Consider the following 57,671-nt stretch of genomic DNA (forward strand, 5'->3'; position numbering starts at 1 on the left):
TATCTCAAAGTGCACGGCGACGTGGTGGAAGTCGGCGGCGCAGGCAACCTCCTCATCAAGATGGCCAAGCTGAAGAAGGACGCGCCGGGGTCGCTCTCATTGCCGCCGCCGGAGTTCGGCCAGATCGACGCCAATAACGATGAGCGCTTCGTGCTCGGCGACTCCCTCTCCGGGCGGCCCATGCGCAATCAGCCCTACAAGATCGAGTTGGCCGACGGCCAGATCGTCGAAGGCGTGACCAACGACAAGGGCGAGACCTCGCTGCGACTGCAGGACGTGGCGCAGGGAATCAAGCTGCTGCTCCAGCATTCATAACGACACCGATCATGACTGAAAACACCAAGTCGACCGACAAAGATGCGCCGCCGAAAGCGGGTAAGAAGAAGCCCCGCAAGATGTACCAGCACCCGTTCGCCACGCGCATCGTGCCGATGCAGGTCGACCACTTGGGGCAGCCGTTCTGGAAGTCGTATCTCACGCCATGCAGCTACGAGGTGCGGGCAGAGGCGCGTATCCCGCCGCACCTGCCAGGCATCGTGATCTTTGTGCACGGGGTGAATTCTGAAGGGGAGTGGTATGACAAAGCCGAAAGAGCGTTATGCGACGGCCTCAACGAACGGCTAAATTTGCCAGAAGAATGGTGGCTCCAGCCGACGGTCTATACCACGTTCGATGCGAACACTAAGAAGGCGACTCCGCGACAAATTGCCCACGGTAAGCTTGGCCGCTCGCCAGTGATCCGCTTCTACTGGGGCTACCGCGCCCCCGACGGGACCGAGCAGAAATGGCGCATCCCAATGCGCAACCGCGATGGGGTAAACCAATGGGGGCGTGCGTGCTGGAATGATAAGGCGCTGGGCCCTTGGTACTGGGGCGGCGGCCCGTTCCAGAACGGTACCAACAACCTGCTGCAGATGTGGAGTCCAGAGGGGTTCAAAAGACGCGTTCTCGGTTTCGATCTAGAGAACATCAATACCGAGTCGGACCGCCAGTTGGACGATGCGCCACCGCGTCTCTACTTTGCTCACGCCGCACAGCGCCTGGCCGATCTGATTGACCGGATCCGTACCGAGTGTCCGCGCGACACGATCTCCGTGATGTCGCACAGCCAGGGCACCATGGTGGCAATGGCAGCCACCCTGCTGGTCAAGACACGTGCACCCGACGCGCTGTTCGTGATGAACTCGCCCTATGCGCTGGAGGACAAGGTCGAGGATCTGCTCACCTGTGGGACAGAACGTCAGAGCACGAGTGCTCGGGTCAATACGTTTCGCAATGTCGTCAAGCGCATCCAACAGGACCGTCGGCCCATGGGCGAAGCGGAAATGGTGCGCCTGCATTGCGGCACATCGGAGGACTGGAACTTCTGGCGGCCAGACAATCAGCATGAGTCGGGCGTGCCCGAGCGGGACAACCACGGTCGGCTCTACGTTTACTTCTCCCCGCACGACCGCGTGATGGGAGCATCACCGCTGCAAAGCATTGGTTGGCAGGGAGTGAGTGACAAGTTGCTGATGGAGTTGGGGAGCACAGTCAAGCAGCGCATGCTTGCGCGCGGCACGCCTGTGGGCGACTCCCCCGGCATCAAACGCTTCGGGACTCTCCCGCCGATTCAGAAGCCGGTACCGGGTGTGGAGTCGTGGTCGTTCTGGAACGGCAATCGAAAGGCCTTAGGTAAGCTGTTGTGGACGGTGCCTGACGTCAACAAGACGGTGACGATCAATGCCGAGACCGTGCTGCAGCCCCTCACCGCCGAGGAAATGAGAAATTTCGATGACTCTCGCGTGACTGCACCGGAGATGGGCCAAATGGAAGAGGACCCGATTCAGCCGGGGAGTATGAAATACGTGGATGATGCCTATCCGTATTTTCGGCCGCTCTATGAGCCCAAGAAGGAACAAAAATACGACCCACGCTATCGCGGGGTCGTCGTGGACTACAAAAACGAAGCTGAGGCTCTCCAGGAGCGCGACAATTACAGGGCCGAGCCGACCAATCACAGCACGGTGCCCGGTGACCAAAAATTCATGCGGCGCGTAGTGGCGTACGACTTGCCGATCGGCTTTTGCGACGCCTACAAGCGACGGGATTTCTGGCTCCGACTGATCAAACAGGCCGACTGGACGCTGGGTTATGACCCCTACTTCCAAACCGGGGTAATGGCACCCGTGCCTAGGCCAGCGGCAATCGACAAAGCAAACTCAGAGAAGAACGACGAGGCGATTCAGGCGCTCAAGGCGTACCTTGGCCGACAGGCTGATTACAAGGGCAAGGATGTCGTATATGGGGATTAGGCGGATTGCTTGGGTCGCACTTGTTGTGGCCAGTACCGTCGGCGCCATTGCTTGGCTATGGCATGGGGTCGACTACGTCAGAAGTATTGACAAGAAAAAAAGCGAACCTTTTGTGTTCATGCTTTCGGATTTTCTAAAAGCTCGGGAACTGCCGTATGACACTCCGGCACAGGTCATCTACCGGATCGATGATCATCGCTTCGTCACGCTGGAGACATACCGCGACTGCCACTATGGTGAAGCGTATTACAACGACACGAAGCTTAGGTTGCATCGCACACTTGGACGAACTGGCGTGGAGAACTACCAAGGCTGGATCATCAATGATGACCCGACGGGACGTAACCTGGCATTTCCTATGGGAGCCCCTCCCGACATAGCTTGTCCGGAACGAGGCTGCCGAGGTTTTCTCCTATATTCGACGGACTTCGGCCGCTCCTTTGGCGCCATTCCCTATACCTCCTACACGCGCAGCCCGTTTGAGAACTCAAAAGACTTCGGCGTCTTTGTTACGAAGGACAAGCTGTACGTTGCAGAGAGAATCAACAAGCGCGAAGCCTATGTCGACGAGTATCCATTGGTTCCAAACATCAACTTGAATGATCCTTACCCCCCTGGAGCTAGAGGCGACAGCTTCGCACTTTCGCAGCGCCCAGGCATCTTCGACAAGTTCACCACCCCTTCCGGCCAAAACCAGATCAGTTGCGACGCGTCGATCAAACCCACAAATCCCGACGCACGGTTGGTTGTCCCTGATCGCCAACGCGGTTACTAAACCCCCCCCTTTCCCTCCTCGCCCTGATATGAGAAATCCAGTTTGCCTCGGCGACGTTACCAGTCACGGTGGCGTTGTCATTACCGCGTCGTCCTCGCTCGATCTCGAAGGCCGCCCCTGCACCGTCGCAGGCACCTGCGATTGGCCTCGAATGGAACATGGTCGGGGTGGAACTCGCACAGATCGATGAAGTTCGGTACGAGGGCATGCCGAGCTATAACTTGCCACTCTGCCTTGGACTCACGGGGTTCGGTAACGGGTTGATCTGGGGAGCGGATACCTTGGGTGTGAAGAGCCCAGCATTCTTCTGGACGATGGTGGGCGTGATGGTCGCGTTGCCGATTCTGTTGACTGCAGCGTCGTGGATCCGTGACCAACTGCTGACGGACGAATTCTTCGAAGCACTTGAGTGAAGGCAAGTCCGCCAGGAGGATACCCGCAACTTCCGCCGCCGCGATCTCACGCGGCGACGCTCACCCCGGTAGTGCTCACTTCGCTCACCTCCCGCACCGCGCGCGCAACGTCGTCGATCCACGCCTTCGTGCGGGGCAGTTGCATGTGACTCGACGCGACCGTGCCCTCGTACACCGGCGCTGCGCCCATCACGCGCGACAGCCGCTCGCGGTCGTCCGACGCACGTCGCTCGACCCACCACGCATGCACGGGCACGACAGCCGGACGCAAACGATGGACGTCCGCCAGCGAGCGCAAATGCGCCGTCACGCGGAACATGTGCGCGAGTTCGTCGCGACCGAGCGACGCGTAATCACCCGCAGCAGTCACCGGCGCACCGCCCTGCCCCTGCATCGTCAATGCGGCTTCGACGGCCGCCGCCAGTACGCCTTCATCCAGCGGCTTCCCGGCGTGTGGTGCGAGCGACGCGCGCAGCTTCGTCGCATCGACCTGCGGCAGGATCGTGACGAGGTAGTCGAGCAGATCGCCCGTCCAGTCGCGCGACGATGCGACCGGTGGCACATCATCTTGTTGTGCTGGCACGAACGTATCCGCCAGCCCGAGGAACGCTACCGTCTGACCGCTGGCACGCAGACGCTCGGCCATCGCCATCGCAATCGGTCCACCAAGCGACCAGCCGAGCAAGTGATATGGCCCGCTCGGTTGCGCTTTGCGCACGGCGTCGACATATCGCCCCGCCATTTCGTCGAGCGACGTATCGGACCATGCCGGATCGATCAGCATGCGCGACTGAATGCCGATCACGGGACGTTCGTCGGCCAGTGCCTGAGCAAGCGGACGATAGTCGAATACGGTGCCCACCGCCGGGTGAACGCAAAACAGCGCGGGCGCCGACGACTTGCTGGCGTTCAACCGCACCAGCAGGTCGCCACCGGCGGAGGGCGCAGCATCCGAAGGCGTGAGCGCGGCAGCAAGACGCGCCACCGTGCCGTGCTGCATCAGTTCGCGCAGGCTGACCTTGAGCGACGGCGTCCCGCGTTTGAGGCGTGCAATCACTTGCAACGCCAGAATCGAATCGCCACCGATTTCGAAGAAGTTTGCGTCTCGGCTCACCTGCTCCGTCTTGAGGACTGCGTTCCAGACGTCGGAGATGCGCGCTTCGAGCGCGCCAATCTCGCCTGACGGTGCCGCCTGCGCCTTCGCGTCCTCGGCGGACGTGTCGGTCGACATCGCCGCCAGCAACGCGCGACGATCCACCTTGCCGTTCGCCGTAAGCGGTAGCGCGGCCAGACGCACTAGCCGCGACGGCACCCAGGCCGACGGCAACGCCGAGGTGAGCGCTGCCTTCGCATCGGCCTCAGTCAGCTCACCTGTGTAGCCACCAAGCAATTGCGATTGCCCGCGCGCATCGCGCTCCACCAGGACGATGGCATCCTGCACGCCGTGCAGCGCACGCAAGGCATGCGCCACCTCGCCCGGCTCCACGCGATAGCCGCGAATCTTCACCTGATCGTCGGCGCGTCCGAGATAGACGATTTCACCGTCTGCCCGCCGCTTCACCCGATCGCCCGTGCGATACATCCGCACGCCCGGACGCCACGGATCCGGCACGAAGCGCTCTGCCGTCTTGCCCGGCTCGCCGAGATAACCGCGTGCGAGCGCGACACCCCCGATGTAAAGCTCGCCGCTCACACCCGGCGGCACCGCGTTAAGGTTATCGTCGAGTACGTAGGCACTCACGTTCGGCAACGGCAGGCCGACAGGTAGCAACGCATCGTTCGATGCCGCACGGTGAGTGAGCACACCCACGGTCGTTTCCGTAGGGCCGTAGTGATTGAGCACACGCAGCGATGGACGATGGGTATGCAGCAACGTCAGCAACTCGGCATCGGCCGCTTCCCCGCCCACGATCAGCCAGTCGTTCGGCAGCACATCCGATCCCGCGGCCAGCATCAGCCCCTTCAGATGACTCGGCACGATCTTCGTCGCCCCGATGCGGCGTGCACGCATCCACTCGGCGAAGCGTCCCGCGTCGAAGGCATCTTCCTGCGGCATGAGATGCAACGGCCGTCCCATCGCTAGCGCGCCGAACAGCACCGTGTGCCCGAGGTCGGCCGCGACGGTCGAGACCATCGCCATCCCGGCGTCTTCCGGGAGATCGTGCAGTCTGGACGTCACGCCCTGCACATAGTTGTGCAACGCCCCACGGCTCACCACGACGCCCTTCGGCTGTCCGGTGGACCCCGACGTGTAGATGACGTAAGCCGCCTGCGCCGAATGCACGCTGCGACTCACGAAACGCGCCTCGTCCCCCGCCAGCACATCGGCGATGGCCAGCGTCTGACAGCCGTCGACCTGGGGGACCGATGCCACATCAGGCGCGACGATCAATGCCTTTGCACCGCTCGCTGCGATCAGTTGCGCGAGACGTGCGGACGGCTGCGTCGGGTCCAGCGGCACGTAAGCCGCTCCCAGCTTCCACACACCGAGCATTGCGGCGACCCAACCGGCGCTGCGCGGCATCAGCAACGCAACGCGATCCTCCGCACCAACACCCTGCGTCGCAAGCGCGTGCGCCACGCGATTGGCATGCGCGTCGAGCGTGCGACGCGACCAGGCACCGTCCCCGCCTTCGACGGCCAGCACGTCGCCCTGCTGAGCGACGCGCGACGCCCATGTCTCCATCCAGTCGCGCGTGTCCCACACGCGCCGCTCACCGTCGGTCGTGACCGGCACGTCGGCGCTCAGCGCGATATCGGCGAGCCGGTCGTCCGGGGCATGGGTCAGTTGCGTTAGCAGACGGTGGAACGCACGCGCCAGTGGCTCCACCGTCGTCGCGTCGAACAGATCCGTTGCGTACGTCAGCGCGATCTGCAACGTGTCGCCGCGCTCCAGCGTATCGAGCGAGAGATCGAAGTGCGAGCTTTGTCCGGCAACGACCACCGGGTCGATCCGTAGACCGGCCATCTCCGGCACGGCGTCACGCGCAATCTCGTGATTGAACTTCGCCTGAAACAGCGCGTTGACGGACGCGTCGCGTGCCGGTTGCAACGCTTCCACAAGCTTATCGAACGGCACATCGGCATGCGCTTGCGCTTCGATGGCCCGCGCGCGCATCGTCGCGACATGCCCGCCGAAGGATGTCTTCGGATCGAGCGGCACACGCATCACCTGCGTGTTGACGAAGAAGCCGATCAGCGGCTCCGTTTCCAGCTTCGCGCGTCCGGCAACTGGCACGCCAATGCAGACGCTGCGCACACCGGCAATGCGTCCGAGCCACACGCCATACGCCGCCAGTAGCACGGTGTAGAGCGTGGTGTCGTGAGTACGCGCCAACTCACGCAGCCGCGCAGTGAGCGGTGCGTCGGCTTCCATGACATACGTCGCGCCGCGTCCGCTCGGGACCGCCGGACGTGGGCGGTCTGTCGGTAATGGCAACACCGGATGTTCGTCGCCGAGTTGCGCACGCCAGTAGGCCAGTTGCCGGTCCAGCTCACCGGCTTCGAGCCAGCCGCGTTGCCAGATGGCGTAGTCGGCGTACTGCACCGGCAACGCGGGCAGCGGCGCGACGTGAGTCCCCGCTCCGGCAAATTGAGCGTAGCCACGCGTGCACTCCTCGACCAGACGCGTCATCGACCATGCATCTGCCACGATGTGGTGCAGCGTGAGCAGCAACACATGTTCGTCGGCCGCCACACGAATCAGCCGCGCACGCATCAGCGGCGCAACGTCCAGCGCGAAGGGACGGACCGCTTCGTCACGCGCGCACACTTGCACACGTGCGTCCAGATCCGCAACGGTCGTGTCGTCGCCTTGCCAGTCTTCATAGTCGATGGAGAACGGCACATCGTCATGCACACGCTGCACGGCCCCATTCGGACCGTCGTGAAAGCTGGTGCGCAACGCATCATGGCGCGCGACGATGGCCGCGAACGCCTGCGACAGGGCCACAACGTTCAGCGCACCTTTCAACCGCACAGCGGCCGGAATGTTGTACGCGCCCGTGCCCGGATGCAGTTGCTCCACGACCCACAGGCGTTGCTGAGCGTACGACAGTGGCGCATCGGCCCCGTCACGCAGCCCGCCGGGAATCGGCAGGCTGGCCAGATCGACGCCCTGCTCGCGAGCGCGCGACTGAAACACGCGGCGCTTGTCGCCCGGCAAGGCGAGGAAGCGTCGCATCAATGCCGAGTCGTCAGCCTTGGGGACATGGGCCACGTTGGCCGAATTGGCGAGAGACATCGCGAAATCCTTCTATCGAACCACCAGAAATCGAATGGAGATGGCCTCGCGTCGCGCATGACTCGGCAAGCGAGCAAGCGCCACGCGAGGCCTTAGTACATCAAGCCGCATCGGCCTCCAGATCGCCGAGCAGGTCGTCCAGTGCACTGCGTGTCTGCGCATCGAGCGCTGCGGGTGCTGCGACCGCCCACGCGGCGCAGAAGTCCGACAACACCGGTGTCTCGAACAACTGACGCAACGCAACCGGACGCCCCGACGCCGCTTGCAGGCGCGCCACCATCTGCGTCGCCAGCAGCGAGTGGCCGCCCAGCGCGAAGAAGTTGTCGTGACGGCCCACGCGCTCGACGCCGAGCACCGACTGCCAGACCTGCGCGACGTCCGTCTCCACACCGGCCTCTGGCGGGACAAACCGCGCCGCAGCCGCCTGCGGTGCGGGCAGCGCACGACGGTCGAGTTTGCCGTTCGGTGTGAGCGGCAACGCGTCCAGACGCAGCCACTGGCCCGGCATCATGAACACCGGCACACGCGTGGCGAGGTGCTCGCGCAGACGCTCCCAGAGCCCCTCGTCATCGGCACTGGCGACGACGTACGCCACCAGTTGTTCGTCGGCGCCCTCGCCTCGCACCAGCACGGTGGCATCACTGACTTCCGCGTGCGCCAGCAACTGCGCCTCGATCTCTCCCGGCTCAATGCGGAAGCCCCGCAGCTTGACCTGCTGATCGCCGCGCCCGAGATAATCGAGCGTGCCATCAGGCAGACGCCGCACGCGGTCGCCCGTCTGATACATGCGCGCACCGGCAGGCCCCCACGGATCGGGGACGAAGCGCTCGGCGCTCAAGGCAGGACGTCCCAGATAGCCGCGCGCCAACCCATCGCCACCGACGTACAGATCGCCCGGCACGCCCATCGGCACTTCTGCAAGCGATGTATCGAGCACACGCCAGCCGATATCCGGCAGCGCCTCGCCAATCGGCGACTGACCAATGCCTGCCTCGGCCGCCTCCGGCGTCACGACGCCATAGCTCACATAGACGGTCGTCTCCGTCGGCCCGTACATGTTGATGACGCGGGTCTGCGTGCCGAAGTGCGACCACCACGACGCGAGTCGGCGTGGTGTAAGCGCTTCGCCCGCCAACACGATGTGGCGCAGCGTGGTCTGCGAAGCGTCCGGCGGTAAGGCCGCCAGAATCTGATAGAACGCCGACGGTGTCTGACACAGCACCGTCACGCGTTGCTGCTGGATCATCGCCCACAGCGCCTGCGGATCGCGGCTCGTGTAGTACGGCACGACAACCAATCGCCCGCCATGCGACAACGCGCCGAAGATTTCCCACACCGACACGTCGAACGCATACGAGTGGAACATCGTCCAGACGTCGTCCGGACCGAAGCCGAACCAGTCCTCCGTCGAGTGCAGCAGACGCATCAACTGACGATGCGCGACCTGCACGCCCTTCGGCCGTCCCGTCGAGCCGGACGTGTAAATCACATACGCCAGCTGGTCGACGTGAATACGTACTTCGGGCGACGTGGTCGGCAGCGTCGCGTCGCGTGACAGCGCGTCGATGCTCACACTGTCCTTCGGCAACCACACGGGTGCGCCGAGCGCGGCGTCCGTCACCACGACCTTGATGTCGGCGTCTTGCACGACGTAGCCGAGGCGCTCGTCCGGATACGCGGGGTCAAGCGGCACGTAGGCCGCACCGGCTTTGAGCACCCCGAGAATGGCGACGATCAGTTCGACGCGACGCGTCAACGCAATGCCGACACGATCCTCACTCGCCACACCCCGGCGCAGCAACGCGTGCGCCACACGGTTCGCCTGCGCGTCGAGCTCCGCGTAGGTCAGCGAGTGCTCGCCATCGGTGACGGCAATGGCATCCGCTTGCGACGTCGCGAAGGCCGCAATCGTCCGGTCGACGGTCGTCGTTACGTCAAACGTCCGGCGTGGTCCGCGTTGCGTCGGCCATGCGGTGTCGGCGTCGTGCAGCACGACATCCGCAACACGTACAGCACCAGACGTCTGCGGCGCGCACAACTGCGCCAGTAGGTCATGCAATTGCGTCCACAGACGTTCCACCGCACCGTCATCGAAATGCTGACGGTCGTAGCTCATGCGCACGTCGATGGTCTCGCCGGACGCGATGCCAATCGTGAGCGGGTAATGCGTGGTCTCCACATTCACGATGTCGCCGAAGCGCAGCGCCTGCGCGCCCTGCGCCCGAAGCGCACGATCCACCGGATAGTTCTCGAAGACGACCAGGGAGTCGAACAGCGCCTGCCCCGGCCAGCCGACCCAGCGCTGAATGTCGTAGAGCGGCGTGCTCTCGGCTTCGCGCAGCGCGAGGTTGTCCTCCTGCAAACGGTGCAGCCAGTCGTCGAGTCCTTCCGACGGCGACGGGCCCTGCACCACCGGCAACGTGTTGATGAAGAGCCCCATCATGCGCTCAGCACCCGGCAGCTCCGCCGGACGACCGGAGACGGTCACGCCGAAGCACACGTCGCGCTTACCCGTGTAACGCTGGAGCAGCAGCGTCCACGCGCCTTGCACCAGCGTGTTGACGGTCAGACGTCGACTGCGCGCGGCGCGCTGCCATGCCTGTGCGCTCGTCGCGTCGACCCGGAACGTGCGCTCGCCGTGCCCCTGCGCTGGCGCCGTCGTGCGCAGAACGCTCTCGTGCAATTGCGTCGGCGATTCGAAGGCGGCCAGCCGCTCGCGCCAGAACGACTCGCCGTCCTGCGGCGCGTGTTCCTCAAGCCACGCGATGTAGTCGCGAAAACGCGGCGCAGTGCCTTCCACTGACGGTGTGCCGGACAGATACGCCTGAAGAATTTCGCCGATCAGCTGTGCGCTGCTCCAGCCGTCGAGTAGCACGTGATGCAGCGTCCAGATCAGTTGCCACGCGTCGTCGTCCACCCGCACGAGCGCCACACGCTGCAACGGCGCGACGGAAAGGTCGAACCCCTGTGCGCGTTCCTGCTGCGCCAGTTCCGTCAGCACACCCGCGCCCTGCTGAGCGACACGTTCGCGCCAATCGAGCAGACGCAGCGCCTGCGGCACTTCGCGGTGCACGAGTTGCAGTGGCGGCGCGCCGTCTCGCCAAACGAAGCTTGTGCGCAGGATCGCGTGACGTTTGACGGCGGCCTGCCAAGCGGCGGCAAAGGCGTCGGCCTGTAATCCTTCGAGACGAATCTGAAGCTGGTTGATGTACGACGCGCTGTCCGGCGCGAGACGCGCATGAAACACCATCCCCTGCTGCATGGGCGAGAGCGGATAGGCGTCTTCGAGATCGGCGGCGGGCACCGGCAGATCGGCCAGCGCGGCTTCGGTCAGTCCTGCCAGAGGGAAGTCGGCCGCGCTTTTGACCTGTGCGTCGACGCTGGCCGTGACGAGCGTTCCCAGCGCCGCTTGCATGCGCGCAGCCACAGCGGCAATCGTCGCTTCGCGGAAGCGCTGGCGCGAGAAGCGCCAGTAAAGACGCAGGCAGCCGTCGGCAATCGCCCCGTCGACGGACAGCCAGTTGCCCAGCGGTGCGGACGCGTCGCGGGCAGCCCCTGCCGGGGCGTCGCTCGGCGCGAACCGTCCTTCGCCGAAGCCTGCGTCGACGCGGCCGAGATAGTTGAACGTGATGCGGCTCTGCGGCAACGCGGCCATCGCTTCGCGCACTGCGGCGCTCCCGCGATACCGCAACGCGCCGAATCCCAGTCCGGCGCGTGGCACGGCCCGCCACATCCGCTTGAGCGCGAACAGCGTTTCGCGCGGCGATGCCGAGACGTCGACCGCCAGCGGATAGACCGACGTGAACCAGCCGAGCGTGCGGGTCAGATCAAAGGCCTCCGTGCCCGGCACGTCGTCGCGGCCGTGGCCCTCGACGCACAACGCGATGCGCCCTGCCCCGGTCCACTCGCCGACGGACTGCGCCAGCGCGGCAACGAGCAGCTCGGGCAAGCGTGCGCGGTCGTTCGCGGCATCGAGCAACCGGCGCGTGGCGGACGCGTCGAGTGCCACGGTGACTTCCGCTGCATCTGCCTGACGGTCGCCCTCGGTTGGCGTAGCGTCGACAGGCAGCGTGTCGTGTGCGCCCTGTAGTGTTTCCGTCCAGAAAGTCGCTTCCTGCTCAGCCTCGGACGACGACGCCCAATCACGCCAGTAAGTCGCCCAAGCGCCGTACGACGTGCCGTTGTCCGCCAGAGCAACGGGTTGTCCTGCTTCGCGCTGCGCAAGCGCACGCTGCAAATCGCCCAGCAACACGCGCCACGACACACCGTCGACGGCAATGTGATGGCAGACGAGTAGCAGACGCTGACGTCCCTCCGGCAGATTGACGAGCACCGCGCGCAGCAACGGACCGTTTGCCAGCGACAGACCGCGTTGTGCACGATCGGCGGCGGCAAGCGCCTGCGCTTCATCGGCGACGTCCACGACATCCAGTGCGACGAGTGATGCGTCGGACGAAGCGCGCTTTTGTTGCCAGCCGTCGTCGTTCCGGACGTAGCGCATTTGCAGTGCTTCGTGATGCGCCGCGACGGCCTGCAACGCCTCGCGCAGCGTGTCGCCATCGAGCGGACGTCCAGCGTCGCGCACGTCCACCTGCACCCACTGATTCCAATGGTCACGCTGTGGGATCGGTTCGCCGAAGAACCACGACTGGATCGGCAACAAGGGGATCTCGCCCACTTCGCCAGCAACAGCCTGCGCCACGGCACCCGCCATCGTTTGCGCAGGCATCGCCACAGCGGCCAGTTCCGAGAGCGTTTGATGGCGGAATACGTCGCGCACCGTAATACGCCAGTGCGCCTCGCGCGCCCGGCTCACCAGTTGCAGCGCGATGATCGAGTCGCCTCCGAGCGAGAAAAAATTGTCGGCCCGGCCGACTTGCGCCGCGCCGAGCAATTGCGTCCAGATGGCCGCGAGATCCGCTTCGGCCCCGGCGCGAGGCGCCTCCGCACTCGCGCTCTGCCACACCGGCTCCGGCAGACGCTTGCGGTCGAGCTTGCCGTTGACGAGCTTGGGCAGCGCGTCGATCACCAGAATCTGTGCGGGCACGAGATACGCGGGCAGACGCGCGGCGAGGGCTTGTCGCAACTGCTCGCCGAAGCTCGCCGCATCGACGCCATCCGGCGGCGTGGCGCTAACGTGTGCCACGAGTTGCACACCCGCCGGTCCCTGCGCCGTGCCGACGACGGCTTCACGCACGCCCGCCTCGGCCAGCAATTGTGCTTCGACTTCACCCGGTTCGATGCGGAAGCCGCGCACCTTGAGCTGCTGATCGCGACGTCCGAGGTACTCCAACGTGCCATCGTCCAGCCAGCGAACGCGGTCGCCGGTGCGGTACATGCGCGTGCCCGGCGCACCCCACGGGTCAGGCAAGAACCGCTCCGCGCTCTGGCCGGGACGCGCCAGATAGCCGCGTGCCACGCCTTCGCCGCCGAGATACAGCTCACCCGCCACGCCGACCGGCACCGGTTGCAGGCGCTTGTCCAGTACGTACGCGCGACGCTCGCCGACGAGCGAGCCGATGGGCGCATACGGCGTCGGGCTCTGCATGCCCGTGTGGACCGTCCAGTTCACGGGTGTGACGACCGTCTCCGTCGGCCCATAACCGTTGAGCAGCCGCACCGGTTGCAGCGTGCGTGTGACGAGCGCCAGCGTGTCGCGAGACAGCGCTTCGCCGCCGCACGAGTAGATCAGTCCCGGCGGCACGGCGTCCGGATGCGCTTCCACCCATTGCGCAACATGACGCAGCAGCGCCGTCGGCAGCCCGGCGTTGGTCACGCGACGGCGCACGATCTGCTCGCAGATTTCCTCTGGCGTCCATTGACGCGGGCCGCGCAGCACCACGCATGCACCCTGCGACAGCAGCGTCAGCCAGCGCTCATGCGCACCGTCAAACGAGAGAGACGCCACATGTAGTTCGCGAAAGTCCGGCGTCATGCCGAATAGACCGGCGATGGCGCGGCAATGCATCGCAATCGGGCCGTGCGAGACGGCGACGCCCTTCGGCCGCCCCGTCGAGCCTGACGTGAAGATCACATAGGCCAGTTGTGCGGGATGCAGCGCGGGCAGCGCCGCCGTTGTAGCAGGCGAATCGGCCTCGGCGATGTCCAGCGCTGCCACGCCCGACGGCACACGCGCGAGCCCTTGCCCGTCTGTAATCACCAGCGGAATACCCGCATCGGCGCACAACTCGGCCACGCGCTCGGCAGGATGATCGACGTCGAGCGGGACATAAGCGCCGCCTGCGCGCAGCACCGCGACCATCGCGACGAACACGTTCGTCGAGCGCGGCAACCACACGCCGACACGCGTCTCTGGTGTCAGACCATTCGTGAGCAAGCGCGCCGCCAGCGCGTCTGCTCGACGCAGCAGTTCGCCGTACGTCAGCACATCGTCATCGCATTCGACGGCGATGGCGCCGGGACGACGCGAGGCATGATTCGCGATCATGTCCGGCAGCAGGCGCGTGTCGTTCTTTGCGACGCCTGCATCGTTTGCGGGGCTGCCCCAGCGGCGGATGGCGGCCAGTTCGTCTGCATCGGCAAGCGGCAGGTCTTGCAAAGGCGATGCCGCCTGCGCGACGAGCGCGGTGAGCAGCGTCTGCCAGTGCGCGCAGATGCGCTGCGCCGTTTGCGACGAGATGACATCGCAGGCGTAGCCCAGCCCGCCGCCGAGCGTACCGTCCGGCGACTCTACAATGCCCAGATCGAGATCGAACTTTGCCTGCGTGGTCTCGCCGTCGAGCACCGTTGCAGTGACGCCCGGCAACTGCAACGCCGATGCCGCATGACGCCGCTGATGGTTCACCATCACCTGAAACAGCGGGCTATGACTCAGACTGCGCGCGGGCGCAAGGCGCTCGACCACCTGCTCGAACGGCACATCCGCATGACGCTGCGCGTCGAGCAGCGTGTCGCGCACCTGCGCCAGCAAGGCGCCGAAACCCGCCGACAGATCGACGCGCGCACGCACGACCACCGTGTTGACGAAACACCCGACCACGCGCTCCAGGGCGGTGCGGCTGCGATGACTCACCGGCACACCGACACGCACATCGACGGAGGTGGCATCCATATCGTCATCGGTCTGGCCCGCGGCGTAGCGGGCCAGCAGCGCTTGAAACGACGCCAGCAAGACGGCGAACGGCGTGGTGCGGGCGTCGCGCGCCAGGGCGCGAACGCGCTCCGCCAGCGGCGTTGGCAGCGTGAACGCCACGCGTCCGCCTTCGGCGTCACGCTGCGCCGGGCGATGACGGTCGAGCGGTAGCGCCAGCAAGTCGTCGGCATCGGCGAGTTGCGTCGCCCAGTAATCCAGTTGCCCGGCCAGCGCTTCGCCGCCCAGCCGAAGCCGTTGCCAGATGGCGTAGTCGCCGTAGGTCGGGCCGGTGGCCTGCGTCGCGGGCGTCTGTCCGTTGCGCACGACGGCGTAGTCTCGGGCGATCTCGCCGATGAGCACGTCGAGCGAGCCACCGTCGGAGATCAGGTGATGCATCGTCAGCACCAGCACATGGCGCGTTTGCGTCACACGCAGCAACGTCGTGCGCACAAGCGGGCCGAGCGTCAGATCGAAAGCGCGGCGGCTGACGTCCGTCACCGCGTCGCGAACGTCGGTCCCGGTCGCCCCTGCGGCCAGCGGCACGATGTCCAGCGGCACATCGACGCGGGCATGCACGTGCTGCATGAGCTTGCCGTCCGCCATATCGAACGTCGTGCGCAGCGCGGCATGACGTGCCACGGCAGCGGCAAAGGCCTGCGCCAGCGCCGCCGTATCGAGATCACCATCGAGCTGTACCGCGCCGGTGATGTGATAGGTGTCGTGGCGCTCGTCCAGTTGCAAGAGCGTCCACATACGCTGCTGCGCGAACGAGGCGGCGGCGCGCTCGACGTCCTGCCCTTCCGTACGGGACACCCAGCCGTCGAGCGGCAAGTGCTCACGCACGTCGACGCCCTTGCGTTCGAGCAGCGCGATCATTGCCTGCCGTTGCGTCGGGGCCATACGGGCGAGTGTCGTTTGAATGTCGTCTTTCGTATCAGCCATGCTTAGTTTGCCCATGAGTTGCCTCCGGCCCGAGCAGCGCCTGCAGCGCCTCGGGGGAAAGGGATTCCATTTCGCGCAGGGCGGCTTGCAGGTCGTCGTCGGCGACCGCCGGGCTGGCGGGCGATGTGCCGGTCGGCACGTCCAGCGCCTCGGCCAGCGCCGTCAGTCGGCTCGCTTCGAAAAGTGTGCGCAGCGGCACATCGAGCGACAGCGCATCGCGCAGCCGTGACGCCACCTGCGTTGCCAGCAGCGAGTGACCGCCCAGCGCGAAGAAGTCGTCGTGACGCCCGACGCGCGGCACACCCAGCACGCCCTGCCAGATCGAAGCGATGCGCGCTTCGATGCCATCGCGCGGCGCTTCGAACTGCGCCGCACCGGCGGCTTCGGGTACAGGCAACGCGCGACGGTCGAGCTTGCCGTTCGGGGTGAGCGGCAAGGCATCGAGACGCAGCCACTGGCCCGGCACCATGTAAGCGGGCAACTCGCCGCCCAGATGGGTGCGCAAACGCGACCACAGCGCAGCGGTATCCACGTCGGTGGCGCGGTCCTGCGGCGACACCACGTACGCCACTAATTGCTCGCCTGCGCCGTCGTCCCGAACGAGGACGGCGGCGTCCGTCACGTCTTCATGACGCAGCAGTTGCGACTCGATTTCACCCAGTTCGATGCGGAAGCCTCTCAGCTTGACCTGTGCGTCGCCCCGACCGAGGTAGTCAAGCGTGCCGTCTGCCAGCCGACGCGCACGGTCGCCGCTGCGATACATACGCTCGCCCGGTGCGCCCTTCGGGTCCGGCACGAAGCGCTCAGCCGTGAAGCCCGCTTGTCCGAGATATCCACGCGCCAGCCCGTCGCCGCACACGTACAGATCGCCAGCGACACCCGGCGGTACTTCGTTGAGACCTGCGTCCAGCACACGCCATTCGAGGTCGGCAATCGGCTCGCCGATGGGTGAACCCGTCGTGTCGTCCCGATGCAGCACGTGCTGGCTGACGTGCACCGTCGTCTCCGTAATGCCGTACATATTGGTCAGACGCGTGGCTTCACCAAAGCGCTGCCACCACGCGGCAAGCCGCGCGGGGGTGAGTGCTTCACCGCCGAAGACGATGTGGCGCAGCGTTGTCGACGTCGCGTCCGACGGCATCGCACCGAGCCACTGATAGAACGCCGAGGGCGTCTGGTTGAGCACCGTCACCCCTTCGCTGGCGACGAGCGTCCACATTGCGGCCGGATCCCGCGCCGTGTCCTGCGACACGACCACGAGCCGCGCACCGTGCGCGAGCGCACCGAAGATTTCCCAGACCGAAAAGTCGAAGGCGTACGAGTGGAACATCGTCCAGACGTCGTTCTCGTCGAAGGCGAAGTCCTGCGACGTGCCCGTGAGCAATCGCATCAGGTTGCGATGCGTCAGTTGCGCGCCCTTTGGACGCCCGGTCGACCCCGACGTGTAGATCACGTAAGCCAGTTGGTCAACGTGGACGTCGCGTGCCGGGGCATGATCCGGCAGCGTGGCGTCGGCGAGCATCGATTCGAGGGTCATCACCTCACCCGGCAGCCACGACGCCCCGGCCAGCGACGCCTGTGTGATCGCGTGCGTCACCCCGGCGTCTTCCACCATGTAGCTCAGACGCTCACCCGGATACGCCGGATCAAGTGGCACGTACGCAGCGCCCGCCTTGAGAATGCCCAGCATCGCGACAATCAGGTCCGTGCTGCGCGACATGGCCAGCCCGACACGCGCCTCGGGCGCGACGCCCGCGCGGATAAGCGCATGCGCGACGCGGTTCGCGCGGGCGACGAGGTCCGCATACGAGACGCGGGTGTTGGCGTCGCACACGGCAATCGCGTCACCCCGCACGACGGCCTGCGCGTCGATCACGGCATGTACGGGCAACGGCACGGCAACGCTCACCCGCGTACGGCCGTTACCGTTGCGCTGACCGGCCACGTCGTCAGTCGTCATTGCAAGCCGCGCGACGGGCGTCGTTGCCTGCGTCATGGCGACATCCAGCAGCGTCAGCCATTGCTCGCCGAGACGGCGCACGGTCGGCGCGTCGAACACGTCGCAGGCGTACGTCAGCCAGCCGCGCAGTGCGCCCGCTTCGTCCTCTTCGGTATCGAGCGCGAGGTCGACCTGCGCATGATGTGCACGTCGCTCGATAGCCTGCATCGTCACACCGGCCAGATCGCTCAGCGGTGCGAAGGCGCGCTTCTGGTGATTGATGGACACCTGGAACAACGGATGCCGTGACACGCTGCGCACCGGTGCCAGGTGTTCCACCAACCGTTCGAACGGGACGTCGGCGTGCTGTTGCGCCCCGAGCAGTTGGTCTCGCACCTGCGTGACGAGCGCAGCAAACGTCGTCGGCAATTCGATCTGCGAGCGCAGCACCTGCGTGTTGACGAAGAAGCCCACCACCGGCTCGACGGCTTCGTGCGCGCGCCCGGCCACGGGCATCCCGGTACGCACATCGCCCTCACCGGTGACTCGATGCATCAGCAGATGGAAGGCGGCGGCCATGACCATGAAACGGGTAACGCCGTGCTCACGCGCGAAACGGTCGAGTCTTGCGGGCAAGCCCGGCGGCATCGTGAGGTCGATGCTGGCCCCCGCCCCGTCGCGTACGACCGGTCGTGCGCGGTCGAACGGCAAGGCCAGCTCCGGATGCGTCGTGCCAAGCTGCTGACGCCAATAGGCGAGCTGTGCGGCTTGCGCGGGACCGGCCAGTTGTTCGCGCTGCCACACGGCGTAATCGCCGTAACGGAGCGATGAATGCAGCGATGAGGCCGACGCGTCGCGCACCGGCTGGGTCCTGCCCGCGTGCGCACGATAGGCGCGCGCCAGATCCGCGACCAGCAGATTCATCGACCAGCCGTCCGAGATCAGGTGATGCATGACCAGCATCAGCACGTGCGACTGGCCGCCGAGTTCCATAAGATGAACGCGCCAGAGCGGCCCGTTCGCCAGATCGAAGGCGTCAAGCGTCAGCGACTCAAGACGCGCTTGCACGGCAGCATCCGCAGCGTCGCCGGACGTCCCCGCCGCAACGGCATCGCGCGTGAACGCGACCGGCAGCACGGCATGGACGCGTTGCTCTGGTGCGCCGCCCTCGGCGGCATTGATGGCGATGGTCGTGCGCAACACATCGTGCCAGTCCGACAACGTCTGTAAGGCGCGCTCAAGCGCGTCGGCCTGCAACGATCCATCCAGACGCAATGCACCGGCGATGTGATACGCCCCCGCGCGCGGTGCCATCTGCGTCTCCAGCCACACACGCATCTGCGACGACGACAGCGGGAACGTACTGCGATGGTCGTCCCCACGCGTCGGCCCGGTGACGGCTGGTGGCGTTTGCGCGGACTTCGCTTCGGCAGGCGCGGCCAGCGTCGCCAGTCGCGCCACCGTCGGATGCGACGCCAGATGCTGCGGCCCGACCTTGATGCCGCGCTTGCGCAGTCGCGCAATCACCTGCAACGCGAGAATCGAGTCGCCGCCGATGTCGAAGAACGCATCGTGACGGCCGACCTGCTCGCGTTTGAGCACCTGACACCAGATGGCTGCGATGTCGGCTTCTGCGCCGTCGTGCGGCGATTCCGCCGACGCCGCGCCCGCGTTTTCCTTTGTGGTATCGACGCTATCGGTCAGCGTCGGCAAGGCGCGACGATCCACCTTCCCGTTTGCAGTCAGCGGCAGCTTGTCGACGCCGTCGAGTCGCGCTGGCACCCACGCGGACGGCAGCGCCTCAGTCAACGCGGTGCGCACAGCGTCGACCGTCGCCTCGCCCGTGAAGACGCCATGCAGCCATGCGCCCCCCGGCCCATCGTGACGGGCAACAACCACGGCATCGACCACGCCGGGCACGCGACGCATTGCCTGCGCCACTTCCGCCGGTTCCACGCGATAGCCACGAATCTTGACCTGATCGTCCATCCGGCCGAGGTAGACCACAGCACCGTCGGCGCGCTGCACCGCGCGGTCGCCGGTGCGATACAACCGTGCACCTGCGCGCCACGGGTCCGGCACGAAACGCTCGGCCGTCTGCGCAGGTGCGCCGAGATACCCCCGGGCCAACCCTGCGCCGCCCAGATACAGCTCACCGGCCACACCCGGCGGCAACGGGTTCAGGTCGGCATCGAGAACATGCGCGTGCAGGTTCGCCAGCGGACGACCGACAGGCACAGGCACCTCCGCAACGTGGCCGACGACATGCGTCAGCGCCCCGACAGTGGTCTCCGTCGGGCCGTAATGATTGAGGACAGCCAACGTCGGACGCGCCGTACGGATCTGCGCAACGAACGACGGATCGAGCGATTCCCCGCCTGTCACCAGCACCGCGCGCGGCAACACCGCTTTGCCCGCCGCGTCGAAGAGTCCTTTCAGGTGACCCGGCACGATCTTGAGCACGTCGATCGGACGCGCTGCACACCACTCGGCAAAGCGCTGCGCATCGAACGCGCACGCTTGCGGTACGAAATACAGCTGACGGCCGAGTGCCAGTGCGCCGAACAACGTCGTGTGACCGAGGTCGGCGGCAACGGTCGACGCCATCGCGAATCCGCCCGGCTTGCTCGCCGTATCGACACCGCCCTCACGCAGACGCGCCGCCACCGCCTGTACGTAGTTGTGCAGCGCCCCACGACTGACGACGACACCCTTCGGCTCACCTGTCGACCCTGAGGTGTAGATCACGTAAGCCGCCTGCGCAGGATGCACGCGGACCGGCGTCGGGGCTCTCGTGTCGACGCTCGCGTCCGCGATGTCGCGCCAGCGAATGGGTGCCGCGTGCGTGATCGCATGTGTCTGATCGTCGACGATCACCGCCTTCGCACCGCTGGCGCTCACCAGCTTTTCCAGACGCGCCACCGGTTGCGCGGGGTCGAGCGGCACGTACGCTGCACCGGCCTTCCACACGCCCAAAATCGCGCCAACCAGCGCCGCGCTGCGAGGCAGACAGATGGCGACACGATCCTCCGGGCCGATCCCCTGCGCCTGCAACGTGACTGCCAGCCGGTTCGCGAGCGCATCGAGTTCGTCTCGGCGATAGGTCGCGTCTTCACCTTCGGCGGCCAACGCCGCGCCATCGCTTGCGACATGCGCCTGCCAGTCGTCCAGCAAGTCCTGCGACGGCCAGACAACGGTCTCGACCGTCTGTGGCGCGTCGTTCGTCAGTCCGATCTGCCCTAACGGCGTGGCCGACGTGCCGAGGCTGTCCGCCACCGCGCCCAACAACGCCACGAACTGCTCACCGAGGGCTTGCACGGCGTTGTCGTCGAAACGCTCACGGGCGAACGCCAGTACGAGACGCAATCCGTCATGCTGCTCGACGATCAGCGACAACGGATAGTTGTTGCGCGCCTGCGTGCCACGCTCCAGCAACGACAGCCGCAACCCATCGTCGCGCTGACCGAGCAATGCAGCATCGAGTGGATAGTTTTCGAAGACGACGATGCTCTCGAACAATGCACCGTCCACGCTTTCACCGTCCCGCTGCGCCTCGCGCGTGATGGCGGACAGCGCGACGTGCTCATGCTCACGCGACTGCGCCGTTTGCGTCTGAAGCTCGCGCAGCCAGTCGGCGACCGGGCGACGCGCGTCGAACGTGGCGCGTACCGGTAGCGTGTTGATAAACAGACCCGCCATGCGTTCGATGCCCGGCACGGGCACGGAGCGGCCCGATGCCGTCACGCCGAACACCACGTCGCGCAATCCGGTATGACGCGCCAGCAGCAGCGCCCATGCGCCCTGACATAGCGTGCCTGGCGTGACGCCAACGCGACGGGCTGCGTCGCACCACGCCTGCCATTGCGAAGGGGCGAGCGTCCATGCCGCTTCGCCGTGCCCCGCCGCTTCAGTGGTCGTACGATCCTGACGCGCAGCCGGTAGCGGCGTCGGCGCGCCCACGCCGTCCAGCAATTGCCGCCAGTGTGCGAGCGATGCGGAAGCGTCCAATTCACGCTGCCACACGGCAAACTCGGCGAACGACGGCGCGGCCTGCGACTCGCCATCCGTCGACACCGCGCCCTTGGCTAGCGCGACATAGCGCGACATCACGTCGCTCAGAATCAGGCCGGTGCTCCAGCCGTCGAGCGTAACGTGATGGCTGCTCCACAGCAGCCACCAGCGCGACGCGCCAACGCGAATCAACGCCAGACGTGGACGATTCGCATGCACGAACGAGAAACCGGCGGCGCGCTCAGCGGCAAAACGAGCGTCCAGACGCGCGTGTTGCTCCACCTCGCTCAATTCGCACCAGTCTTCCTGCGGCAGCAGATCGACCGCCTCGGCCACCGTCTCGGGTGCGTGCACCAGCAGCAGCGGCAGTTCGCCGACGTCGCTCACATAGGCCGTGCGCAACGCCGCATGACGCATGACCACCTCGCGCCATGCCTGTGCAAAGGCCTTCGTATCGAGTGCGCCGTCGATGACGAAGCCCTTCTGATAGAAGTACGGATCGGCGGTACCCTGCTGCTGCGAGTAGAACAGCAGGCCTTGCTGCATCGATGTGGCGGGCACCACGGCTTCGATCTGCTGCATCGACGCAGGCAATGCGGCGAGTTGTTCGCGCGTGAGGCCCGCATCCGGGAAGTCTTCCGCGACGACCGGTTCGTGACCCGGCAACGTCTCAGCCAGCGCACGCAGCGTCGCACCGATCTCGTCGACGAGCGCCCGGACGTCGTCGCCTGCGAGGCGCTCGCGGTCGTAACGGCACACGAGCCGCAGCGTGTCGCCGCGCTGCCAGACGTCGAGCGTCAGCCAGTTCGGCGGCGCAACGTCGGGCTCGTGCGACAGGCCCCCGTCGACGATGCCGTCCGTGTCGGTGCGTCCGAGGAAGTTGACCGTGACGTGGCCTGCGGGCAGCGCGTCGAGCGTCTGACGGGCGTGCGGCGTGCCGAGGTAACGTAGCGCGGCATAGCTCGCACCGTCGTGCGGCACGCGTCGCCAGGCTTCGCGCGCGGCGGCCAGTGTGCCTTCGGGCGTCGCGCCGACCGGAATGGTGAGCGGCCACGCCGCCGTGAACCAGCCTAGCGTGCGCGACAGGTCGCCCTGCGCCTCGCCCCCACGTCCATGACCTTCGACGTGGACGACATAACGCTGTGCCCCCGCACGCTGGCCCAGCGTGTGCGCGACGGCGGCACTCAGCGCCTCATGCATCCGCACACGGCGCAGTTGTGTGAGCGGCATCGTGATGTCTGCGGGCCACGTGTGTTCGATCTGGCCAGTCCCCGCTGCTGCGATCTCCGGCTTCGAGAATTCCACCGAATCCACGGCACCGGCCAGTGCCTGCTGCCAGACGTCCAGCGCTTCCGTTGCGGCGTGGCTTTGCGTCCAGTCATGCCAACGCTGCGCCCACTCGCGCATCGACTGACCGACGATGGGTAATGCTCGCTCAGCCCGAGCCGCCCGCGTATTCCCAAGCGCCGTTTGCAAATCGTCCAGCAGAATGCGCCACGACACGCCGTCGATCACCAGATGGTGCGCGACGAGGAAACAGCGCAACTCGCCTGCCTCCGTGCGCACCAGCAGCGCACGCAACAGCGGACCGTCGGCCAGCGACAGACTCCGTTGGGCCTGAGCGAGTGCGTCGGCCAGTTGCGCGTCGTCGCACATCGCCGCGTGCCAGAGCAGATCGTCGGCGGCATGCGGCGCGACGTAGCGTGCCTGCCATTGGCCGTCGTGCTCGGTGAACCGCAGCCGGAGCGCATCGTGATGCTTCACAACGGTAACCAGCGCTTCACGAAGGGCCGTCATGTCCGTGCCTTCGGGCAGCGTCACTTCGATCCATTGGTTCCAGTGATCGCGGCGCGCGATGGGCTGACGGAAGAACCACGCCTGCACCGGCGTGAGCGGCACCTCGCCTTCGAGCGGCTCGGGCGCTCGCGTGGCACCGTCCCCTTCGGCAACCGCCCGTGCCTGTGCCGCGAGACGTGCGAGCGTCTGATGACGGAAAACGTCCTGCGCGCCGACTTGCCAGCCCGCCTGACGTGCGCGTCCGACCATCTGCAACGCGACGATGGAATCGCCGCCCAGCGCAAAGAAGTTGTCGTCTCGGCTCACCGACGGCACGCGCAGCAGATCCTGCCAGACGGCCGCCAGTGCACACTCGGCCTCGCCCTGCGGTGCCTGTCCGCCAGCACTACCCCAGATCGGCGCAGGCAACGCCGCCCGGTCGCGTTTGCCGTTGGGCAGCTTCGGCAGCGTCTCCAGCACGATCACGAGCGACGGCACCAGATAGTCCGGCAGACGACCCGACAGCGCCACGCGCAGCGCTTCGCCATCAAGTCCCTTGCCCGCGACATAGGCGACGAACTGATCGCCCGCAGGCCCCGCCGCGACGACTGCCAGTGCATCGTCGACGCCCGGCTCACGCAGCAATTGCGTCTCGACTTCGCCCGGCTCGATGCGGAAACCGCGCACCTTCACTTGCTGATCGAAACGACCGAGATAGACGAGCGTGCCGTCGGCCAGTCGACGCACCCGGTCGCCCGTGCGGTACATGCGCGCGCCCGGCTCACCGCGCGGGTCCGGCACAAAGCGCTCGGCCGTGAGTGCTGCGCGTCCGAGATACCCTCGCGCCACGCCCTCACCACCGAGATACAGCTCGCCCACCGCGCCGAGCGGCACTTCACCGAGCCACGGATCGAGCACCCACGCGCGGCGGCGTCCCACCGGCTCGCCGATAGGCGCATACGCCTGACCTGCGATCTGCGCAGCCGGTTGCGCATCCAGCGCGCCGTCGATGGACCAGGCGACCGGCGTCATCACGGTCTCGGTCGGACCATAACCGTTGATCGTCTGCGCCGGACGGAACATCGCCTGCGCCGCGCGCAGCGCGGGCCACGCCATCGCTTCGCCACCGAACGAGAGCAGACGCAGCGCCGGTGCGCCCGTCGCTCCGCTCGTGGCGAGACGGCACAGATAGGCCGTCGGGAAACCGGCATTCGTCACACCGTGACGACGCATCGCGTCAACCATCGTCTGCGGTGCCCAGTGACGTTCGTCCGCAATGAACAACGACGCGCCGCAAATCAACGGCGCCATCCACCGCTCGTGCGCGCCGTCGAAGTTGATCGAGAGCACGTGCAGTTCACAGACCTCGGGCGTAAGGCGGTATTGCGCACCGGTCGCCACGCAGTGCATGGCGAGCGGACCGTGCGCCACTGCCACGCCTTTCGGCGTGCCGGTCGAGCCGGACGTGTAAATCAGATAAGCCAGTTGATCGGGATGCAGCGAGATCACTGGCGGATGTTCGGGCAGCGAGTTGTCCGCCATGAGATCGGCTACCACGGCGCGACGCGCGGGGAGCCACGGCGCGTCGGCCAGCGAAGCTTCGGTGAGCGCCAGCGAAATGCCCGCGTCATCGATGATCTGCGCCAGCCGCTCCGCCGGGTAAGACGGATCGAGCGGCACGAACGCACAACCGGCCTTCATGATGCCGAGCAGCCCCGCAATCATGCCCGTCTGGCGCGACATCGCCAGTCCGATGCGCGCCTCCGGCGCAACGCCCCGCGCGAGCAACCAATGCGCGATGCGGTTGGCCCCACGTACGAGTTCGGCATACGTGAGCGTGCCGGATTCGTCCCGCAACGCGATGGCGGACGGTTGAAGCTGCGCTTGCGTATCAATCAGCGATGGGACACTTTGAAACGGCGTCGGCGCTTCGGCGGACGCAATGCGATGCCCTGCGTCCAACGCACTTTCAAAGGCAACGTCGAGCGACGCCAGCGGCTGCGTCGGGAGCGCGAGCAGCGTCGCCAGCCCGGCGCACCAGTCCGCGCCAAGGCGCTCGATGGTCGGCGCGTCGAACAGATCCGTCGGGAATGTGAGACGGGCACGCAGCGTTACGCCATCGAGCGGATCTGCGCTGTTGCCTGTCATCGCCTCGTGAAGCTCATCGATGTCGAGCGCGAGGTCGTACTGCGCCCCGCCGGTCAGCGGCTGTGCGACCACATTCAGGCCCGCTGGCCAGCCCGTTGCGGCGCGCGACGCGGCTGCGTTCGCCACGTGATGGTTCAACATCACCTGAAACAGCGGCGATTGTCCGAGGCTGCGCTGCGGCGCGATGCGTTCCACCACGCGCTCGAACGGCGCTTCGCGGTGCGCCTGCGCGTCCAGCGCTCCATCGCGCACCTGCGTCACCAGCCGATCGAAGTCGGCTGCCGGGTCGATCTCTGCGCGCCACACCTGTGTGTTGACGAGACAGCCGAGCATGCGCTCCAGCCCGGCCACGTCGCGCTGCGCAATCGGCACGCCCACGCGGATATCCGTCTCACCAGCATAACGATGCAGCAGCCATTGGAACGACGCCGCCAACACGATGAACGGCGTCGCCTTGCGTTGTGCCGCGTAGGTCAGCACGTCACGCGTGAGACCCGCCGGGAATTCGAACGCGAGCGTGTGCCCCGCGCCGCTGCGCAACGCGCCCCGCGCGCGGTCTACAGGCAACGCGAGCACGGGCGAAGGCTCCGGCAGATGCGTCTGCCACCAGTCGAGCTGACGGCCAAGCGCCTCGCCATCGACGCGGGCATGCTGCCAATGGGCGTGATCTCCGGGCTGGACAGACACTGGTGCCAGCACAGGCGCCTCGCCGTTGGCGAATCCGCTGTAGACGCGTGCCAGTTCGTCGACCAGCAGAGTCATCGACCACGCGTCCGTCAACAGGTGATGCAGGACGAAGACGATTCGATGCGCCTCGTCCGACAGACAGATCGACGCCACGCGCCACGGCGCGGAGGTATCGAGGGCAAACGGCTGTGCGAGGAGCGCATCTGTCAGACGGGACGCTGCGGCATCAGGGTTCGCATCGCCCGACACATCGTGGCTCACGAGCGGCACGTTGGCCTTCGCATGCACGATCTGAACGGCGACGCCGTCTCGCTCGTCGAACGTCGTGCGCAAGGCGTCGTGTCGAGCCGTGATCACTTCGAGCGCGCGGGCCAACCCGTTCGCGTCGAAGCGGCCCTTGACGAGCAGTTGGCCGCCAACGTGATACGCCGCGCTGTTCGCCGGATCGAGACGATGAACGAACCACAGCCGGGACTGGGCAAAGGACTGACGGAAAACACGCGTGTCCGGGGTTTGGGCGAGCGGTGTCGCGGGCGGGATCTGTGAGGCGGCGTCGAGGGCTTGCGCACCCGAGGCAGGCGCGAGCTTCGCCAGTTCCCGCACCCACTCGCCCAACCGCGCATGTTCGTACAGCGAGGCGGGCGTCGCCTTCACGCCGAGACGTTCATGCGCGCGCGCCAGCACTTGCATGGCAAGCAACGAACTCCCGCCGCACAGGAAGAAGTGATCGTCGGCACGGACCTGTTCGCGCCCCAGCACTTCGCGCCAGATCTGCGCGACGGCGTCGAACGTGGCGTCAGTCGGTGCAGCGCCGGGCTTGTCGTTCGATGTCGCCTTTGCCGCATCGTCCCCGACAATCGCACCGTTCTGCCACGTCGCCCATGCATCGAGCGAGCCGTCTCGCCAGCCCTTCGCACAGGCACTGCGCTGCAGCTTGCCGCTTGACGTCTTGGGCAGCGCGCCGGGATTGAGCAGCACGACAACCGACGCCGCTTGCTGGCAAACGTCGGAGACCGCCACGGCGATCACTTCGGCGAGCGTCTGCGGTGGCACCATCTTCTGCACGCCGCGACCGACTTCCGCCGCGATACCGATACCCGGCTCGCCATCGATATCGACGGCGAACGCCGTCACGCGGCCCTTGCGCACGAGTTCGACGTCCGCCTCGACGGCCTTTTCCAGATCCTGCGGATACAGGTTATGGCCGCGCACGATGATGACGTCCTTGCAGCGGCCCGTGATGTACAACTGATCGGCGTGCACGAAACCCAGGTCGCCCGTGCGAAGCCAGCGCTTGCCGTCCGCCTGCACAAACGTCCGTGCAGTCGCCTCCTCGTTGTGCCAGTAGCCCTGCGCGACGCTCGGCCCGCTCACCCATATCTCGCCCACGCCGCCCGTCGCCACCGCCGACGGTGCGACGTCAGGCGAATCGTTCCACGTCATCAGACGCACTTCGTGATCGAGCGGCGTCGTGCCGCATCCGACCAGCATCGCACCGTCATCGACCGATGTCTCAGCGCGTTGACGCGCTATTGCGCTGCGGTCAAACTCGACGGCCGTCATGCCATCCTCCCGCTGTCCGCCGGTGACGAACAGCGTCGCCTCGGCCAGTCCGTAGCAGGGATAGACCGCCTTCGGATCGAAACTCGCAGGCGCGAACGCCTCGCAGAAATCGACCAGCGTGTCGTGCCGCACCGGCTCCGAGCCGGAGAACGCCAGCCGCCAGCCGCTCAGATTCAGCGTGCCGATGGTCGCGGCGTCGATGCGTTGCGCGCACAGGCGATAGGCGAAATCGGGGCCACCGCTGACGGTGCCACCGAATTTGTCGATGGCGCGCAACCAACGCACCGGTCGCTCCAGAAAGAACTGCGGCGACATCAGCACGAGACGCGCCCCGCGATAAATCGGAGAGAGCAGTCCACCGATCAGCCCCATGTCGTGATACAGCGGCAACCAGCTCACCATGGTGTCGTCGCGCGTCATGCCCAGCCCGGCGACGATGGCGGTTTCGTTGGCCATCAGATTCGCATGGCTGACCATCACGCCCTTCGGCGTGGACGTCGAACCCGAGGTGTATTGCAGGAACGCCAGATCGCCCGGGGCAACGGTCGTCTCCTGCCACTCGTCCGCTAGCGCATCGTCGATCTCGTCGATCACCACGATCTCGACACCGCGCAACTCGGGCACGGCGTCGCCGAACGCGAGCATGGCGTCGCGATGCTGACGGTCGGTCAGCACGAAGCGTGCACGCGCGTCGTGCAGGATCGAGCGCACGCGCGCCAGATGCTGCGGACGCGCCGACTCCGGCGGAAACGCCGGGACGGCGATGGCGCCGGCGTACAGGCAGCCGAAGAAGCCCGCCACGTAATCCAGCCCCGTCGGCATGAGCAGCAACCCGCGCTCGCCATAGGCGCCCCCTTTCCCGTTGGCGGCAAGACGTTGCAGCGTGGCGGCCACCGCGCGGGCGCGCGTGTCGAGCCCGGCACAGGTCAGGGCCTGACCGTCGCCCTCGTCGCTGGACACGGCGCGCAGTGCCTCGCGATCCGGCTCAAGCCGGGCACGGGCGCGCAGAAGATCGACGATGTGTTCGATGGGAACGCCGGGCGCTCCCTGAGAAGGCGCCGTCGACGAGACAGGGCCGAAGGGGACGGGCAAGCGGAGAGCGTCGTTCATGACGGTAGCGACTCACGAAGCAGGAACGGAATCAAAGACTGGCGCATCACGGACTCGGGGCCGCCGGGCCGCGACGCGTGGTAAATGACAGAGAGAAGATGTTTCGAAGATCGGGGAAAAGCCGTCAGCGGTCGGCCCCGTGCGCCTGCGCCATCGCCACGACGACCTTACGCGGTCCCTTGAACGGCGAGCGCGCGTGCGCGGCGAGCATGTTGTCGAGCATCAGCACATCGCCGTTCTGCCACGGGAAACTGATCTTCTCCGCGTCCAGCACGTGACGAATCGTGGCTAGCGCGTCTTCCTCGATGGGACTGCCGTCGCCGTAGTAGACGTTGCGCGGCAGATCTTCCTCGCCGACGACGTCGAGCAACGTCTCGCGCACGTCGGGTTCAAGGTTGGAGATGTGGAACAGGTGCGCCTGATTGAACCAGACCCAGTCGCCCGTCACGGGATGTTGCGCGACGGCCTGACAGAGCTGGCGCGTACGCAGCTCGCCATCGTCTTTCCATTCGCAAGCAATGCGGTGCGCGCGGCAATACGCTTCGACTTCGGCACGATCTTCGGTGTTGAAGACCTGCGTCCAGGGCACGTCGAAACCATTGCCGAAGCTGCGCACGTACATCAGCCCTTTGCTCGCGAAGCGCTCGCGCAGGTCTTGCGGAAGACGCGCATAGATACGGCGGCTGTCGGCAATCGGCGTCTCCCCGCCCTCCTGCGCCGTGAGCACGCTGTAGAACCAGATCTTCATCGGCCAGTCGCGCGTGTACGACTGTTCGTTATGCAAAGGAATGTGCTGGTGCGGCGGATATTCGGTGGACGTATAGACGCCTTGCGCGACTTTGCTGCGCGGCGTCGAACCGAACTCATAGGTCAGCAGCGAATGACCGAAAGACGCGGCGAACTCGCGGAACGCCGCATCGCCATCGACCTTGAACCCCCGGAACAGAACGCCGCCGTGGGTCGGGAGATATTCATCCACCAGCGCGTGAAGGGCACTGGCGGCGGCCTCGATCGGCACACCGGCATCGCGCGGTTCGACCACCATTGGGAGGTCGCCATTGGTGCGCAGGGCGCGCACATCGAGCATCGTATCGAGCATGGTTGGATCCTCAACGAAACCGCGGCGCCACACGCGCCGCACTTTCATTGACGATCCTTGTGCCCGCAATTTAAGGGGTTTACGCGGACGATTGCGGTTTTTCTACATTCGCCGTCGTCACCGCCGGATTTGCAGACGTCGATGCGACCGATGTCGGCTCGCCGTCCGAGATCAACTGACCGTTTTCCATCTTCACCAGCCGGTCGGCCAGCGAGAAGTAACGGTCGTCGTGCGAGATCACCAGCACGGTTTTCCCCTGCGCCTTCAGCTCGGGCAGGATCTCCCGGTAGAACACTTCCTTGAACACCGGGTCCTGATCTGCCGCCCATTCGTCGAACACGAGGAACGGTCGATCCTCCACGCACGCCGCCACGAGAGCGAGACGCTTGCGCTGCCCCTGCGAGAGATCACGCGTAGAGAATGCACCATTCGTCACGCTGACTTTGTGTTGAAGGTGCAGGCGCGCCAGCCAGCGCGCGGCGAACGCGTCGATCCGAGCGGGATCGGTTTGCGCATCGTCTGCGCCCAGCAGCGTCTCGAACAGGTGGAAGTCGAAGAAGATCGCCGAGAACAACTGACGGTAGCGATCACGATTCTTGACGTCGACCGACTGCCCGTTCCACACGATTTCGCCACTCCCCGGCACATAAAGCCCGGTGAGCAGCTTCGCGAGCGACGTTTTACCGCTGCCGTTCCCCCCGATCAGGAAGGTGATCTCGCCCGGACGGAACGTCAGATCGATCGGCCCCATGCGGAAGATTTCGTCCTGCTGCTCGTGGTAATAGCTATGCGTGATGCCATGCAGCCGCACCAGCGGTGCGCCGGTCGTCGACGTCTCCGACGACGTGACGTCCTCGGTGCGCATCGACTCCGTCACCTTCTGGATGCGCTCGCTCGCGACACGCGCCATCGTCAGCAACGGAATATTGTTGAGCATGGCTTCGAGCGGCGTAACCATGTACAGGAAGACGATGGCGTAGCCCGTCGCCACATGCGCATTGCTCGATGTCGCCCCGACCAGCACGAACAGCACCAGCCCGATGAGTGCGAAGAACAGGAAGCGCACCCAACTGACCGAGAAGATGAAGAGCGTCAGGCCGCGCGAGCGATTCTCGCGCACTGCCTCGATAGCGGAGCCGAGCACACGCGCGAGAAACGCGTCGGCACGACGGCGGTTGAGTTTCAGTTCCTTGGCACCGGATGCCAGCGTCTGGAAATGTCCGAATAACTCGTCCTGACGCTGCCCCGCCGTGCGCAGATACCGAATCACTTTGGTATGGCTGATGTGATAACCCAGCGCGCCCAGACCGATCGCCACGCAGGCCATCAGGAAAATCGGCCATGACAGGATCGCGAGGTACAGGAAGCAGCCCATCACAATCGCGCCGTTCATGACGAGCGTCGGCAGGCCGATGAAGAAGTTGGCGACGTGGTTGGCGTCGTCGGCCAGCACCGACTGCACGCGCGCGCCGCCCGTCGATTCGACCACGCGCAGCGGCGCGTTGACGATGATGCGCGACACGTGCCGACGCAGTTCGGCCAGCGTACGCTGCCCCAGCCGCGTGAAGAGCGCACCGGCGCACATCTGCGCGAGCATGGACAGCACGGCCAGCGCAGCGAAGCGCCACGCCAGCGCGCCGAGTTCGGCCACTGGCGCACCGAGCGCGCGATTGATCGATGCGATCAGCATGACGTTCGCCACGCCGCAGGCGAGCGAGGCAACTACAGCGGCCGCAAGCAGCCAGCGTGAGGCACGCAACAGGAACAGAAACAGGAACACGACGCTCTCCGCGGGTGATCCGCCGTCGCGCGCACGCAGTCGCCACACGACGGATCTCGATGAAGGAACAGAGGGAAACCGGAAGCTGGCGGGCCGGACAGCCGCACCCGTTTATGGCTCCTTCGCTCAAAGACGATTCAGGACACCGAAAATTTGCCCGTCGTATTTGCCTGGAATCCGTCGGGGTAAATTTATAGAAAAGCTCATCGTCTTCTGGGAAACGGATGCTTTGTATCGCATTCCCCCCGATCCCGGGTCCGGGTGTATTCACCGGATGACCTTGCCGAGGCCCTCATGCACGCAAGTACCGAACCGTCCACGACGACCAACACGCCCCCTCATTACGTGACACACGACCTGATCGGCGTTGGCTTCGGCCCGTCCAATCTCGCCCTCGCCATCGCCCTCGAAGAGCACTGCGGGCAACGCCTCGGCCCTGCCCGCTTCCTGTTTCTGGAGAAGCAGCCCGAGTTCACCTGGCACGGCAACATGCTGCTCTCGAACAGCCGCATGCAGATCGCCTATCTCAAAGATCTCGCGACGCTGCGCAATCCGCGCAGCCGCTTCACGTTCATCAACTATTTGCATGAGAAAGCGCGGCTGTCCGCGTTCATCAACCTGCAAAGCCACTATCCGACCCGGCGCGAGTACAACGACTATCTGCGCTGGGCGGCATCGCACTTTCACGGGCAATGCGCCTATGGCGAAACGGTGACAGGCATCGAGCCGGTGCTAGAGCGCGACGAAGTCGTGGCGTTGCAGGTTCATTCGCGCGACGGGCAAGGCGAGACGCAGTCGCGCCGCACGCGCAACGTGATTCTCGGCGCGGGCGGCACGCCCCATGTACCGCCGGTGTTCACCCCGCTGCATCGCACGTCTCATGCGCGCCTGTTCCATTCGTCGCAATATCTGGCCCGCGTGGCGTCGCTCAACGAGACGGCACCACGTCGGGTCGCCGTCGTCGGCGGCGGACAAAGCGCTGCGGAAATCTTCCTCGATCTCGCGGAGCAATGGCCGCAGGCGCAGGTCGATCTCATCATGCGCGGTCGCGCCCTCAAGCCCGCCGACAGCAGCCCGTTCGTGAACGGAATCTTCGATCCGCAATTCACCGACTTCATTTATGCGCAACCGGTGGAACAACGCGAACGGATTCTCGATGAGTTTCGCAATACGAACTATGCCGTGGTCGACGACGATCTGATCGCGCGCATTTACGACGTGCTCTATCAGCAGCGCGTGGGCGGACACGGCCATCACGCCTTGCTGTCATGCCACGAGATTCAGGAGGCGAGCGCCGACGGGGACCGCATCACGTTGCACATGCACGAGCGGCTCGCCGGACGACCGGTGACGCAGCATTACGACGTTGTGGTGCTGGCGACCGGTTACGAACGCCGCACGCACGAGGCCCTGTTGTCGGACCTCGCACCGTGGCTCGACGGCCTCGAAGGCGAGCGCGACTACCGTCTGCGCACCCGCGAGACCTTCCAGCCCGGCATCTATTTGCAAGGCTATTGTGAGCCGACACACGGGCTGTCCGACACGCTGCTCTCGATTCTGGCTACGCGTTCGTCCGAAATCGCAACGTCACTTCTGTCGCGCGCGCCGTTGCAGGCCGATGCACCGGCCCAGACACCGCAAGCGTCGCGCGTCGCCGCGCTGGCGGGATGAACGGGCGCCATCGACGTAAAAACGGCACCGCAGCGGATTGGGCTGCGGTGCCGTTTTTCATTGTTGAGTTGGATGCGTTCGGCTACTGCGGTGCGCCACCGGCTTGCATCGCCAGTTGCCGCTGAAGCTGCACGGGCGTCATGGTCAGGATCAGCGGACACGATCCGCACAGCAATGCTTCGTCACATCGTGTGCCCTTCCCCGCCAACTGATAGCGCAGACAACACACGCGGCGCGCACGCATCGGCGTGGGCATGGTTGTTGACGGCGGCGTGACGTAGCGCACCGTGCGATAGAGCGGATTGTCGGATGTCTGACCGAAGCCAGCGTCGCCGTCGAACAGCCACGCGTAATCGCTGGTGGCACGCGTGCTCAGAGACGGCACCTTGCGCATCTCTCCGACGATGAACTCCAGCAGATTGCCTGCGTTGCTCCAGAGCACACGAGTCGAAACGCCCGCCGCCCGTTGCATTGCCGCCATCGCAGCAGGCAGATGCCCTTGAAGCAGCGACGCGAAACGCACCGGTGCCGGGTCGACCACGGCATCGCCCTCGACCTCGCGCGGCGGCGTCCAACTGGATTCGGGAAAGCGAACTTGCACGGGCAATCCGCCGCGCAGCACGATGCCACAGGCATCCGAGTCGAGCGTCAGTATACGGCCATGCACGACGGTGATCGCCAGCGCCGCCGGGGCCACGGCCCGGAAGTAGAACTTGCTCCACTGCGACATGAGCGCACGCGGCTCGACCCCGGGCACGAGGCGACGAACGCCGTCGAACATGGCGGGCATGTGGCGATCGAGGTCGGCCAGACCGATGACCGTATCGCCGGGGCGAAGGTCGTCGGGCACGCGCGCGCCGAAGGCCAGCCCGGAACACAACGGCCCCAGCTCCGCACGGACCGGCGCGGGCAGACTCGCCGCGAGGTCGAACTTGGCAGCGCCCGGGGATGGCTGCGCTAGCGTGTGGGCACGCTCGCTCATCGCGCCCCTGCCAGCGCGCGCGCCGAGGGCGGTGCGTGCATCGCCGGGGCCAGGCCGTTGGCGATGACCGCGAGCAGATGGGCGGGATCGTCCCGGACGAAGAAATGGTCGCCGTCGAAGTCGGTACGCGTATAGCTGCCGGTCGTCTCGCAACGCCAGTCGTCGAGGACGTCTGGCGCGAACGCGTCGCGGCGTCCGGCCAGCGCATGAATCGGCATGGATAACGGTGCACGCGTCTGCGGCGACGGACGCCGGTAATGTCCGCACAGTTGAAAATCCGCTTTGATGACCGGCAGCACCATCGCCATCAGCTCAGGCTCGGCGAGCAGCGCTTCCGGCGTGCCGCCGAGCGCGCGCATCTCCGCCAGCACCTCGGCGTCGTCGCGCAACGCGGCATAGCGACTGTCGTCGCGCGTGGCGGGCGGACGGCTCGCTGCCACGAAAAGCGCCGCAGGCGAACATCCTCGCGCGTGCAGGCGATGCGCAATCTCGAACGCCAGCAGACCCCCGAGGCTGTGACCGAATAACGCGAAACGTGTGCCGGGCCTCACATGCTGCGCCAGACACTCCTCGGTCAGTTGGTCCGCCAGCAGGTGCGGGTCGTGTTGCAACGGTTCGTGATGACGCGTGCCGCGCCCCGGCAGTTCGAGCGGGCGCACCGCCAGCCATGACGGCGCGGCTTGCGCCCAGCGCGCATACACCGTAGCACTCCCGCCTGCGCAGGGCAGGCACAGCAGACGACACGCCTCAAACGCCATTGCGTCCGTCACCCTGCGTGGCCAGATGCTCGCGCAGGCTGCGCGGGCGCATGTCCGTCCAGACCGACTCGATATGGGCAAGACACGTTGCCTTGTTGCCGGTCACCCCGACTTCGCGCCAGCCAGCGGGCACGGGCCGGTAGTCCGGCCAGATGGCGTATTGCTCTTCGTCGTTGATGACCACACGGAACACGCCATTCTCGTCGTCGAAACTCATCGATCACTCCTTAAGCGTCCAGCCTGCCGGGGGCGAAGGCTGTAAGGGCACGGTGTGTGCCCTCCTCTGGCTGAAAGACGGTCCAGCATCGGCGCAATTTACCCAATTTACCCCTGCGGCAACCAGGCCAATGCCGCCGAATAGCCCGGCGGCGCGGGCAGCAGACGCAGCTCCAGCCCGCGCAACGCTTCGGCCAGCGCCGGGTCGTCCGCCCGCCAGGGAATCGCGTAACCGGCGGTGGCCGACGGGATTGCGGCATCGAACTTGCCCTCGACCGCCGTCACCGCGCGCGCGACAGCGTCGACATCCACGCTCAGCGCCGTGAGGCTGTCCTGCAACCCGGTGCCGAGCGCCTTGAAGATCGCCTCCTTGAGGCTCCAGACCCAATGGAAAATCTCGTCCGCGCGCGGTCCATGCGCCGACAGCGTGAAACTCAGCATCAGCAAGACGCGCTGCTCTTCCGCATGAAGGCAGACGTCCCACGACGAACGCGGTTCGGCAAGGGCGTTCAGTCGTTCGATATCCACGCCGACGCGCACGTCCGGCGAATAGGCCATCAACCCCCAATGCCCGGAATGGCTGACGTTGAAGTCCGGCGGCCCGCCCCCGGCCAGACGCGGACGGCCCTGCGCGTCGACCTCGAACGCCACCCGATCCGGCGACACGCCCAACTCGCGGCCCAGCACATCGCGCAACGTGGCCCGGACCACCGCAAATCGCGCCCGGTCCTCCTCCTTATGCAGCGCACCGAGCCGGAAGTGCTCGTCCGCAGACAGCCGCGACGCCAGGCGCGCCGGGGCGCTCGAAGCATCGGTAATCCTGATGAATTGCAAAGCTAAGCTCATTGGCATAACGAAATGACACGCTCCCCAATCGGTCGACATCTTGCATATCAAAATATCAATTGCAAACCATTCTCATTTTCACTATCGTTTACACCAAATTTACCGCATCCCCTGTTGAAAGTGGTAGCCCCACGTTCTGTCAGGGCGATGCAACAGAAGTTCTGCAGTCCTGTCTTTTCTCCCTGCACCGTTGTGTCGGAATGCGCTCCATGCGCCGTTCCCGGCGGCGTTCGTCCGTCGTTTTGTCATCCGACTGCGTTCGTGCTCCACAAGGGGTGCCGCAGTGTGGTCGCAAAGCGACAGTGCGTCGCTTTGTCACACAGCTGTGCGTTCGATGCCGATCTGGAGGCAAAAGCATGAGCGAGCAGTTGAGTTACGCCGGGTGCCCCGGCTGGACGCCGATGGGTGCCGACACGGAGGACGGTCTCGTCGGCCAGATCTTCGTGACGCACCGGCGGGCGCTGGTGGGATTGGCGATGCGCATTCTCGGATGCCCCTGCCGTGCCGAAGACGTCGTGCAGGACGCCTATATCAAGCTTTGCGATGCGCGCAGCACCTGCCCGGTCCGGCATCCGACCAGCTACGTGATGCAAGTCGTGCGCAATCTGGCGCTGGACGGATATCGCCGTCAGCAAATCGAGAATCGGGTGTTTACGGTGGAAGACGAAGCCATCGACATGCCCGATCGTGCCGCCTCGCCGGAGGCGCAGGTCACGGCGCGCCAGATGATCGGCGGCATGCTCGACCGGCTCAAGACACTGCCCGAGCGCACCCGCACCGTGTTCGAGATGTATTACTTCCAGGATTGCACGCAGCGCGAGATCGCCCAGTCGCTGGGAGTCTCCACGACGCTCGTGAACTTCATGATGCAGGACGCCCGTCAGGCACTCACGCCGTGGATCAGCGGCACGACCGAAGAGCCTGCCTGAGCTGCTAGCGCAGGACGACCCCGTCAAAGCCGACGTCGATATCGGCAATCACGATCCGGTCCTTTCCCGAGCGCTTGGCGGTGTACAACGCGTGATCGGCCATCGCCAGCCACGCGGTCGGCGAAACCAGATTCACGGTGTAATTCGCCACGCCTGCGCTCAATGTCACGGCGCGCACCGAGTCCAGCCCTTCGGTCGCGCCTGAAAACACCGCACACACCTTTTCCAGCTTCTTGCGAGCCTTCTCGGCGGACTGCCCGTCGAACAACACACAGAATTCGTCGCCGCCATAGCGACCGCTGATGTCGTGACTGCTCAGTTCGGTCGCCAGCACGTCGGAAAGAATCCGGATCAGCGAATCGCCCTGGAGATGGCCGTGCAGGTCGTTGATTTCCTTGAACCCGTCAATATCGATAAGCGCGATGCTCGCGGTCCCCGTGCGCCCCAGCCGCTTCTCGGCGAAGCAACTCGTGAGCGCGCGCATCCATGAGCGTCGGTTCAGCAGCGACGTCAGGTCGTCCTGATCGCTGATCCGGCGCAGCGTCCGCTCGCTCCTGGAGAGCCGCTTCGCCAGACGATAGCTCGTGAGTCCGACCAGTGTGGGATAGATCAGCAACAGCGGCAGGCTCGCGACCAGTTCCGAGAAAGGAATGTCCGTTCGGATCGTGAAGCCCAGCACCGTCCCCGTCAGAATGCCGCCGACCAACATGGCCAGAATGCCGTCGCGTAGCAGTCGATATCCGCCTGCGGACGCGTTGTGCATCAACAGCACCGACACCAACACGGCCGACGGCACGCCACTGAAGTGCATCGCCACCACCCAGCCACCGCCGAAGGCCGAGTCACACAGCAGATTTCGGCGCTCGGCCGACACCGGATCGACCGACGACATGGCGATGGCATGGGCGAACGCTGGCCAGAGAAATGCATTGAGCGCCCAGATCCCGTAACCGAAATGCGAAGCCCCCGCATGGCGGATGGCCGTGAACACCGCGATGGCGCTCAGCACGCATCCCAGACTGCGCAGCCCCAGCACACGACGAGAGAAGTCCCGCCCCTTCTGGGCCTGGGATCGCGTAATCGGGTCGGTGGATGGGTCCGTCATGTCGCCAACGTCTGGGGCGGGTTGAGGTGGAATTGCGATGAGCAAATACGAAAGGGGGCTGTGACCTACTGTAGGCAACCTGCCGACTCGCGCATTATGCCTGCCCTGCTGTGCTTGCAGGCGCGAGCAGGAATCAACCTAAAGACGCAGCAAATTCACCAATGCGTTGATCCCTGCTTGATCATCGATTCCGACGGACAAACGCTCAGAAGCGGCCGCGCACGCCGACGAACACTTCGCTCGACGCCAGTCGGGCTTTCAACTGTTCATCACGTGCGCCGATACGATTCTCGAACGTGTTGAAGCCGCTCTCGACATTGCCCATATCGACGTAGCGATAGCCGATGTCGACCGTGAAACGCTTGTCGATGGCGTAGCTCACGCCGACACCGCCCGAGTAAGCCAGATTGGTCTGCGTACGCGAAGCGAAGGCGCGCGACGCGTTGCCTTGCCAGCCGTCCGCCGTGACGATCGCAACACCGAGGCCGAGCGTGCCGTACACGGAGAACCCATGCCCGAGATCGAAATCGCGATACCCGTTGAGCATCAGACGTTGCGACGCAACCTTGAAGCGATTTGCATTTGCGTTGAACGGCGCCCAGTAGCTATCGAACTCGTTGCCACGTCGAAGCACGTATTCGCCTTCCGCGCGCCAGCCGTTGCCGAACTGATAGCCCAGTGCCACCGACCCCGTGATGTGAGCCTCGGACTTCGGACCACGGATCATGCCGCTCACGCGCGGGCTCGTCAGTTCCATGTTGTTGACGTTGTCGAAGGCACCGATGAGGCGGGCGGCACCATAGTAGCCAGCGTCGCCGGCCGATGCCGCAGGTGCGGTGTCAGCGATTGCGGCACCGGCGAACGTCAGCGCCATCAATGACGGAATGGTGAAGTGATAGGTCTTCATGGATTTCCTCATACGTAGCGATGTGAACCGCTATCGTAGAAAGTCAGCCATTCCCGAGGTATCCGTCTGGCTACTGAACATCTCTGCGTAGGGCTACGGAGACGACTCACTGAGCAACGGCGAAAAGTCCCGCACCAGCTCGACGAGCGAATTCACATCGAGCTTGCCCCACAACGTCGCGCGATGCGTCTCGACAGTGCGCGGCGATATCCCCAGCGCGCGCGCAATCTCCTTGCTGCTGGCTCCTCTGACGACCCAGTCGAGCACTTCACGCTCCCGCCCGCTCAGTGATGCCAGCCCCGTCATGCGCTGTTGCCGCGCCTTCTCCACCTCGCGCAGCACAACATGCGAGCGCAGCGCCTGCTGGACGGCGGCGATCAGCTTGTCGTCGTCGACCGGCTTTTGGAGGAAGTCGACCGCGCCACGTTTGAAGGCCTGACGGCACGTGTCGATGCTGCCGTGACCGGTGAGCACGATGACAGGGAGATCGGCCTGATTTCGCAAGCGCTCCAGCGCGTCGAGCCCGTTCATGTCCGGCATACGCATGTCCAGGAGCACGCAGCCGATGTCCGGGAAGACGGCGATGGCGTCGAACAAGGTCGCGGCGTCGCCGAACTGTCGGCTTGGAACGCGTACCGTACGCAGCAGCAACGCAATGCCGTCGCGCACTGCGATGTCGTCATCGACGATAGCGACGACCGGGGTCACGAGACAGCCGCTACGATGTTCATGCGTCACCGCTACGCCAGCGGCAACCATAGCGCCGCTTCGGCACCGCCCGAGGGCAGATTGGCAAGCGTGAGCTTGCCGTTCTGACGATGCGTGAGCGTCTGACACAGTGGCAGGCCGAGACCCAGCCCCTGCAATCGCGTGGTGAAGAAGGGATCGAAGACTTTCGACATGATGATGCCGTCGATGCCCGGGCCATTGTCGACGACACGAAATCGATAGCGACGCCCGTGGCGTTCACCGAACACCTGGATATGCGGGCAGGCAATGCCGGTGACCGAATCGCACGCGTTCTGAATCAGGTTATGCAGAATCTGCTCGATGGCAGCCTGATCGGCCATCGGTCGAACGCCCGGCGCCCCGTCGTGCCATTCGAGCCGAACCGGCACACGATGCGGTTCGCCCCGAAACAGCGCGAATAGCCCAAGTACGGTCGCGCCGGGATCGAACGCCTGCGGCGCGTCTGCGCCATGCGATACAACGGTGGCGCGTAACCGCTCGATGATCCGCGCGGCGCGCTTGGCCTGCGCAACGCTGATTTGCAGCGCCACGCGCACGTTGTTGCGCTCGTCCGGCACATCGAGCAGTCGCTCGGCGGAGCGCACATTCGACACGATTGCCATCAAAGGTTGGTTGAGTTCGTGTGCAAGACCGGCCGCCATCTCTCCGAACTTATCGAGGTCCGTGAACCGGTCCGGTCGCGCGCGCGTACGTTCGCGCTCGTGTGCCTGGCGAAGGTGTCGCACGCCGTACATTGCCAGAACGGCCAGCACGACGATCCCGCTCCAAAGGCCGATCGGCAGCCACGGTAAGCCCGATAACGCGCGTAGCAACGCATGATGCGATTCCGCCATCGCCGACGGGTGCGCCTCGGTGTAGGCGCGCACGACGATAAGGGCCGTGCCGACGACGCTCAGCGCCAACCACACCATCAATACGATCAGACTAACGGGACGACTCATGCAAGGATTGCTGCGGCATCACCGGCTTCGACCGACGACGCCCGACAGACGCGAATCAAGGGTGCGAGGAGTCTCCTGCACTGTGCGCCTGCCCGTAAATCATATTTCTCCCAAAGTTGACCTCATCACCCATCAAAAAATGTACGCAGATTCCGGCCTCCGCAAACGGCAGGAGTGCCTCGAACGGGGGCGGCACGGACTGTCGTCGTCCGTGAGTCCGCCGCCCGCCCCGCGAAGCATGGGATCCGGATTACTTCGCTGCCGCAATCACGGCGATTTCGACGAGCAGGTCCGGCGCAGCCAGACGCGACTCTACCGTCGCGCGCGTCGGCGTGTTGCCGGGGCTCGTCCATGCGTCCCACACGGCGTTCATACCGACGAAATCCGACTCGATGTCTTTGAGCCACACCTGTGCCGACAGAAGACGCGACTTGTCGATGCCAGCGTCCTTCAGATAACCGTCGATCTTGGCCAGCACCTGCTGCGTCTGACCGGTGATGTCCTGACTACGGTCGTCGGCCGTCTGGCCACCGATGTAGACCGTGCCGTTATGCACCACGACACGGCTCATCCGTGCATTCGTGTGATGGCGTTGAATGTCGCTCATTACTGCGTCTCCAAAAAGGAATAAGAAGCGGAATAAAAAGTAGCAGGCGAGCGGCGCGAGCCGTCTCGCCTACTTGGGGAAACCTGCTCGTTCGCTCAGGAATTCGGGGGCAACGACTGCCGACGCGAGTTCGCCCAGCGTCACCGGCTTGATCGGCGGACGGATGCGGTAGTAGCCCACTTCCGGCACCGCGCACCCTTGCGCCTGCGCCAGCAACTCGGCGACGGTCATACCGCAGAAGCGGCCCTGACACGGGCCCATGCCGCAGCGCGAGAAACTCTTGGTCTGGTTCGGGCCGACGCAGCCCAGTCCGGCCATACGACGCACGTCGCCCGCCGTCACCTCCTCGCAACGGCACACGATGGTGCTGTCGTCGGTGGGCGCGCGGAAACCGTCTGCCGGTCGATAAAGCGCGTCAAGGAACGGACGAATCGATGTGTGCGACGCCAGTTCGCGGCGCAGCGACAGCGCACGCGAATCGCGCTTTGCCGTGTCGAGTTTGCCGAGCGTCGCGGCGGCCTGCGTGGCCGCAAGGCGCCCGGACGGCTCAGCCGCCAGCGCGCCGCCGATGCCCGCACCGTCGCCCGCCACGAAAATACCCGGCACGCTCGTCTCGCCCCAGGCGTCGGTCTTCGGGCGCCAGCACAACTGCGCTTCGTCCCAAACATGCTCGCAACCGATCGAGCGCGTGACCTGCGTGTTCGGAATTACGCCCTGATGCAGCAGCACCAGCGCCGTATCGATACGTTGCGTCTTGCCATCCGCAACGTATTCGATGGCCTCGGCCTGCGTCGCGCCGAGCACGCGCAGCGACGTCACATGCTTCACGTGTTGCACGCCCGCTGCACGAATCGCACGCAGCAGCTTGAGACCCTTCATCAGATAGGACGGTGCACGCAACGCCCCACCCGCGTGACGCAGCGCCTCCCGACGTGCCCCCGGCTCGGCGGTATCAAGAATCGCGCGCACCGGCACACCGGCGTTGATCAACTGCCACGCGAACAGATACAGCAGCGGCCCGCACCCGGCCAGCACCGCCGGTGTATCCGGCACGAGCGCCGACGCTTTAAGCAACGTCTGCGCCGCCCCCACGCCCATCACGCCGGGCAACGTCCACCCCGGAATCGGGAACGGGCGCTCCTGCGCACCGCTGGCCAGCACGATAGCCCCAGCTTCGATCTGCAACGTTTCGCCGCCCGCGCTTTGCCGTGTGACGGAGACGCGCTTATCGGTGCTGATCTGCCATGCGAGCGTTTGCGGCCAATAGGCGATGCCTGCTTCGGTGAAGGCATCGACGAGTGCGCGCCCGCGCAGATAGTCCGGGCCGAGCACGCCCGGATCGGCCAGCGGCGAGCGGCTCACGCTTCGATAAATCTGCCCGCCGGGCAGGCTGTTTTCATCGACGACGAGCGGCGTCAGGCCATGACGCTTCGCTTCAAGCGCCGCCGCGAGTCCCGCAGGACCGGCGCCGACGACCAATAAATCCACACGCATCGAACTCATGCCACACTCCTTGCGCCGTCCATGCGACGCACTTGCATCCCCTCGCGCACGGGCGTCATGCAGCCCTGCCGGTTCGGCACACCGTCGATCTCCACGAGACAATCGAAGCACACACCCATCATGCAGAACGGTGCGCGCTCGCTACCCGTCACGGGCGTGGTGCGGCACGCCGTCACCCCAGAGAAGAGCAAAGCGGCCGCCACATTCATATCCGTGGGCACGTCGACCGGCATGTCGTCGATAAACATCCGCACCGTCGCGCCATCCTTGCGCGCCAGCGACTTAAGCAGCGAAACGTTTGGCATAGAAATGGTCCAGAAGCGCGGGGCGCTCAGCGCCGAGAATCCACGGCGCGATGGTTTCACAGTGAGCGGCGGCCAGCGTCACGCCGCTGTGGCAGGTCGCGAGGAACGCGCCCGGACATGATTCCGAGGCTTCGTAGATCGGCAGGCCGTCGCCCGTCATCACACGCAGCGCACCCCATGCGCGCACGACGCGTACATTTTTGAGAATGGGGAACGGCGCAATGCCACGTCGCGCGATGTCGGCGAGCACGTCCGGCGTCACGCCGTCGTTGAAGCCGACGTCCTCCGCCGAGTCGCCGAGCATGACCGAGCCTTCGACGGTCTGGCGCACGTAAATCGTCGGATAGTCGAGGAACGGTTTGACCCGCTCCGTCACGATGATCTGGCCACGCAACGGCTTGACCGGCGCGCTCAGCCCCACCATCGGCGCGAGGTCACGATTGCCCAGTCCGGCGGCAAGCACGACGCGCCCGGCTTCGAACGACGTGTCACCCATGCTCACGCGAAACGCACAGCTGCCCAGTTGACGGATGTCCGTCACCCGCAGGTTCGGCGCGTACTCGCCGCCAACCTGCTCGAACGCAGCGAACAGCGCGCGCAGCGTGTACAGCGGGCTCACGTGCCCATCGTTCGGCGAATAGATCGCACCATGCACGTCGGGGCCGATGGCGGGCAGACGTTCCGCCAGCGCATCGTGATCGAGGACTTCATAGACCAGCGCAGGCTCGGCTTCCTTGAGCTTGCGCATGCTCTCGACCTTGACGGCCAGTTCCTCGGCCGTCTGCGCGATGTTGAAACCGCCGGGACGTTGAAAGCCGACGTCCACGCCGGTGCGTGCGAATAGCTCGTCAGCCATCCCCTGCCAGGTGTTCGCCGAGTGCAGCGACCAGCGTGCATAGTTGGTGCAGGTGCCTCCTTTGCCCTGCACCCAGACCAATCCGAAATTGCCGCGCGCGGCTCTCAGCGAGTTGTCTTCGCCATCGCAAACGACGACGCGTTGTCCGCGCTTGGCAAGCCCGTAGGCGATTGCCATGCCGACGAGGCCACCGCCGATGACGGCGATATCGTATGTCTTTTGCATGTTTTAGTGATTTCCAACCAGAACCTTGTTCAAACCGTAGATGCGGTCGAGGATCAGCATGACCGCCAGCGTCACTCCGATGAGCAACGTTGAAATCGCGGCGACGCTCGGATCGACCGTCTCGCTCATATTCATGTAGATGCGCACAGGCAACGTGATCGTCTCCGGCGACGTGACGAAAATCGTGGCCGTCAGTTCGTCGAAGCTGTTGATGAACGCCAGCACCCAGCCGCCTGCCACGCCCGGCAGAATCGCGGGCAGTGTGATGCGGCGGAACGTCGTCCAGCGCCCTGCCCCCAGCGAGCGTGCAGCACGCTCACCCTCGTCTGCCTGCCCCACGAGCGCCGCCATGATCAGACGCAACGCATACGGGAAGATCAGCAGCGCGTGGCATGCGACCAGACTCTCGAACGAGCCGCCCATGTCGAGCAGCGTGAACAGACGCAGGAACGCGATACCGAGCACCACCGGCGGGATCATCAGCGGCGAGAGCAGAAACGAGTTGATCGCATCGCGCCCCGGGAAACGGTAGCGCGCCAGCCCCATCGCAGTTGGTACAGCAAGCGCCGTCGACACCGTCGCCGACATCACGCCCAGCCACAGACTGGTGCGCAGCGCCGACTGGAAGTCCTCGTCGCTCATGAGCGATTCGAACCAGCGCAGCGAGAAGTGCTTGGTCGGAATCGAGAGGAAGTTGTCCGGCGTGAACGCCACCAGACACACGACGACCAGCGGCGCGAGGATAAAGACGAGAAACAGCACGTGGAACGCCAGCGCGCCCGCGCCGTTGCGATCGTACTGAGAATCGAGCTGATTCATGTGATGGTCTCCCGTCAGCCGAGACGGCGCGTGAAGCGCTTCTCAAGTGCGCGGTTGTACCCGCTGATGATGAGCACGTTGACGATCAGCAGCACGATGGCAATCGCCGCGCCCAGCGGCCAGTTCAGCGTGCCGAGGAATTCGTCGTACGCCGTGGTCGCCACGACTTTCAGACGGCGTCCGCCGATGAGCGCCGGTGTCGCAAAGGCACTCGCCGTAAGCGCGAACACGATCAGGCTGCCCGAGAGAATGCCCGGCGTGATCTGCGGCAACACCACGCGCCACATCACCGTCGCGCGACCTGCACCGAGCGAGCGGGCCGCGTGCGCTACGGCGGGGTCCAGCCGCGTGAGCGACGTCCACACCGACAACACCAGCAACGGCACGAGCACATGCGCCAGCGCCACCGTGACCGCGCCCATCGTGAACAGCATTTGCAACGGATGATCGATGAGGCCGAGCTTCGTGAGCACGGCATTGATCAGCCCTTCACGGCCCAGCAGAATCGACCAGCCGAGCGTGCGCACGACGACCGAGATCAGCAGCGGACCGAGTACGAGCACCAGACACAACGAGCGCCACGGATCACGCATGCGGAACAGGAAATACGCTTCGGGCACGCCGATCAGCACACACAGCAGCGTCACGCCGACCGACAGCAGCAACGTGCGCAGGAAGATCTCGTAGAAATAGCTGTCCGTGAGAATGTCGACGTAATGCTGCAACGACACCGTCGGCAGAATACCGCCCGAATTCGGGTCGAAGTCGTGCAGACTGAGGACGAACGTCAGCACGAGCGGCACAGCCAGCAGCACGAGGAAGTAGAGCGTCGCGGGCGCGACCAGCGTCCAGGCCGAGCGACGCTGAGCGGCGACCTCGGGCGATACCGATGCCGTGGGCGTAGCCGTCTCCACGCTCGGCACACCCGGTGGCGTAGACGTCGCGGCGTTCATGCGCTCTCCTGCACAAGACGCAGTGCGTCGTCGGCCCAGTCGAGACCGACGGCGTCGCCGTCGTTGGCCGCGACCGCACCGTCGTTCGACACGAGCACGCGCAACTCGCCCAGCGCGGTCGATACGGTGAGCACCCAGTGATTGCCGTGGAAGCTGCGCTGCGCGACGCGTCCCGGTACGCGCCCTGCGGTGGCCGACGTGAGTCGGATTCGCTCGGGACGCAGACAGAACGTGACCGACGCATTTGCAGCTTCCTGCGACGCCAGTCCGGCCTGCGCAGGCGACACCACCAGCCGCAGCCCCTGCACTTCCAGCAGCGCCACACCGCCACGCACGTCGAGCTGACCTGTGATGAGATTGGTCTGCCCGATGAAGTTCGCGGCAAATGTCGCGCGCGGGTCTTCGTACACTTCGTGCGGCGTGTCGATGCGAACCACACGCCCCGCGTTGAGTAACACCACGCGATCGCTGATCGCGAGCGCTTCGGCCTGATCGTGCGTGACCATGATCGTGGTCGTGCCGACCTTGCGCTGAATCGAACGCAACTCGTCCTGCATCTGTTCGCGCAGCTTGGCGTCCAGATTCGAGAGCGGCTCGTCGAGCAGCAGCACGGGCGGTGCAATGACCATCGCCCGCGCCAGCGCCACGCGCTGACGCTGTCCGCCCGAAAGTTCGCGCGGATAGCGTTGCGCATGCGCACCGAGATGCACCAGCTCCAGCGCGTCCTTCACGCGGCGTTGTTTCTCGCCAGCGTCCACCCGTCGCATGTCCAGACCGAACGCCACGTTCTGCGCCACCGTCATGTGCGGAAACAGCGCGTAGCTCTGGAAGACGATGCCCAGCCCGCGCTTTTCCGGCGGCACGGGCGTAAGGTCGTGGCCTTCGAGCAGAATCCGGCCGGACGTCGGGGCAACGAAACCGGCAATCATCTGCAACGTGGTGGTCTTGCCGCAGCCCGACGGACCCAGCAGGGAAATAAATTCGCCCTGCGCAATCGAGAGATCGACGCCCTCGACGGCCACCGTGTCGCCAAAGCGCTTGCCGAGATTTTCAACGCGTAAGTAAGGGGTGCTGGTGCTCATGTCGCTTGTGTTCTCCTTGCCGCTCAACGTCCGATTCACTTAATCGCTTAGCGCTCGATCTGACGATTCCAGCGTTGCGTCCATTCGGCGCGCTTGGCGTTCACGACATCCCAATCGACACGCACGAGCTTGTCGATCTGTGCGGGCGACGGCACGCGCGCGGCGATCGCCATCGACAACTGGGTCTTCTTGTTGGACGGCGCGACGCCCTGGCTTTCAGCCAGAACGGCCTGCGTCTGCGGCGAGAGAATCATCTGGATGAACTTCTGTGCGAGCGCATCGTTGGCCGACTTGTCGACCGCGCACATGCCCATACCCAGCGCCACCGCACCTTCCTTCGGATAGACGAACTCGACCGGAATGCCTTGCTGACGCAGCGCCTGCACACGACCATTACCCCACACGGCCAGCGCGACTTCGTCGGCCTGGAACAGCTCGGCGATCTTGCCCGGCGACGGATCGAACGACAGCACGTTCGGTGCAATCTTCTCCATCTCCTTGAAGCCCGGATCGATGTTGCTGTCGCTGCCGCCATTAAGCTTCGACTCGACGAGCAGCGCGTGCAGACCGTACGTGTTCTTGATGCTCGGCATCACGAGCTTGCCCTTGTACTTCGGGTCGGAGAGTTCCTTCCACGACGTCGGTGCAGGCCATCCCTTCGACTGGAACAGACGCGTGTTGTACGCGATGCCGGTCGCGATCAGACCAGCCGCCACGGCGTTGCCGTTCTTGAACTTCGCGATGTCGTAGAGATCCTGATAGACCGGCGCGTCGGCGAGCTTGCCGCAGAAGCCCATCTGGATCGCCTGATACATCGGGCCGTCGTCGAGGAAGACCACGTCCATACCCGCCTTGCCCTTTTGCGCCTGAAGCTTCGCGAGCGTCGTCGTCGAGTCGCCCGGCACGATCACAACCTTGGTGCCCGGGTTGGCCCGTTCGAAGCCGGGAATGACGTCTTTCTTCAGCATCTGTTCGAACGAACCGCCGTACGCGCCGACATACAGCGTCGTATCGGCATGCGCGGCGGAAGCACCAAAAACCAATCCCGCACCGACAGAAATCGCGGCGGCACGGCCAAGCTTGCGAAGCGTTTGGGGGACGACAGTCTTCATCGGGAAGCTCCTTGCGTGATGCAGTGTTATGTGATGTTATGGCCCGGCATTACGAAAAAAAATGAAACTATTGCGTGGTTTTCGTAGGGTCATTTTCGACACACGCACGGTCAAATCACATTTTTTTGCTCAGCCATACGCAAATGTTATGGGGAGAGCGGGGACAAGCTTCGATGAAGATCCGGCAGTTGGAGGCATTTCGCGCGCTGATCCTGCGTCAGACGGTCACTCGCGCGGCGGACATGCTCCACATCTCGCAACCGGCGGTCACGCGTCTGATCAACGATCTGGAAGCCGACGTAGGGTTTTCCTTATTCGACCGCAGCAACGGGCGGCTGAATCCGACGCCCGAGGCGATGGTGTTGTTCGAGGAAGTGGAGCGCTCGTTTGCGGGCATCGACCGCATCGCGCAGACCGCTGAGCAGATCAAGTCGTTGCGACGCGGTTCTCTGCACATCGCAGGTGCCCCCGCGCTGGCGCTGGAGTTCTTGCCCACCACACTGACGGGCTTCATGCGCGAGCATCCCGGCGTGAGCACGACGCTGCTGATTCACGCGTCGAGCATCGTAGTGGATATGGTGGTCGGACGACGTTGCGATGTGGGCTTCATCGCGCACCCGCTCACGCATGCGGGCGCCAATGTCGAGATACTGCACCGCGCCCCCATGCGCTGCATCCTGCCGCTGGGGCACCGTCTCGCCGACCGAGACGTGATTCGCCCCGAAGACCTGCGCGACGAATCGTTCATTTCCTATCCGAAGGAATTCGATAACCGGATGTACATCGACCGGCTCTTCGCAGAGCGGCAGATCGACCGGGTGATGAGCGCCGAGTCCCAGTTGTCCGCAGCGATATGCGTGCTGGTTCAGCATGGCGCCGGGGTGGCAATCATCGATCAGGTCACGGCGCGCTATGCAGCCGGTCGAGTGCTGGTCAAACCGTTCGAGCCGGTCGTCATGTCGGGCTTCTCGCTGGTCACCTCCACACAGCATCCGCCCTCACGGCTCGCACAGGCATTCGTCGACTACACGAAGCAGCGCATGGTCGAGCTGCTGGCCGACTGAGACCGCCTGAACCTGATGTGCCAAAGGCGCATGCCGACGTCGGCCGCCTTGCCCCAAATCGACGCACCACTGCCCCAACGTTGGGCGTCGACATCAGGACTTTCCGCTTACGTCAACTAGCATCCCTACGCATTGCGTCTCGACGCAGCAAGCCTTCAACAGGTCGATGCAAATTCCTCAAGTTTCTTTTGGTGGACTGAAGTGTTTTAAGCATGACAACGCGATTCCCGACAATTTTGCTCTCGGGCGCGCCAGATGCATGAAACAACGAATTCGAGTTCGGCAACAGGAGCATGAAGTGAAGTTTGCAGTTCTTACGTCAGACATCGGGCTCTTCGAGGCCATCCGCCAACGCCTCAGCGCCGACGGCGACTGCCAGCGCTTTGACGACGCCGCCCAGTATCTTGTGGCCGCCTCGCGCATTCCGTACACAGCGGCACTCGTCGATGCCGCACTCGGCCCTCTCGACTTGCAGGGCGTTCTCGCCCGCCGACGTGGTCCGCGCAGCGCCGGCGCGCTGGTCATCGGTTTCGGCACCCCGTCGTGGATGCTCGACCTGTCGTTTCGCGCCGGGTGCGACGACGTGCTGCCCTTCCCCGTGGACGTGGCCGAGTTGCAGACGCGTCTGGCGATGACGCTGCACCGGCGCGCCTCGGCCAATGCGGCCCGCAGTGAAGACCTGCTGGAAGTCGGGACCTATCAACTCGACCGTGGCCGAGACACAGTGTCGGTCGGGGGCATCGAAGTCGAACTGACGGCCCGCGAGTTCGCGCTGGCGTGGCTGCTCTTCTCCGCCCCGGACATGCGGGTGAGCCGCGCGCGGATCGCCTCGCTGATCTGGCGTAGCGACGAAGCGTCGGCGGCGCGCAGCATCGAGCAGCATGTCTATCTGCTGCGCAACCGGCTCGGCCTGCGCGGTGAACACGGCCTCGTGCTGCGTGCCGTGTACGGCGGCGGCTACTGCCTTGGCGCGCGCCCGCAACGCTCACGAAGCCCGGTCCGTAGTACGCGCGCCACAGGCGTCGCCTCGCACACGCAGTCCTTGCCTGAAGTCTCTCGCGATTGATAAGCTCTCGCCCGGCCCGCTGACGGACGCCCGACGTCCGGCAGCGCACGCGCCATTCAGGGCAGACGAAAGTCAATAAAGACAACAGAGACAACGATATGCTGCAACGCAGGACCCACGGAACGGCACGCAAGGCCGCCATCGCGCTGATGATGTTCGCGCTGTGCGCTGGTGGCGCGAGCGCCGCAGCGCTCCACCCCATCAAAGTGAACAAGCAGGAACTGGCTGGCCCGGTCTTCGACCGCGACGACGCCGTGCATGAAAACGAAGACGGCAATGACACCGTCGATGTCACCACCTTCACCTCGCCCGACAAGGTGTTCCAGACCGGCGTATTCAAGTCCGGCCCCGTGCGCGAAGAGATTCGCTCGGCCCCCGGCTATCCGTACACCGAACTGCTCGTGTTCCTGAGCGGCGGCGCGAAGTTCACGTCGAGCGACGGCACGGTCGTGGAAGCCGGTCCGGGCGAAGCGGTCACGCTGCCCAAGGGCTGGACGGGTGTATTTGAATCAAAGGGCTACACCAAGCTGTACGCCGTGTACGACACCGACGCCCCCTCGCACGTCGACCAGTAACATCGCCTGAACCGGCATCACCAGACAAAGCGGCCCGTCACCGATGAAGTGACGGGCCGCTTTGCTTTGGGCGACCGGGCCGAGACCGTCGAATGGTCTCGGCCGGTGTCCGTCTTCAGTAATTCGCCATCAACGACGCCACGCCGCGCAGGCTGTGACGGCGATGCCAGCGCAGGTCGTCCAGACCGGTGATCGTCAGGTTCGGGAAGCTGCTGAGCAGCTTGTCGAGCGCGATTTGCAGCGTGGCCGTCGCGAGCCGTGCGCCGAGACAGTGGTGAATGCCCGCACTGAACGAGATCAGACGACCGTGGTTCTCGCGCCGGATATCGAACCGGTCCGGGTTGTCGAACTTCGCCGGATCGCGGTTGGCCGCGCCCAGCAGCATGAACACCGTCGTGCCGGTCTCGACAGCAACGTCGCCCACGCGCACCGGCGAGAGCGCCGTGCGCGCGACCATCTGTACCGAACTGTCGAAGCGCATCGCCTCGACAACGGCCCCCTGTGTGAGCGACGGGTCGCTGCGAAGCTGCTGCCACTGCGCCGGATCGCGATACAGATGGATCAGCGCATTGCCCAGCATGTTCGACGTCGTCTCGTGCCCTGCCACGAACAGCAGCAGCATGTTCGCCACGATTTCCTCGTCCGACAGACCACCCTCGCCGCTCGTCGCCACAATCAGCGCAGAGAGCAGATCGTCGCCCGGCTGACGGCGACGTGCGCGCAGCAGACGGTCGAAATACGATTCGAGCGTCACTGCGCCCCTGTTGGCGTCGGCCAGCCCGGCTTCGTCGAGCGGTGCGAGATCGAACGCCCGCACCAGCGCGGCGGCACTGTCCCCGAGCACCTGTCCGTCGGCCAGTGGAACGTCGAGTAAGCGGCAGATGATGCGCAGCGGCAGCGGCGTGCAGTAAGCCGCCATCAGATCGACCGGCCCGGTCGCGGGCATCGCCTCGATCAGACTGGCGGCCTGCCGATGCATATCGCCCGAGAGGTCTTCGATGCGTCGCGCGTTGAACGAGTGCATCAGCAGCGTGCGCAGACGCGTATGTTCCGGCGGATTTGCCATCAGGAACATGCGGCTGATCGCGCGAAACACCGGTTGCTCGACAGCCAGCGGGCCATAGCGCGCAATCACGCTCGGCATGTACGCCTTGCCCATGCGGCGATCGTGCAACAGCGCTTCGATCAGGTCGTAGCGGCCCGTCATCATCAGCGACGGGCCGATGGGCACCAGATCGCCAGCCTGGCGCAAACGTTCGTAGATCGGGTAAGGGTTATCGAAAAATGCAGGGGACGAAAAATCAGCGAGGTTCATAAGTCTTTGAAAGGGGGGCGTCCGCCATCGCATCGGTGAACGGCTGCAAGACGCCATTGGCTTGCAGGCCCGGCGGCGTGGTGCCACCGTCGTAGAGCACCGGCACGACGTCGTTGGCAAGCGCGCGGGCAATCGGCAGCAGATCGCTCGACCCGGAGGGAGCGACCAGCGCGAACATTTGCCCGTCACGGCGCCACGTCACCGTATCCATGGGGGGAATGGTCTGTGCGGAGGGGCCGTGCGCCAGACGCGTGTCCTTCACGACGTAGATCGCCACGGGCGGCCCTTCGCGGGGCAGATAAGCCATCTGAACGACGGCACGGCCGTCGAACTGTAAGCGCTGCAAACGCTTGAACTCCATACCGGCACGGCGCAGATCGGGCACGACCAGTGGAATGTCGTCGCGGTGGCGGATGGCGCGCACCGTGGCGATGGCCTCGGCCGCTTCGTCGTCGAGCGGATCGAGGGTCGCTCTGGCAAAGAGCGATTGATACGAAACAAAAGCGCGCACCCACGGCTCGTAAGAACCGTGCCACGCGTTGGCGGCCTCCGGCGGCGAGGCCGCCACACTGTCGACATCCAGATTGCCCGCGACGGACATGGCGTGCGAGATAGGCATCTGGGGCATAGGCGTGGGAGCCGGGCCTTCGGTCAGAAAACGTGCACCGGCGCTGGCGATCAGCACGGCGAACGCGGTCGCGCCCGCCGCAAATCCACCGATCTGCCACCAGATGACGCGCGGCGGCTTGCTGTCGGACGACGTCGATTCATCGAACTCGCGATCCAGCGCGCTACGGCGCGGCACGGTGCCCGGGCTGCGGACATGCATGCGTCGCCCTTCTCTACCCTCACGCCCGGCCCGTGCGAAGCGCGCGTCGTTGGCGCTGGCGACATGCGACGGCACATCCAGCGTCGTGCGCCCGCGCACCAGCGTGCGCACCGTCGACACCAACTCAGGCGGGACGGGCGCAGTAAAGCAGGTTTCGTACGCGGCCTGAAACGGCAGATCGGATGCGTACAACGCCACCACACGCGCCGCGATGTCCGGCGAACTCGCTATCGCAGCCTCGACTTTGGACGCAGCATCCTCGGTCAGGCTGCCGTCGACGTAGGAAAGAAGAATCTGGTCGGTGATCACCATCGGGTCGTCACCCTCACGTCGGCGTTTCGCCAACGGCGGAGGTGCCGCGTCGGCGCGGCGTCACGTCGAACTGCACACCCAGACGCTGACGTGCAGCCGACAGGCGACCCATGACCGTGGCAACCGGCACATCGAGAATCTGCGCCGCCTCGCGATAGCTGAAGCCTTCGACCGCGACCAGCAGCAGCGCCACACGTTGCGGCGTAGGCAGACGCTCGACGGCATCGACGATCTGGCGGTGCCCGACATGCTCGTCCGGCAATCCCGACACAGAGTCGGCAATATTCTCGAGCAACGTGTCATCCCATGCGACGCCGCCGCGATTGCGCACGTTACGCGCCCGCAGTTCGTTGAGCCACAGGGAATGGACGATGGAATAGAGCCAGTTCAGCGGCGCACTGTCGGGGCGCAACTGGGCGTCGGCACGCTCAAGCGCGCGCACGCAGGCGCGCTGCACGAGGTCTTCGGCGTCGTGACGGTCGCCGGTGAGCCGCAACGCGAACGTCCACAGCTTCGGCAACATGGGGAGCAGCAGCCGCGCAAACCCCGAATCGTGCTCGAACTGCATCATGTTCACTCACCACTACGGCGACGGGCCGAAAGATTCGCATTATTCCCAAGTCGATATCGCGAAAACATAAAAATCTCTGCAAATCCGTCTCAATACAGGCCTCAATACAACTCATCGACATCTAGATGACCGGACCATGCGGCCTGCGGGCGTGTCGTGAAAAAAACGACGGGATGCCGAAACCGCGCATCCCGTCGTCATTTCGCTACACAAACTCAAGTCGTCAGAAGCCGATGCCCAGAACGACGTGCTCAGGCGTCGGCGAAACCAGGGTGGAACTCTGGTCCGCGACGTCGTCGTACGAGAAGCCGTACGCCTTGCGGTCGATGCTGTGGTCGTGCCAGAACTTCGCGTAAGCGTTGTACGGGCCCTTGGCGTACCAGGCCGACGACGGTGCTGCCCACTGCGTGTCGTCTTCCATGATGTGGCGGTTGAGCGCCGCCGCCACCTGCGCCTCGAGCGCCAGTTCCGTCGCATTACCGGAGGCCAGCGGACCCTTCGCTTCGAGCATGTCCTGCGTGTTCGGGTGATTCACGTAGTACTTGCCGCCGACGAAGGCACCGTTGCCCTGATCCACTTCCGTGAACACGAGCTGATCACCCACCGTCTGACCGACAAACTTGCGTGCGTTACCCCACATCAGCAGCGTAAGCGAGTGCGTGCGGTAGTACTCCCACATGCTGTCGATGTACGCGTCGAAGTACTTGCCGTTCGGTTGTCCCTCGTCGAACCCACCCTTGCTCGGCGCCATGATGCGGTACTGAGACGGGTTGGTCGGCAGGAACGCCGACGGCACTTCCTTCTGATACGCCGCAAAGATCGACGCACGCGACTCGGTGATGCCCGAGCGCACGTGGGTCGTGCGGTTGCTGCCGTACACGTCTTCCGTCAGCGGGAAGCCGAACTGATCGACCTGCGTGTTGTTCAGCCACAGGCCGTTGTCGCCGTAGGTGAACTCATACCAGTCGAAGTAGACGTTGATGTTCGGGTCGGTCGGGTTGCGCACGTCCGGACCAGCGAAGCCGATCTGACCGTTCACGTCCTTATTGACCTTGATGTACAGCGGCGAGCCCAGCCCCACGTAGGCGCGTGCGCCGAAGAGCTTCGGGAACTTCAACTGCTTTGCCTGCGCCAGCGTGAAGAAGTAGTTGGCGTAGTTCTGCCCGTTCTTCGTCAGGTGGCCGGGACCGTCGTTGTCCGCGTCCGACATCAGCACCGTGGTGCCGTCCGGCTTCACGTAGACGAACTGGCCGTCCTTTGCCGGGTCGTGCGCGATCACCGCCACGAAAATCTGATCGTCCGTATAAGCGCCGTTCGTGTTGTTACGCAGTTCGACGCCGATCTGGTTCGGATAGATCGGATAGTTCGGGATGGTGCCGTCGTCCGGCGGGTTGCCGGTGCCCGGATCGCCCGTGACCGGCGGCGGCGTCACCGTCAGCGTGGCCGCCGACGACGTCACCGTGTTACCGGCCGAATTGCTCACGTCGACCGTGAACGTCGCGCCGTTGTCGGCGGCCGTCGTCGGTTGCGTGTCGTACGTCGAAGCGTTAGCCCCCGGAATCAGGGTGCCGCCGCGACGCCATTGATACGTCATCCCGTCCGCATTGGCGAGCGCGACCGCGAAGTGCGCCGGTTGTCCCTGCTGCACCGTGACACTGGCCGGTTGGCCACTGATAACGGGCAACGGCGGGGGCGGCGGCGGCGTGCTGCCGTCCGTGGGGCCGTACACTTCGAACTCGAACAGCGAGTAACCGTACTGCGACGAGCGTTTGATGCCTGCCATGCGCACGTAGCGCGCCGACGTCGTGGCAAACGTGACGGTTTCGACGCCGCCCTGGCCGTTGGGCTGCGAAGCCACGCGCGTCCAGTTCTGGTTGTCGTTCGACACCTGAATCTCGTAAGCCGCACCGTAAGCACGCTCCCAGTTCAGCACCACCTTCGACACCGGCACCGAGGTGCCCAGATCGACGGCGAGCCACGCGTTGTCGTTGAAGTCCGACGACCAGCGCGTTGCCGGGTTGCCGTCCACTGCGAAGCGGGCGGGCGTACCGTCGCTCTCGGCACCGCTTGCAAAGGCGGGCTTGCCCTTCGCGAGATTGCCGTTGTTGCTGTTACCCGAGTTGTCCGTGGCCGGGTTCGTCACGGGAACCGTGCCGCCCGCAGGCCCATACACCTCGAACTCATACAGCGAGTAGCCGTACGGCGACGAACGCTGGATACCGGCCATGCGCACAAAGCGCGTGGTGACCGGGGCGAACGAGACCTGCTCCGTGCCGCCCTGACCGGCGGACTGGCCGCCGACCTTGCGCCACGTATTGCCGTCGTCCGAGATCTGGATCGCGTACGCCGTGCCGTAAGCACGTTCCCAACGCAACTGCACTTCCGAAATCTGGGTGGGGGCACCCAGATCCACGGCAAACCACGCGTTGTCGTTGAAGTCCGACGACCAGCGCGAATCGACGTTGCCGTCGAGCGCGTTGGACGCCGGCGTGCCCTGCGGATTCTCCACGCCGCTGGCCAGCGCGAGCTTGCCAAGGGCGAGGTTCACCGGCGTGGCACCGTTGTTGCCATTACCACCGTTACCACCATTACCGCCGTCCCCGCCTTGCGGCGGGGTGCCCGTATTGCCGTTACCGTTGTTGCCACCGGTCGGGGCCGGGGTCACCGTCAGCAAGGCAGGCGTGCTGGTGATGTTCGAATTGCCGTCATCGGCAACCACGCCGTACTGCACGCCGTTGTCGTCCATCGTCGTGGCAGGCGTGTCGTACGACGGGCTGGCCGTCACCGCCACTTGCTGGCCGTTACGGAACCACGTGTACGACAGGTTCGACGCGCCGATCACCGACACCGTGAAGTGCGCCGACTGGCCCACCTGCACGGATTGCGGCTGCGGTTGCTGATCGAAACTCAGCTTCGGACCATAGACTTCGAACTCGTACAGCGAGAAGCCGTACTGCGTCTGACGCTTGACACCCTGCATGCGGACATAGCGTGCGGCGACCGTCTGGAACGACAGGTTCTCCGTACCGCCGCGGCCCGTGTTCTGGGTGTAGACCGTCTTCCAGTCACCATCGTTACCGGTATCCGAGACCTGAATCAGGTACTGCTTACCGTACGCGGCTTCCCACTTCAGGCGCACCAGATTGACGGCCTGCGACTTGCCCAGGTCGATCGTGATGCTTGCCTTGTCGGCATCCGGGTTGTCGACGAACAGCGACGACCAGCGCGTGTTGATGTCGCCATCGTTCACGTTGGTTGCTGCGCCGAAGCCCGGGTTTTCGACCGGCGTGGATGTCACCGTCTTGCCCAGTGCGAGGTTCGTGTCGTTGGACGGCACGCCATCCACGACATTGAGCGTCGCACCGTCGCTCAGCTTGCCAGCCCCGCCTGCACTCACGAGCACGGTGAACTGCGCACCGTTGTCTTCGAGCTTGACGGCAGGCGTGGTGTAGCTCGCGGCGACCGCACCGTCGCGATACCACTGGTACGACAGCGTGCC

Annotated in this window: 33 protein-coding genes and 1 pseudogene (1 of these 34 running past the window's edge); 9 read left to right on the forward strand and 25 right to left on the reverse strand. The window is 65.0% G+C overall.

Translation table 11 applies throughout. The annotated features are described in order from the left end of the window. The 4 genes and pseudogenes from ACIQWO_RS26025 to ACIQWO_RS26040 form a co-directional block, all read left to right on the forward strand. Positions 1-315, forward strand: a pseudogene (locus ACIQWO_RS26025) (type VI secretion system tip protein VgrG); the annotation flags it as partial. A gap of 11 nt (positions 316-326) precedes the next feature. Further along, positions 327-2,294: a hypothetical protein gene (locus ACIQWO_RS26030; protein ID WP_402830400.1), complete on the forward strand. Its 1,968-nt coding sequence runs from the start codon at positions 327-329 to the stop codon at positions 2,292-2,294. Positions 2,295-2,319: 25 nt separating this feature from the next. Next, positions 2,320-3,069 carry a hypothetical protein gene (locus tag ACIQWO_RS26035; protein ID WP_402830402.1) on the forward strand — a complete coding sequence of 250 codons (750 nt, stop codon included), beginning with the start codon at positions 2,320-2,322 and terminating at the stop codon, positions 3,067-3,069. 68 nt (positions 3,070-3,137) lie between these two features. Further along, complete coding sequence (locus ACIQWO_RS26040) at positions 3,138-3,482, forward strand: hypothetical protein (RefSeq protein ID WP_402830404.1); 345 nt, start codon at positions 3,138-3,140, stop codon at positions 3,480-3,482. Between the two features lie 46 nt (positions 3,483-3,528). On the opposite strand, the gene ACIQWO_RS26045 is transcribed toward ACIQWO_RS26040, so the two are convergent. The 5 genes from ACIQWO_RS26045 to ACIQWO_RS26065 form a co-directional block, all read right to left on the reverse strand. Then, complete coding sequence (locus tag ACIQWO_RS26045; protein WP_402830407.1) at positions 3,529-7,725, reverse strand: amino acid adenylation domain-containing protein; 4,197 nt, start codon at positions 7,723-7,725, stop codon at positions 3,529-3,531. A 100-nt stretch (positions 7,726-7,825) separates the two neighbouring features. Continuing rightward, entirely contained in the window at positions 7,826-15,760 is a 7,935-nt protein-coding gene (locus ACIQWO_RS26050; protein ID WP_402830409.1) for an amino acid adenylation domain-containing protein, read from the reverse strand. Further along, positions 15,753-28,994 carry an amino acid adenylation domain-containing protein gene (locus tag ACIQWO_RS26055; RefSeq protein WP_402830412.1) on the reverse strand — a complete coding sequence of 4,414 codons (13,242 nt, stop codon included), beginning with the start codon at positions 28,992-28,994 and terminating at the stop codon, positions 15,753-15,755. Before ACIQWO_RS26055 ends, ACIQWO_RS26050 begins: the two co-directional genes overlap by 8 nt. Positions 28,995-29,118: 124 nt before the next feature. Then, complete coding sequence (locus tag ACIQWO_RS26060) at positions 29,119-30,093, reverse strand: TauD/TfdA family dioxygenase (protein ID WP_402830414.1); 975 nt, start codon at positions 30,091-30,093, stop codon at positions 29,119-29,121. Positions 30,094-30,172: 79 nt separating this feature from the next. Then, positions 30,173-31,921, reverse strand: coding sequence for a cyclic peptide export ABC transporter (locus ACIQWO_RS26065; protein WP_402830416.1), 1,749 nt, complete (start codon positions 31,919-31,921; stop codon positions 30,173-30,175). Between the two features lie 246 nt (positions 31,922-32,167). Between ACIQWO_RS26065 and ACIQWO_RS26070 the strand changes: the two genes are divergently transcribed. Beyond that, positions 32,168-33,544 carry a lysine N(6)-hydroxylase/L-ornithine N(5)-oxygenase family protein gene (locus ACIQWO_RS26070; protein ID WP_402830419.1) on the forward strand — a complete coding sequence of 459 codons (1,377 nt, stop codon included), beginning with the start codon at positions 32,168-32,170 and terminating at the stop codon, positions 33,542-33,544. 82 nt (positions 33,545-33,626) lie between these two features. On the opposite strand, the gene fhuF is transcribed toward ACIQWO_RS26070, so the two are convergent. From fhuF to ACIQWO_RS26090, 4 genes are all read right to left on the reverse strand, one after another. After that, entirely contained in the window at positions 33,627-34,526 is a 900-nt protein-coding gene (fhuF, locus tag ACIQWO_RS26075) for a siderophore-iron reductase FhuF (protein WP_402830422.1), read from the reverse strand. Then, entirely contained in the window at positions 34,523-35,296 is a 774-nt protein-coding gene (locus ACIQWO_RS26080; RefSeq protein WP_402830425.1) for a thioesterase II family protein, read from the reverse strand. The genes fhuF and ACIQWO_RS26080 overlap by 4 nt, the downstream gene beginning before the upstream one ends. Beyond that, positions 35,274-35,501 carry an MbtH family NRPS accessory protein gene (locus ACIQWO_RS26085; protein ID WP_150574749.1) on the reverse strand — a complete coding sequence of 76 codons (228 nt, stop codon included), beginning with the start codon at positions 35,499-35,501 and terminating at the stop codon, positions 35,274-35,276. Before ACIQWO_RS26085 ends, ACIQWO_RS26080 begins: the two co-directional genes overlap by 23 nt. A 107-nt stretch (positions 35,502-35,608) precedes the next feature. Continuing rightward, on the reverse strand, positions 35,609-36,334 hold the full coding sequence (locus ACIQWO_RS26090) for a 4'-phosphopantetheinyl transferase family protein (RefSeq protein WP_402830429.1): 726 nt from the start codon (positions 36,332-36,334) through the stop codon (positions 35,609-35,611). 368 nt (positions 36,335-36,702) lie between these two features. Between ACIQWO_RS26090 and ACIQWO_RS26095 the strand changes: the two genes are divergently transcribed. Further along, positions 36,703-37,275, forward strand: coding sequence for a sigma-70 family RNA polymerase sigma factor (locus ACIQWO_RS26095; protein WP_402830431.1), 573 nt, complete (start codon positions 36,703-36,705; stop codon positions 37,273-37,275). Between the two features lie 4 nt (positions 37,276-37,279). On the opposite strand, the gene ACIQWO_RS26100 is transcribed toward ACIQWO_RS26095, so the two are convergent. From ACIQWO_RS26100 to ACIQWO_RS26155, 12 genes are all read right to left on the reverse strand, one after another. Further along, positions 37,280-38,380, reverse strand: a complete 1,101-nt coding sequence (locus ACIQWO_RS26100) for a diguanylate cyclase (RefSeq protein ID WP_402830433.1) — start codon at positions 38,378-38,380, stop codon at positions 37,280-37,282. Between the two features lie 205 nt (positions 38,381-38,585). Beyond that, positions 38,586-39,287, reverse strand: a complete 702-nt coding sequence (locus ACIQWO_RS26105) for an outer membrane protein (protein ID WP_402830436.1) — start codon at positions 39,285-39,287, stop codon at positions 38,586-38,588. Between the two features lie 93 nt (positions 39,288-39,380). After that, entirely contained in the window at positions 39,381-40,046 is a 666-nt protein-coding gene (locus ACIQWO_RS26110) for a response regulator transcription factor (RefSeq protein ID WP_402830439.1), read from the reverse strand. Then, the gene (locus ACIQWO_RS26115) at positions 40,028-40,978 is read right to left on the reverse strand and encodes a sensor histidine kinase (protein ID WP_402830442.1); all 951 of its coding nucleotides are present in this window, start codon (positions 40,976-40,978) and stop codon (positions 40,028-40,030) included. The genes ACIQWO_RS26110 and ACIQWO_RS26115 overlap by 19 nt, the downstream gene beginning before the upstream one ends. A gap of 250 nt (positions 40,979-41,228) precedes the next feature. Beyond that, positions 41,229-41,585 carry a RidA family protein gene (locus ACIQWO_RS26120; RefSeq protein ID WP_402830444.1) on the reverse strand — a complete coding sequence of 119 codons (357 nt, stop codon included), beginning with the start codon at positions 41,583-41,585 and terminating at the stop codon, positions 41,229-41,231. A 69-nt stretch (positions 41,586-41,654) separates the two neighbouring features. Then, positions 41,655-43,088, reverse strand: coding sequence for an NAD(P)/FAD-dependent oxidoreductase (locus ACIQWO_RS26125; RefSeq protein ID WP_402830447.1), 1,434 nt, complete (start codon positions 43,086-43,088; stop codon positions 41,655-41,657). Next, positions 43,085-43,393, reverse strand: a complete 309-nt coding sequence (locus tag ACIQWO_RS26130; RefSeq protein WP_052252662.1) for a (2Fe-2S)-binding protein — start codon at positions 43,391-43,393, stop codon at positions 43,085-43,087. The genes ACIQWO_RS26125 and ACIQWO_RS26130 overlap by 4 nt, the downstream gene beginning before the upstream one ends. Continuing rightward, entirely contained in the window at positions 43,371-44,474 is a 1,104-nt protein-coding gene (locus tag ACIQWO_RS26135; RefSeq protein ID WP_402830449.1) for an NAD(P)/FAD-dependent oxidoreductase, read from the reverse strand. Before ACIQWO_RS26135 ends, ACIQWO_RS26130 begins: the two co-directional genes overlap by 23 nt. Positions 44,475-44,477: 3 nt before the next feature. Beyond that, entirely contained in the window at positions 44,478-45,293 is an 816-nt protein-coding gene (locus ACIQWO_RS26140) for an ABC transporter permease (protein ID WP_039397483.1), read from the reverse strand. A 14-nt stretch (positions 45,294-45,307) separates the two neighbouring features. After that, the gene (locus ACIQWO_RS26145; RefSeq protein ID WP_402830453.1) at positions 45,308-46,246 is read right to left on the reverse strand and encodes an ABC transporter permease; all 939 of its coding nucleotides are present in this window, start codon (positions 46,244-46,246) and stop codon (positions 45,308-45,310) included. Beyond that, positions 46,243-47,328 (reverse strand): ABC transporter ATP-binding protein, encoded by a 1,086-nt coding sequence (locus ACIQWO_RS26150; RefSeq protein WP_402830456.1) that lies wholly within the window; start codon positions 47,326-47,328, stop codon positions 46,243-46,245. Before ACIQWO_RS26150 ends, ACIQWO_RS26145 begins: the two co-directional genes overlap by 4 nt. 47 nt (positions 47,329-47,375) lie before the next feature. Beyond that, positions 47,376-48,440, reverse strand: a complete 1,065-nt coding sequence (locus tag ACIQWO_RS26155; RefSeq protein WP_150574756.1) for an ABC transporter substrate-binding protein — start codon at positions 48,438-48,440, stop codon at positions 47,376-47,378. Between the two features lie 173 nt (positions 48,441-48,613). Here ACIQWO_RS26155 and ACIQWO_RS26160 point away from each other — a divergent pair, with 173 nt between their 5' ends. The 3 genes from ACIQWO_RS26160 to ACIQWO_RS26170 all read left to right on the forward strand — a co-directional run bounded on the left by ACIQWO_RS26160 (position 48,614) and on the right by ACIQWO_RS26170 (position 51,145). Then, entirely contained in the window at positions 48,614-49,504 is an 891-nt protein-coding gene (locus ACIQWO_RS26160; protein ID WP_246184444.1) for a LysR substrate-binding domain-containing protein, read from the forward strand. Between the two features lie 298 nt (positions 49,505-49,802). Next, positions 49,803-50,570, forward strand: coding sequence for a response regulator transcription factor (locus ACIQWO_RS26165; protein ID WP_402830460.1), 768 nt, complete (start codon positions 49,803-49,805; stop codon positions 50,568-50,570). 98 nt (positions 50,571-50,668) lie between these two features. Then, positions 50,669-51,145 (forward strand): cupin domain-containing protein, encoded by a 477-nt coding sequence (locus ACIQWO_RS26170; RefSeq protein ID WP_402830463.1) that lies wholly within the window; start codon positions 50,669-50,671, stop codon positions 51,143-51,145. A gap of 115 nt (positions 51,146-51,260) precedes the next feature. Here the strand turns inward: ACIQWO_RS26170 and ACIQWO_RS26175 are convergent, their stop codons facing one another. The 4 genes from ACIQWO_RS26175 to ACIQWO_RS26190 form a co-directional block, all read right to left on the reverse strand. After that, positions 51,261-52,460, reverse strand: a complete 1,200-nt coding sequence (locus tag ACIQWO_RS26175; RefSeq protein WP_402830466.1) for a cytochrome P450 — start codon at positions 52,458-52,460, stop codon at positions 51,261-51,263. Continuing rightward, entirely contained in the window at positions 52,447-53,601 is a 1,155-nt protein-coding gene (locus ACIQWO_RS26180) for an anti-sigma factor family protein (protein ID WP_402830469.1), read from the reverse strand. Before ACIQWO_RS26180 ends, ACIQWO_RS26175 begins: the two co-directional genes overlap by 14 nt. 13 nt (positions 53,602-53,614) lie before the next feature. Next, on the reverse strand, positions 53,615-54,172 hold the full coding sequence (locus ACIQWO_RS26185) for an RNA polymerase sigma factor (protein ID WP_246179349.1): 558 nt from the start codon (positions 54,170-54,172) through the stop codon (positions 53,615-53,617). A 223-nt stretch (positions 54,173-54,395) separates the two neighbouring features. Further along, a protein-coding gene (locus ACIQWO_RS26190) for a discoidin domain-containing protein (RefSeq protein ID WP_402830473.1) crosses the window boundary here: on the reverse strand, positions 54,396-57,671 show its end. It continues 4,659 nt past the right edge of the window; the window shows 3,276 of its 7,935 coding nt (coding positions 4,660-7,935); its start codon lies beyond the right edge, outside the window; its stop codon occupies positions 54,396-54,398.

This window comes from Pandoraea sp. NPDC090278, assembly GCF_044772185.1.
Lineage (GTDB): Bacteria > Pseudomonadota > Gammaproteobacteria > Burkholderiales > Burkholderiaceae > Pandoraea.

Bases quoted from the DNA above. Each gene is read 5' to 3' on its own strand.
- ACIQWO_RS26150 (WP_402830456.1), bottom strand. From the start codon at position 47,328: ATGAGCACCAGCACCCCTTACTTACGCGTTGAAAATCTCGGCAAGCGC.
- ACIQWO_RS26145 (WP_402830453.1), bottom strand. From the start codon at position 46,246: ATGAACGCCGCGACGTCTACGCCACCGGGTGTGCCGAGCGTGGAGACG.
- ACIQWO_RS26105 (WP_402830436.1), bottom strand. From the start codon at position 39,287: ATGAAGACCTATCACTTCACCATTCCGTCATTGATGGCGCTGACGTTC.
- ACIQWO_RS26160 (WP_246184444.1), top strand. From the start codon at position 48,614: ATGAAGATCCGGCAGTTGGAGGCATTTCGCGCGCTGATCCTGCGTCAG.
- ACIQWO_RS26135 (WP_402830449.1), bottom strand. From the start codon at position 44,474: ATGCAAAAGACATACGATATCGCCGTCATCGGCGGTGGCCTCGTCGGC.
- ACIQWO_RS26055 (WP_402830412.1), bottom strand. From the start codon at position 28,994: ATGAACGACGCTCTCCGCTTGCCCGTCCCCTTCGGCCCTGTCTCGTCG.
- ACIQWO_RS26030 (WP_402830400.1), top strand. From the start codon at position 327: ATGACTGAAAACACCAAGTCGACCGACAAAGATGCGCCGCCGAAAGCG.
- ACIQWO_RS26130 (WP_052252662.1), bottom strand. From the start codon at position 43,393: ATGCCAAACGTTTCGCTGCTTAAGTCGCTGGCGCGCAAGGATGGCGCG.
- ACIQWO_RS26120 (WP_402830444.1), bottom strand. From the start codon at position 41,585: ATGAGCGACATTCAACGCCATCACACGAATGCACGGATGAGCCGTGTC.
- ACIQWO_RS26185 (WP_246179349.1), bottom strand. From the start codon at position 54,172: ATGATGCAGTTCGAGCACGATTCGGGGTTTGCGCGGCTGCTGCTCCCC.
- ACIQWO_RS26060 (WP_402830414.1), bottom strand. From the start codon at position 30,093: ATGCTCGATACGATGCTCGATGTGCGCGCCCTGCGCACCAATGGCGAC.
- ACIQWO_RS26095 (WP_402830431.1), top strand. From the start codon at position 36,703: ATGAGCGAGCAGTTGAGTTACGCCGGGTGCCCCGGCTGGACGCCGATG.
- ACIQWO_RS26140 (WP_039397483.1), bottom strand. From the start codon at position 45,293: ATGAATCAGCTCGATTCTCAGTACGATCGCAACGGCGCGGGCGCGCTG.
- ACIQWO_RS26100 (WP_402830433.1), bottom strand. From the start codon at position 38,380: ATGACGGACCCATCCACCGACCCGATTACGCGATCCCAGGCCCAGAAG.
- ACIQWO_RS26170 (WP_402830463.1), top strand. From the start codon at position 50,669: ATGCTGCAACGCAGGACCCACGGAACGGCACGCAAGGCCGCCATCGCG.
- ACIQWO_RS26110 (WP_402830439.1), bottom strand. From the start codon at position 40,046: ATGGTTGCCGCTGGCGTAGCGGTGACGCATGAACATCGTAGCGGCTGT.
- ACIQWO_RS26155 (WP_150574756.1), bottom strand. From the start codon at position 48,440: ATGAAGACTGTCGTCCCCCAAACGCTTCGCAAGCTTGGCCGTGCCGCC.
- fhuF (WP_402830422.1), bottom strand. From the start codon at position 34,526: ATGAGCGAGCGTGCCCACACGCTAGCGCAGCCATCCCCGGGCGCTGCC.
- ACIQWO_RS26175 (WP_402830466.1), bottom strand. From the start codon at position 52,460: ATGAACCTCGCTGATTTTTCGTCCCCTGCATTTTTCGATAACCCTTAC.
- ACIQWO_RS26045 (WP_402830407.1), bottom strand. From the start codon at position 7,725: ATGTCTCTCGCCAATTCGGCCAACGTGGCCCATGTCCCCAAGGCTGAC.
- ACIQWO_RS26070 (WP_402830419.1), top strand. From the start codon at position 32,168: ATGCACGCAAGTACCGAACCGTCCACGACGACCAACACGCCCCCTCAT.
- ACIQWO_RS26085 (WP_150574749.1), bottom strand. From the start codon at position 35,501: ATGAGTTTCGACGACGAGAATGGCGTGTTCCGTGTGGTCATCAACGAC.
- ACIQWO_RS26180 (WP_402830469.1), bottom strand. From the start codon at position 53,601: ATGGTGATCACCGACCAGATTCTTCTTTCCTACGTCGACGGCAGCCTG.
- ACIQWO_RS26115 (WP_402830442.1), bottom strand. From the start codon at position 40,978: ATGAGTCGTCCCGTTAGTCTGATCGTATTGATGGTGTGGTTGGCGCTG.
- ACIQWO_RS26050 (WP_402830409.1), bottom strand. From the start codon at position 15,760: ATGGCTGATACGAAAGACGACATTCAAACGACACTCGCCCGTATGGCC.
- ACIQWO_RS26125 (WP_402830447.1), bottom strand. From the start codon at position 43,088: ATGAGTTCGATGCGTGTGGATTTATTGGTCGTCGGCGCCGGTCCTGCG.